53 protein-coding genes and 1 tRNA gene (1 of these 54 cut by a window edge) are annotated in these 56,137 nt (G+C 68.7%); 27 read left to right on the top strand and 27 right to left on the bottom strand.

What is annotated here, in order from left to right; all coding sequences use genetic code 11:
• The 5 genes from F8566_RS43645 to F8566_RS43625 all read left to right on the top strand — a co-directional run.
• A protein-coding gene (locus tag F8566_RS43645; protein WP_151569239.1) for a hypothetical protein crosses the window boundary here: on the top strand, positions 1-1,081 show its 3' portion. The gene continues 143 nt to the left of window position 1, outside the view; 1,081 of the gene's 1,224 nt are visible here — the last part of the coding sequence; the start codon falls outside the window, past its left edge; its stop codon occupies positions 1,079-1,081.
• Positions 1,082-1,222: 141 nt separating this feature from the next.
• Entirely contained in the window at positions 1,223-1,708 is a 486-nt protein-coding gene (locus F8566_RS43640) for a tRNA adenosine deaminase-associated protein (protein WP_151569237.1), read from the top strand.
• A gap of 92 nt (positions 1,709-1,800) precedes the next feature.
• Entirely contained in the window at positions 1,801-2,238 is a 438-nt protein-coding gene (locus F8566_RS43635; RefSeq protein ID WP_151569235.1) for a tRNA adenosine deaminase-associated protein, read from the top strand.
• A gap of 34 nt (positions 2,239-2,272) precedes the next feature.
• Positions 2,273-2,710 (top strand): tRNA adenosine(34) deaminase TadA, encoded by a 438-nt coding sequence (tadA, locus tag F8566_RS43630; RefSeq protein ID WP_151569412.1) that lies wholly within the window; start codon positions 2,273-2,275, stop codon positions 2,708-2,710.
• A gap of 10 nt (positions 2,711-2,720) precedes the next feature.
• A tRNA-Ser gene (locus F8566_RS43625) sits at positions 2,721-2,808 on the top strand.
• Between the two features lie 224 nt (positions 2,809-3,032).
• Here the strand turns inward: F8566_RS43625 and F8566_RS43620 are convergent.
• From F8566_RS43620 to F8566_RS43610, 3 genes are all read right to left on the bottom strand, one after another.
• Positions 3,033-3,584 carry a snapalysin family zinc-dependent metalloprotease gene (locus F8566_RS43620; RefSeq protein ID WP_151569233.1) on the bottom strand — a complete coding sequence of 184 codons (552 nt, stop codon included), beginning with the start codon at positions 3,582-3,584 and terminating at the stop codon, positions 3,033-3,035.
• Positions 3,585-3,742: 158 nt separating this feature from the next.
• The gene (locus F8566_RS43615; RefSeq protein ID WP_151569231.1) at positions 3,743-4,606 is read right to left on the bottom strand and encodes a DMT family transporter; all 864 of its coding nucleotides are present in this window, start codon (positions 4,604-4,606) and stop codon (positions 3,743-3,745) included.
• Positions 4,607-4,608: 2 nt separating this feature from the next.
• Positions 4,609-5,277, bottom strand: coding sequence for a B3/B4 domain-containing protein (locus tag F8566_RS43610; RefSeq protein WP_151569229.1), 669 nt, complete (start codon positions 5,275-5,277; stop codon positions 4,609-4,611).
• A gap of 108 nt (positions 5,278-5,385) precedes the next feature.
• Between F8566_RS43610 and F8566_RS43605 the strand changes: the two genes are divergently transcribed.
• Positions 5,386-5,949 (top strand): helix-turn-helix domain-containing protein, encoded by a 564-nt coding sequence (locus F8566_RS43605; protein ID WP_151569227.1) that lies wholly within the window; start codon positions 5,386-5,388, stop codon positions 5,947-5,949.
• A gap of 171 nt (positions 5,950-6,120) precedes the next feature.
• Positions 6,121-7,125, top strand: coding sequence for a beta propeller repeat protein (locus F8566_RS43600; protein WP_151569226.1), 1,005 nt, complete (start codon positions 6,121-6,123; stop codon positions 7,123-7,125).
• Between the two features lie 92 nt (positions 7,126-7,217).
• Here the strand turns inward: F8566_RS43600 and dnaN are convergent, their stop codons facing one another.
• The 4 genes from dnaN to F8566_RS43575 all read right to left on the bottom strand — a co-directional run bounded on the left by dnaN (position 7,218) and on the right by F8566_RS43575 (position 12,086).
• Positions 7,218-8,378, bottom strand: a complete 1,161-nt coding sequence (gene dnaN, locus F8566_RS43595; protein ID WP_225994063.1) for a DNA polymerase III subunit beta — start codon at positions 8,376-8,378, stop codon at positions 7,218-7,220.
• Between the two features lie 504 nt (positions 8,379-8,882).
• Positions 8,883-9,416: a methylated-DNA--[protein]-cysteine S-methyltransferase gene (locus F8566_RS43585; protein WP_151569225.1), complete on the bottom strand. Its 534-nt coding sequence runs from the start codon at positions 9,414-9,416 to the stop codon at positions 8,883-8,885.
• A 17-nt stretch (positions 9,417-9,433) separates the two neighbouring features.
• Complete coding sequence (locus F8566_RS43580; protein WP_151569224.1) at positions 9,434-10,927, bottom strand: DNA-3-methyladenine glycosylase 2 family protein; 1,494 nt, start codon at positions 10,925-10,927, stop codon at positions 9,434-9,436.
• Positions 10,928-11,027: 100 nt separating this feature from the next.
• Positions 11,028-12,086, bottom strand: a complete 1,059-nt coding sequence (locus tag F8566_RS43575) for a DMT family transporter (protein ID WP_225994062.1) — start codon at positions 12,084-12,086, stop codon at positions 11,028-11,030.
• A gap of 103 nt (positions 12,087-12,189) precedes the next feature.
• On the opposite strand from F8566_RS43575, the gene F8566_RS43570 reads away from it, so the two are divergent.
• Entirely contained in the window at positions 12,190-12,555 is a 366-nt protein-coding gene (locus F8566_RS43570) for a nuclear transport factor 2 family protein (RefSeq protein WP_151569223.1), read from the top strand.
• Positions 12,556-12,946: 391 nt separating this feature from the next.
• Here the strand turns inward: F8566_RS43570 and F8566_RS43565 are convergent, their stop codons facing one another.
• Positions 12,947-13,729: an SDR family NAD(P)-dependent oxidoreductase gene (locus tag F8566_RS43565; RefSeq protein ID WP_192810167.1), complete on the bottom strand. Its 783-nt coding sequence runs from the start codon at positions 13,727-13,729 to the stop codon at positions 12,947-12,949.
• Positions 13,730-13,731: 2 nt separating this feature from the next.
• The gene (locus tag F8566_RS43560) at positions 13,732-15,159 is read right to left on the bottom strand and encodes an MFS transporter (protein WP_151569220.1); all 1,428 of its coding nucleotides are present in this window, start codon (positions 15,157-15,159) and stop codon (positions 13,732-13,734) included.
• Between the two features lie 197 nt (positions 15,160-15,356).
• Between F8566_RS43560 and F8566_RS43555 the strand changes: the two genes are divergently transcribed.
• The 3 genes from F8566_RS43555 (at position 15,357) to F8566_RS43545 (ending at position 18,345) form a co-directional block, all read left to right on the top strand.
• Positions 15,357-16,223 carry a helix-turn-helix domain-containing protein gene (locus F8566_RS43555; protein ID WP_151569218.1) on the top strand — a complete coding sequence of 289 codons (867 nt, stop codon included), beginning with the start codon at positions 15,357-15,359 and terminating at the stop codon, positions 16,221-16,223.
• Complete coding sequence (locus F8566_RS43550; RefSeq protein ID WP_151569216.1) at positions 16,220-17,368, top strand: methyltransferase; 1,149 nt, start codon at positions 16,220-16,222, stop codon at positions 17,366-17,368. The genes F8566_RS43555 and F8566_RS43550 overlap by 4 nt, the downstream gene beginning before the upstream one ends.
• Positions 17,369-17,454: 86 nt before the next feature.
• The gene (locus tag F8566_RS43545; RefSeq protein ID WP_151569214.1) at positions 17,455-18,345 is read left to right on the top strand and encodes an SDR family oxidoreductase; all 891 of its coding nucleotides are present in this window, start codon (positions 17,455-17,457) and stop codon (positions 18,343-18,345) included.
• A gap of 233 nt (positions 18,346-18,578) precedes the next feature.
• Here F8566_RS43545 and F8566_RS51955 read toward each other — a convergent pair whose 3' ends face one another.
• Positions 18,579-22,187, bottom strand: coding sequence for a BTAD domain-containing putative transcriptional regulator (locus F8566_RS51955; RefSeq protein ID WP_225994061.1), 3,609 nt, complete (start codon positions 22,185-22,187; stop codon positions 18,579-18,581).
• 97 nt (positions 22,188-22,284) lie between these two features.
• Between F8566_RS51955 and F8566_RS43535 the strand changes: the two genes are divergently transcribed.
• Both F8566_RS43535 and F8566_RS43530 read left to right on the top strand, forming a co-directional pair.
• A complete protein-coding gene (locus F8566_RS43535) occupies positions 22,285-23,157 on the top strand; it encodes an NAD(P)-dependent oxidoreductase (RefSeq protein WP_225994060.1) in 873 nt (290 codons plus the stop codon).
• The gene (locus F8566_RS43530; protein ID WP_151569210.1) at positions 23,154-23,906 is read left to right on the top strand and encodes an SDR family oxidoreductase; all 753 of its coding nucleotides are present in this window, start codon (positions 23,154-23,156) and stop codon (positions 23,904-23,906) included. The genes F8566_RS43535 and F8566_RS43530 overlap by 4 nt, the downstream gene beginning before the upstream one ends.
• Before the next feature lie 203 nt (positions 23,907-24,109).
• Here the strand turns inward: F8566_RS43530 and F8566_RS43525 are convergent, their stop codons facing one another.
• Entirely contained in the window at positions 24,110-24,601 is a 492-nt protein-coding gene (locus F8566_RS43525; protein ID WP_151569208.1) for a winged helix-turn-helix transcriptional regulator, read from the bottom strand.
• Between the two features lie 171 nt (positions 24,602-24,772).
• Here F8566_RS43525 and F8566_RS43520 point away from each other — a divergent pair, with 171 nt between their 5' ends.
• The 4 genes from F8566_RS43520 (at position 24,773) to F8566_RS43505 (ending at position 29,387) form a co-directional block, all read left to right on the top strand.
• Positions 24,773-25,147: a YybH family protein gene (locus tag F8566_RS43520; RefSeq protein WP_225994059.1), complete on the top strand. Its 375-nt coding sequence runs from the start codon at positions 24,773-24,775 to the stop codon at positions 25,145-25,147.
• 150 nt (positions 25,148-25,297) lie between these two features.
• On the top strand, positions 25,298-25,891 hold the full coding sequence (locus tag F8566_RS43515) for an NADPH-dependent FMN reductase (protein ID WP_151569206.1): 594 nt from the start codon (positions 25,298-25,300) through the stop codon (positions 25,889-25,891).
• A gap of 631 nt (positions 25,892-26,522) precedes the next feature.
• Complete coding sequence (locus F8566_RS43510) at positions 26,523-28,061, top strand: DHA2 family efflux MFS transporter permease subunit (RefSeq protein WP_192810166.1); 1,539 nt, start codon at positions 26,523-26,525, stop codon at positions 28,059-28,061.
• A gap of 438 nt (positions 28,062-28,499) precedes the next feature.
• Entirely contained in the window at positions 28,500-29,387 is an 888-nt protein-coding gene (locus F8566_RS43505) for a hypothetical protein (protein ID WP_151569204.1), read from the top strand.
• Positions 29,388-29,390: 3 nt separating this feature from the next.
• On the opposite strand, the gene F8566_RS43500 is transcribed toward F8566_RS43505, so the two are convergent.
• Positions 29,391-29,684, bottom strand: a complete 294-nt coding sequence (locus F8566_RS43500; protein WP_151569202.1) for a putative quinol monooxygenase — start codon at positions 29,682-29,684, stop codon at positions 29,391-29,393.
• Between the two features lie 72 nt (positions 29,685-29,756).
• On the bottom strand, positions 29,757-30,026 hold the full coding sequence (locus F8566_RS50515) for a hypothetical protein (protein WP_192810185.1): 270 nt from the start codon (positions 30,024-30,026) through the stop codon (positions 29,757-29,759).
• Between F8566_RS50515 and F8566_RS50510 the strand changes: the two genes are divergently transcribed.
• Positions 29,931-30,266 carry a GNAT family N-acetyltransferase gene (locus tag F8566_RS50510; RefSeq protein WP_192810165.1) on the top strand — a complete coding sequence of 112 codons (336 nt, stop codon included), beginning with the start codon at positions 29,931-29,933 and terminating at the stop codon, positions 30,264-30,266. The genes F8566_RS50515 and F8566_RS50510 overlap by 96 nt on opposite strands.
• A 202-nt stretch (positions 30,267-30,468) precedes the next feature.
• Here F8566_RS50510 and F8566_RS43490 read toward each other — a convergent pair whose 3' ends face one another.
• Positions 30,469-30,960, bottom strand: coding sequence for a DUF2000 domain-containing protein (locus F8566_RS43490; protein WP_192810164.1), 492 nt, complete (start codon positions 30,958-30,960; stop codon positions 30,469-30,471).
• 89 nt (positions 30,961-31,049) lie between these two features.
• On the opposite strand from F8566_RS43490, the gene F8566_RS43485 reads away from it, so the two are divergent.
• Positions 31,050-31,526, top strand: a complete 477-nt coding sequence (locus F8566_RS43485; RefSeq protein ID WP_151569198.1) for an Lrp/AsnC family transcriptional regulator — start codon at positions 31,050-31,052, stop codon at positions 31,524-31,526.
• A gap of 199 nt (positions 31,527-31,725) precedes the next feature.
• Here F8566_RS43485 and F8566_RS43480 read toward each other — a convergent pair whose 3' ends face one another.
• The gene (locus F8566_RS43480; RefSeq protein ID WP_225994058.1) at positions 31,726-32,205 is read right to left on the bottom strand and encodes a MarR family winged helix-turn-helix transcriptional regulator; all 480 of its coding nucleotides are present in this window, start codon (positions 32,203-32,205) and stop codon (positions 31,726-31,728) included.
• 156 nt (positions 32,206-32,361) lie between these two features.
• Positions 32,362-36,267, bottom strand: a complete 3,906-nt coding sequence (locus F8566_RS43475) for a replicative DNA helicase (RefSeq protein WP_151569196.1) — start codon at positions 36,265-36,267, stop codon at positions 32,362-32,364.
• A 349-nt stretch (positions 36,268-36,616) separates the two neighbouring features.
• Between F8566_RS43475 and F8566_RS43470 the strand changes: the two genes are divergently transcribed.
• Together F8566_RS43470 and F8566_RS43465 are read left to right on the top strand one after the other, a co-directional pair.
• Complete coding sequence (locus F8566_RS43470) at positions 36,617-37,948, top strand: MATE family efflux transporter (protein ID WP_151569194.1); 1,332 nt, start codon at positions 36,617-36,619, stop codon at positions 37,946-37,948.
• A 70-nt stretch (positions 37,949-38,018) separates the two neighbouring features.
• The gene (locus F8566_RS43465; RefSeq protein WP_151569192.1) at positions 38,019-38,207 is read left to right on the top strand and encodes a hypothetical protein; all 189 of its coding nucleotides are present in this window, start codon (positions 38,019-38,021) and stop codon (positions 38,205-38,207) included.
• On the opposite strand, the gene F8566_RS43460 is transcribed toward F8566_RS43465, so the two are convergent.
• The 6 genes from F8566_RS43460 to F8566_RS50505 form a co-directional block, all read right to left on the bottom strand.
• Positions 38,204-39,112 carry a peptidoglycan recognition protein family protein gene (locus F8566_RS43460; protein ID WP_225994057.1) on the bottom strand — a complete coding sequence of 303 codons (909 nt, stop codon included), beginning with the start codon at positions 39,110-39,112 and terminating at the stop codon, positions 38,204-38,206. The two genes, F8566_RS43465 and F8566_RS43460, sit on opposite strands and share 4 nt — an antisense overlap.
• Positions 39,113-39,311: 199 nt before the next feature.
• Positions 39,312-39,758 (bottom strand): 50S ribosomal protein L9, encoded by a 447-nt coding sequence (rplI, locus tag F8566_RS43455; protein ID WP_151569190.1) that lies wholly within the window; start codon positions 39,756-39,758, stop codon positions 39,312-39,314.
• An 18-nt stretch (positions 39,759-39,776) separates the two neighbouring features.
• A complete protein-coding gene (rpsR, locus tag F8566_RS43450) occupies positions 39,777-40,013 on the bottom strand; it encodes a 30S ribosomal protein S18 (RefSeq protein ID WP_019631633.1) in 237 nt (78 codons plus the stop codon).
• A 66-nt stretch (positions 40,014-40,079) separates the two neighbouring features.
• On the bottom strand, positions 40,080-40,637 hold the full coding sequence (locus tag F8566_RS43445) for a single-stranded DNA-binding protein (protein ID WP_151569188.1): 558 nt from the start codon (positions 40,635-40,637) through the stop codon (positions 40,080-40,082).
• Between the two features lie 52 nt (positions 40,638-40,689).
• Positions 40,690-40,980 (bottom strand): 30S ribosomal protein S6, encoded by a 291-nt coding sequence (rpsF, locus tag F8566_RS43440; protein ID WP_151569186.1) that lies wholly within the window; start codon positions 40,978-40,980, stop codon positions 40,690-40,692.
• Positions 40,981-41,213: 233 nt separating this feature from the next.
• Entirely contained in the window at positions 41,214-41,381 is a 168-nt protein-coding gene (locus F8566_RS50505; RefSeq protein ID WP_192810163.1) for a hypothetical protein, read from the bottom strand.
• A gap of 240 nt (positions 41,382-41,621) precedes the next feature.
• On the opposite strand from F8566_RS50505, the gene F8566_RS43435 reads away from it, so the two are divergent.
• From F8566_RS43435 to F8566_RS43425, 3 genes are all read left to right on the top strand, one after another.
• Positions 41,622-41,927, top strand: a complete 306-nt coding sequence (locus tag F8566_RS43435; RefSeq protein ID WP_151569184.1) for a hypothetical protein — start codon at positions 41,622-41,624, stop codon at positions 41,925-41,927.
• A gap of 1,153 nt (positions 41,928-43,080) precedes the next feature.
• The gene (locus F8566_RS43430; RefSeq protein WP_151569182.1) at positions 43,081-43,851 is read left to right on the top strand and encodes a deoxyribonuclease IV; all 771 of its coding nucleotides are present in this window, start codon (positions 43,081-43,083) and stop codon (positions 43,849-43,851) included.
• 206 nt (positions 43,852-44,057) lie between these two features.
• Positions 44,058-44,444 (top strand): DUF4190 domain-containing protein, encoded by a 387-nt coding sequence (locus F8566_RS43425; protein WP_151569180.1) that lies wholly within the window; start codon positions 44,058-44,060, stop codon positions 44,442-44,444.
• 176 nt (positions 44,445-44,620) lie between these two features.
• On the opposite strand, the gene F8566_RS43420 is transcribed toward F8566_RS43425, so the two are convergent.
• A complete protein-coding gene (locus tag F8566_RS43420) occupies positions 44,621-45,073 on the bottom strand; it encodes a barstar family protein (protein WP_192810162.1) in 453 nt (150 codons plus the stop codon).
• 323 nt (positions 45,074-45,396) lie between these two features.
• Between F8566_RS43420 and F8566_RS43415 the strand changes: the two genes are divergently transcribed.
• The 3 genes from F8566_RS43415 to F8566_RS43405 all read left to right on the top strand — a co-directional run bounded on the left by F8566_RS43415 (position 45,397) and on the right by F8566_RS43405 (position 48,899).
• Complete coding sequence (locus F8566_RS43415; RefSeq protein WP_225994056.1) at positions 45,397-45,891, top strand: hypothetical protein; 495 nt, start codon at positions 45,397-45,399, stop codon at positions 45,889-45,891.
• A gap of 823 nt (positions 45,892-46,714) precedes the next feature.
• A complete protein-coding gene (locus tag F8566_RS43410; protein WP_151569176.1) occupies positions 46,715-47,647 on the top strand; it encodes a MerR family transcriptional regulator in 933 nt (310 codons plus the stop codon).
• Between the two features lie 76 nt (positions 47,648-47,723).
• The gene (locus tag F8566_RS43405) at positions 47,724-48,899 is read left to right on the top strand and encodes an epoxide hydrolase family protein (RefSeq protein WP_151569174.1); all 1,176 of its coding nucleotides are present in this window, start codon (positions 47,724-47,726) and stop codon (positions 48,897-48,899) included.
• A 57-nt stretch (positions 48,900-48,956) separates the two neighbouring features.
• On the opposite strand, the gene F8566_RS43400 is transcribed toward F8566_RS43405, so the two are convergent.
• From F8566_RS43400 to F8566_RS51950, 4 genes are all read right to left on the bottom strand, one after another.
• Positions 48,957-50,315, bottom strand: a complete 1,359-nt coding sequence (locus F8566_RS43400; protein ID WP_225994055.1) for a glycosyltransferase family 87 protein — start codon at positions 50,313-50,315, stop codon at positions 48,957-48,959.
• A gap of 181 nt (positions 50,316-50,496) precedes the next feature.
• Positions 50,497-52,752, bottom strand: coding sequence for a transglycosylase domain-containing protein (locus tag F8566_RS43395; RefSeq protein ID WP_151569170.1), 2,256 nt, complete (start codon positions 52,750-52,752; stop codon positions 50,497-50,499).
• A 790-nt stretch (positions 52,753-53,542) separates the two neighbouring features.
• A complete protein-coding gene (locus tag F8566_RS43390) occupies positions 53,543-55,858 on the bottom strand; it encodes a transglycosylase domain-containing protein (protein ID WP_151569168.1) in 2,316 nt (771 codons plus the stop codon).
• Between the two features lie 44 nt (positions 55,859-55,902).
• On the bottom strand, positions 55,903-56,137 hold a 235-nt coding region (locus F8566_RS51950; RefSeq protein WP_404800401.1), incomplete at its 5' end, for a hypothetical protein.

Raw genomic sequence — 56,137 nt, 5'->3', positions numbered from 1 at the left:
CATTCCGGTCGTGCTCGATCCGTTCGTCCTGACGCTGGTACCCACCGCCCGTGCAGTACGCACCGTCCGCCGCCTAGGTCACGACCCGGCAGCCAACCTGCAGCCACCCGCGGCCTCGCAGTCCACCGCGCCCGCTGAGACCGCAGAATCCCCCTCTGCCGCACAACCCGAGCCACCCGCAGAGGCGACTGCCACCGCGCAGCCCGGCAACCCCACGACACCCACGCCAGCCGTAGAGGCCACGTCCGCCGGGCAACATGCCAACGGCGCGGCATCCGCGTCCCCCCGTCAGGCACCCCCTGGACAGCCCGAGGCCACCGCACAGGCCGCAGACGCCGCAGAGGCCCCGGAAGCCGCAGAACCCGCGTCCGCCGAGCAGGTCGCCGACACCGCGCAGACCACCGACACCACAAACTCCGCCGCTCCCCGGCAGTCACCGCACGCTGAGCAGACCGCTGACTCCGCAAAGCCCGCGCCGACCGCAGAGCCCGCGAACGCCGCGCAGGCCACGAACGCCGCGCAGGCCACGGACGCTGGGCAGGCCGCTGACACCGCACAGACCATGGACAACGCGCAGTCCGCTTACTTTGAGGAGCCCACCCCGACCGCAAAGCCCACGGAGGCCGCGGAGGCCGCAGAGGCCGCGCGAACCACGGAGGCCTCGGAAGCTGCGCAGACCATGGGGGCCGCGCAGACCGCCAACGCCACGGAAGCCCCTGAAGGCGCCGAGTCGGCTTCTGCTCGGCAGTCGCGTTCTGGCACACAACCCGCTCCTGCGCCTGCCGCACCACCCCCCGCCGCCGCAGAGGCCGCATCATCAGCCGGGGAGTGCTCTGACACCGCGGGTGTCTCTGACAGTCGCCAAGCTGCTCGCGACAACCGCGACAACCACGACGAGCCAGGCGACGAGGACTCGGCGCCGATATCTCCCGAGCAGGTACGTGATCACCTGCGGCGACGCGCGATCTTCCTGCGCGAACTGGCCGAGGCACGTGAACTGCGGGAGCGAGTCACCCCGCACCGGGCGCGGCGAGCGCGGATCCATGCGGCGTTGCGGCGCCGTACGTTCCGTCTCCACTGATCCGGATCAAGTAGGTTCATACCGCAGCGCTGGAACCAGCGCTGTTCCTCACCACGCATGCGCCAGTTTGCGGGTGGGGTACGCGAGGGCGCGCTGCATCTGCGACCATGCCCTGGCAGGAACCGCGCCGGTGGGGTGGAAATGACGGATGTGGACGCGACGGACTTCGCCGTCGTGGTGTATCGGGAAGACGACCGCTGGGAGGCCGAGATCCTCCCGGTAGCGCTGACCGGGGACCTGACGGGACTGATCCACGCGCTGCGCCAGCAGCCCAGCCTCGGGGGCACGATCGGCCTCGTCTCGGTGGGCGATGACTTCTTCGTGGCGATCCGGCTGCTGGGCGACGAGGTGATGGTCTTCCTCTCCGATGTCACCGCGTCGGTGGACTGGCCGCTGGCCGGGCAGGTCCTGGACTACCTCGACATCCCGATCCCGGAGGACGAGGAGCTCGACCAGGTGCTGCCGGTCGGCGATATGTCGATCTTCGCCGACCTCGGGTTGGACGAGATGGAGCTGGGCGCGATCTCTGGCGACCTGGAGCTCTACCCGGACGAGATGTTGCTGAGCATCGCCGGACGCGTGGGCTTCGCACATCCGTTCGAACGAGCCCTGGACACACTCTCCTGACCCCGGTCCGGAATTGTCCAGACTTCGCCTGATCCGCGGAAGCAGGCGTCCAAGGGTGTGTTCGGCGCAACCCGGTGGGTCACAATAACCACGTGTCCTATTTCGCCGCCGTCTTCGCGCAGACGCCGCAGGGCTGGCTGGGGGCCGAGGCCATGCTCGCCGAGGCCGAGAGCGTCGACGACGTCGCCGACCTGATGCGCGAATGCGCCGTCGAGTCGTACGGCGACCCGGTGATCCTCTTGATCGAGGAGAACGACGACTGGTTCGCCGTCGTCCGGCTGGACGGCGAGGACGACCCGCGCGCCTTCGTGTCCGCCGTACGCGAGGACGGCCTGGGCGGGCTGTTCCACCAGCTCGTGGGCGAGGTGCCCGACGGCGACGCCGCAGGCGATCCCGGGCTGATGGAGGACCTCGGCGTGGACGGCAAGCGCCTCAGCGAGCTCGGTGAACGAGCGATGCCGGGTGACGCGCTGCTGACGGTCGCCGAGCTCGCGGGCTTCGGCGAGGAGTTCGACCGGCTCCGTGACTGACCTCGTCCCACCGGAGCAGGAGTACGCGCCGGCCATGCGCCGGGCGCTGGCCGAAGCACGGCTGGCGTACGAGGCGGACGAGGTCCCGGTCGGCGCCCTCGTTCTCGACCGCTCCGGCACGGTCATCGGCACCGGCCACAACGACCGCGAACGCACCGCAGATCCCACCGGCCACGCCGAGATCGTGGCGATGCGCCAAGCCGCCGCCGCACTCGGCACCTGGCGCCTCTCCGGCTGCACGCTGGTGGTCACTCTGGAGCCCTGCACGATGTGCGCCGGAGCCTCCGTACAGGCCCGTGTGGACCGCATCGTCTATGGCGCCATCGACCTCAAGGCGGGCGCCGTCGGCTCCCTCTGGGACGTCGTCCGCGACCGCCGTCTCAACCACCGCCCCGAGGTGTTCGCCGGAGTCCTGGCCGACGAGTGTGCCGCCCTCCTCACCGAGTTCTTCACGCACCGCAGAGTCGGGTAGGCTCTCCCGCGGTGGTGTCGCCTAGTGGACGAGGGCGCACGCCTCGAAAGCGTGTGAAGTGCAAGCTTCCGTGGGTTCGAATCCCACCACCACCGCCACCTCAAAGGGCTGTTGACCTGACGTTTCAAGGTCCACAGCCCTTTTGTTTTGGCGATCACCACGCCACCGTGATGGACGTCGGCGGACGGTCTGTTGAAGGGGCGCTCGCTCGACGGCGTTGAGGGGATCTGCGCGGTCGGCGTGTTGGGAGCCGGTCGAGATCACTACGTGGCGGGGGGCTCCGTGGGCGAGGGGCTGGCCTCGCCCACGGAGACTTGGAGGGTCAGGGGGCGTCGACCAGGACGCCTCCACTCGGGGCTGGGGCGCGGGTGCCGGCGTAGTTGCGGTTCACGGCGGCTCGTTCGGAGGCGTTCGGGAGGGCGTTGGTGCAGGAGACGCCGCCGGTGGAGCCCGACATCAGGGACGAGCAGGGGCCCGGCTTGCGGTCGGGGAGGCCGAGGCTGTGGCCCATCTCGTGCGAGGCGATGCGGGTGGTGTTGTAGCCCTGGGTGACGGCCTGGCGGCCGAACCAGATCGTGACGCGTCCACCGGAGCGGACCGGGCCGAGCTGGGCTCGCGGCCAGCCGTTGTCGGCGATGACCACGATCTCGGCGCGGCGTCCGGCCGGGGCCTTCAGGATGCGGACGTTGGTGACGGTGGAGTTCCACGCCTGGGCGCCGGCGGCGACGGCGCTCTTGAACTCCGCCGCCTGGGTGTCGTCGTAGTAGAGGGTCGTGGCCAGCAACGTGGCGGAGTCGGCCGCCGGGGCGATGGACAGGGTGAGGGTGACGGCGGCGGTGCCGATCAGGGCTCGCGCGCCTTGGCGTCGCAGCATGCGGGGGGCCTCCTCTGGGCCGTAAGGAGCTGCACTGCGGTGACCCGGGTCAAGGTTGGCCTGAGCGTATTTGTGACGATTTGGCCCAACAAGTGGTGTGATGTGTCACAAAAGACGCGGGTTCTCTGTCAGGTTCCCCAGTCAGGCGTGGTCAGAGATCAGCCGACCGTGACGAGGGCCACGCCTGCCGCGGCCATGGCGAGACCGATCTGCTGTACGGCGCGAAGACGCTCGCTGTAGGCGATCCTCGCCATCAGCACCGTGACCGCCGGGTAGAGCGAGGTGAGGACGGCGGCGAGGCTGAGCATCCCATCCTGGACCGCGAGGAAGTAGAGCGCGTTGGCCCCGGCGTCGAGGGCGCCCGAGAGCAGGGCCAGTCCGATCAGAAGACGGCCCGAGACCTTGGGGCCCGTGTCGGGGCGCAGCCGGGCGAGGAGCAGGAACGCCACGAGGATGACGACGAGGTTGCCTGTTCTGGCGGCGACGAGCGGCCAGAGGCCCGAGCCGTCGCCCGCCTCTTTGAGGAGGATGAAGAAGACGCCGAAGCAGGCTCCGGACAGCCCGGCCATGACGGGACCGTTGTCCAGCCAGCTGGTGGCTGCTTGGCGCTCTTCGCCGTTCTCCTCCATGCTCACCATGCCGATCGCGACCAGGCAGAGAAGCACGCCGAGGAGGACGGTGGTGTCGAGCCGTTCGCCGCGGAGCAGGCCGACGCCGACCGGCAGGAGGGACGCGGTCAGCGCGGAGACCGGGGCGACGACGCTCATCGGGCCCTGCGCCAGCGCGCGGTAGAACGTGATCAGGCCCGTGCCGCCGGCCACTCCCGCTCCGAACCCCCACGCCATCGAGGAAACGGACGGCGTGCCTCCGGTCAGCAGGGTCGCGATCATGACGAACACCAGCCCGGTCGGGACGCACCAGAGCAGCGCCTTGAGCGCGGTCGAGCGCCGGGCGACGGCGCCGCCGAGGAAGTCGGCCACGCCGTACGAAAGGGCAGCGCCCAGGGCAAGAACGGTCACCATCGCTAGGCGCCGATCAGCCGGCTCTGGATCCGGACGTCCGGGGAGATCACGCGCAGCCGGGCCGCCAGGTCGTCGCCCGCTTCGTGGAGCCGGTCAAGCGGGTACGGTTCGAGGCGCTCCAGGAGGAAGAGGACGTTCTTGGTGTCCTCGGTGACGCGCGTACGGATGCACTGCCGCCAGTTCCACCGCCTGCAGGTGACGCCTTCGTCGTCCCGCCAGACCACCTCGCCCGGCGCGGGATGCTCCACGGCCGGCTCGCCGTTGGCGATGACGTCGAACGACTCGTCGCCGGCCGCCCGGACCAGGCGGGCCGCCCCGTGGTAGCCGTCGAGGTCCTCGCCGCCGATCGGCAGGACGTACTCGACGCTGACCGCGTTGTAGGCGTCGACGACCTTGTTGATCGCGGGCAGGGAGTCGGCGCGGCGGATCAGGGCGTCGACCGATGGCCTGGTCCGCTTCGGCTTGGCACCGAAGGCCTGGTAGGCCTCACGCCAGGCGAGCACGTGGGGGTGCTCCTGGGCGTCGCCGGACCGTTCGCCGGCGACGGCCAGCCAGTCGAACGCGGTGTCGTCGCTCGGCCCGTTCACCAGTCCCTCAGCCGTGATGGCGAGCACCGCGAAGTCCGGGCGCAGATCCCGTACGGCCTGGTCAACGATGATCTGATCCAGCACTTGCATCCCTCCATCGATCGGCAATGCGGTCATTTTAGTGCACTGCCGAGGGCACTATAACGACCCATACGTCCACTGCCTCTAATCTGGGCCCGGACAGGAGGCAGCGTGAGCGAGCAGGAACTGATCGGCGGGGCCGTGGCCAGGACCGTGCGGACCCTGCGTGGCCGCCACGGCTGGAGCCTCGACGAACTCGCCGCACGCGCCGGGGTGAGCAAGGGTGTGCTGGTCGGCTTGGAACAGGGCCGCGGCAACCCCAATCTCAGCACGCTGATCCGCGTCTCGGACGCGCTCGGGGTCTCCCTGACACAGCTCGTCCAAGTGCGGGACGAACCACTCGTCCGGCTGTTCCCCCCGGACCGGCACGTGGTGCTCTGGCGCGGCCCGGACGGCGGCACCGGAACTCTCCTTGCGGGCAGCGATCCACGCCCATCCCTGGAACTATGGGACTGGCTGCTCAGGCCAGGCGAGCTCAGGGAAAGCGAGGCCCATATCCCTGGCACCAAGGAACTCATCCACGTTCAGGAGGGAATACTCACTCTGAACGTAGACGGTCACGCGGACACGCTGGCCGCTGGGACGGCCGCCGTGTTCGTCGGTGACAGACCGCATGCGTACGGCAACGAGACGGCCGCTGACGTGCGCTTCACACTCGCCGTACTGGACCCGTGACCTGAAGTGCCGGTGACGATGGAACGCACCATCCCCATCCGATCGTTGCGGAATTGTGCGGACGCTTGTCAACAACCCCTTCGACGGTCGATGATCCCGCTCGAAAGGTGTCGTCTCACCCCAAAGGGGCTATGAACGGTGAACCGACCAGAGACCCATGACCGCGCCAGGGTGAAAAGCGCGGTAATGGTCCTCCCCGGTGGGACCACCTGGCAGCCGATCGACCCGGCCGTCGCCGACGCGCCGCATCTCCTGTCCGCGGTGGCCGCCGCGTCGCCGACCGATATCTGGGTCGCCGGCCACGCCGACCAGCAGCCGCTGCTCGCCCGCTGGGACGGATCTTCATGGGTCGTGCCGCCCGGCCCCGAGCCGGAGGCGGCGCTCGTCGGCGCGGGCATCCAGGGCATCGCGCTGACCTCCGGCCCCGTACGGGCCATCGCGGTGGGCGGCGGCTACGACCGGCTGGGCGGCACCGAGGTCCCGCTGATCCGGCATTGGAACGGTTCGTCCTGGTCTGCATCTGCCGCTCCCGAGCCGGCCAGCGACTATGTGCTCACGGACGTGACGGCAGCGGGGGTCGGGGCCTGGGCGGTCGGTCACGGCTTCCCCTGGGGCGCGGCGGGGCCGGTCGCCCTGCACTGGTCCGGCACGGACTGGCAGGCCGTGCCGATGCCGCAGATCCCGAAGGGCAAGCTGCTCGCGGTGTCCGCCAGCGGCCCCGACGACGTCTGGGCGGTCGGTGCCGACGACCGGGCCGGGCTGATCATGCACTACGACGGACGAGCCTGGGCCCGCGTGCCCTGCCCGTCGACCCGCTTCCCGCTCACCGACGTGATCGCGATCGCGCCGGACGAGGCGTGGGCGGTCGGTCGTGATCGCGTACTGCAGTGGAACGGCCGGAAGTGGAAGCGCGTCAAGGCTCCGATCACCGCCGCCAACACGATCACGGCGACCGCCCCCGACGACGTCTGGGTCGCGGGCGGCCACGGCGAACTCGCCCACTACGACGGCCACCGCTGGACCGTGGCCACCTCGCCGCAGCCCATGGGCGACAGCACGGTCTGGCTGGCCTCCGCGTCGGTGCCGGACGGCGTCTGCATGGTCGGCTCCCACCAGGTGGTACGTGCCACCGCCATGGACACCGACTCCACGATCAGCGCCCAATCCAGCGACTGACCCAGGCCACAGAAATCCGGACTCGCGGCCCGCAGGACCTCCGGCACGCCGGCACATGACATGACGCTGGCGGCGCGACCAGTGGTCGGTGGTCAGCTGGTGAGGCGGACGGGCATGACCAGGTAGCGGAAGCCTGTGTCTTCGTCGGTGTCCACGGGGGCGGTGGCGGCCTCATCGCCTTCGCGGTCCGGGATGGCGCTGAGGAGCGCGGCCTTGGTGGGGCCCGTGCACTGGAGGCGCGCGAACTCGGTGTGGACGCCGGCGAGGCCGTCGAGCAGGTAGTGAGGGCTGAAGGCGATGTCGATCTCATCGCCGATCAGGCTGCCCGGCAGGGACTCGTTGGCGCGGGCGGCGTCGCCGGAGGCAGCGCGGATCTGCACCTCGTCCGCGGAGAAGGCGAGGCGGACCGGGGTGTTGCGCTCGGTGACCAGCGCCACCCGCTTGAGGGCCTCGGCGAACGGCGCCGTGCGCACCCGGGCCTCAGTGGTCCATTCCCCCGTGAGCCGGCTGCGGTAGTTGATGTACTGCTCGTCCAGCAGCCGCGTGGTCATGCTCCGGCCGCCGCTCTCGACACCGATCAGGGTGTCGCCGCTGCCCGAGAGGCCGATCATGACCTCGTCTCCCGCCCGGATGGACTTGGCCGTGTCGGCGAGGGTACGGGCGGGGACGACGATCCCGGCGGTGAAATCGGGGCTCGACGGCGACCAGGTCAGCTCGCGGGCGGCGATCCTGTAGCGGTCGGTGCAGGCGAGCCACATCGTGTCGCCTTCGAAATCGATGCGTACGCCGGTCAGCATGGGGAGCGTGTCGTCCCGGCCGGCGGCGGGCGTGACCTGCGTGACCGCCTCGGCGAACAGGTCACCCCGCAAGGTGCCCGCCTGGTCGGGGGCGGTCGGCAGCGTCGGGTAGTCCTCGACCGGCATCATCTGCAGCCCGAACTCGACGCTGCCGCAGCGGACCACGACCTCCGTGCCCTTGGTCGAGAAATCCACAGGCTGTGGAGGAAGGTTCCGGACGATCTCGGCGAGCAACCTGCCCGGCACGAGAACGCGACCCGGCTCGGCGACGTTCGCCTCCACCTCAGCACGGGCCGAGACCTCGTAATCGAATCCCGCCAGGATGAGACCGCCACCGGCCGTGGCCTCGACGAGCATCCCGGCCAGGACGGGCAGCGCTGGCCGGGCGGGCAACGTGCGCGCCGCCCAGGACACCGCCTCGGCGAGCGTCTGTCGTTCGACCCGGAACTCCACCATGTCGCGTCCCCTCAACTCACGCCTGAACTCGAACGCTAGTCTCACCCACAGACAAAACGACCCTTCCCCAGAATCCGCCTCAGAACAGCGGCAGAGGCGAGAGCAGCTCAGCCGGGGAGCACGACCACGCGACGACCCCGGCCACCGCGAGCGCGACCGAAGGCCTGACGACGGAACGAGCCAAAGGCGAAGCTCCGGCGAAAGCTCGCGAGCGATGCAGCGCCACAAGTCCGACTAGGCCGAGCCGCCAGCCGAGCCGCCAGGCAGCAGGCCGCAGGCCGGGCCGCCAGCCGAACCGCAGGCCGGGCCGCCAGGCCGGGCCGCCAGGCGGAGCGCAAGCCGGGCCGCCAGCCGGGCCGCAAGGCGGGCCATAGGCCAGGCCGCAAGGCGGGCCGCAAGCCGAGCCGCAAGCCGAGCCGTAGGCCAGCCCACCGAGCCGTAGGCCAGGCCGCAAGGCGGGCCGCAGGCCGGGCCGCCAGCCGAGCCGCAGGCCGGGGAATGCGGTTAAAACAGGGTCGCTGTGGGGTCTTCGGCGGTGCGGACGCCGTGTTCGAAGTCGAGCAGGCGGCGTTTGCGCTCCAGACCGCCGCCGTAACCGGTGAGGCTGCCGCTGGAGCCCACCACGCGATGGCACGGGACGATGATGCTGATCGGGTTCTTGCCGTTCGCCAGGCCGACGGCGCGTGAGGCGGACGGCTTGCCGATCTGCTGGGCCAGCTGCCCGTACGAGATCGTCTCGCCGTACGGGATCTCTTGCAGCGCCTCCCAGACCGTGCGCTGGAACGGCGTGCCATGGAGAGCCAGCGGCAGATCGAAGTCCGTGAGTTCGCCCGCGAAGTACGCCTCCAACTGCTCGACGACTTGGCCGAACGGAGGGGTCCGGCCATCAGGCTCCCGTTCGCCGAACAGCTCCTCGGCGGGACGGTGCCGCTGGAGGTTCATGTAGAGCCCGGAGAGCACACCGTCGGTGGCCACCATGGTCAGCGGGCCGTACGGGCTCTCCAGCACCGCGTGCGTACGGTGCCCCGAAATCATCATCTTGGTCCTCTCGTCGGTCAGGCGGCGGGCAACCGGTTGATGGCGTGATCGCCGGTCGCCCACAGGTACTGCACCGCGTACGCCCGCCAGGGGCGCCAGGACGCGGAACGTTTGGTGAGCGCCGCCGGTGTGGCGGGAAGCCCGAGTTCGCGGGCCGCCAGACGGACGCCGAGATCGCCGGGGATGAAGGCGTCGGGGTCGCCGAGCGCGCGCATGGCGATCGTCTCGACGGTCCAGGGACCAACCCCGGGCAGCGCGGCGAGCCGGCTCCGGGCCTCGGTCCAGTCGCTGCCGACGCCCAGATCGATCTCACCCGCCGCCAGCGCCCCCACCAGCGTGGTGAGCGTCGTACGGCGCGTCTGTGGGAAGGCCAGCTGGGCCGGGTCGAGCTCCGCCAAGGCAGTGGAGTCGGGGAACACATGGGTGAGGCCGCCATCCGGATCGACGACCGGCTGGCCATGGGCGGTCACCAGCCGTGCGGCATGCGTACGCGCGGCCGCCGTCGAGACTTGCTGCCCGAGGACCGCCCGTACGGCGAATTCCTCCGCGTCGACCGTACGCGGCACCCGCCGCCCTGGAGCCTTGTCGACGAGCGGCGCGAGCACCGGATCCGTCCGCAGCAGGTCGTCGACCGCGACGGGGTCGGCGTCCAGGTCGAGCATGCGCCGGCACCGGCTGATCGCGATCGTCAGGTCGCGTACGTCGGTCAGCGACAACGTGCAGGTCACGTGCTCCGGCTGGGGCCGCAGTGTGACGATGCCATGGCCGTTCGGCAACCGGAGCGTGCGGCGGTACGCGCCGTCCCGCCACTCCTCCACGCCCGGAACACCGGTCGCCGCGAGGTGGCCGAACAGATTGTCCGGACACAACGGAGCCCGGAACGGAAGCCGGAGCGACAGGGTCGCCACCGACTCCCCCGCCCCCGCAGCCATGACAGCCGGATGGCCTCGGGCCACGCGGTCGCGGAGCTGGGTCGGGGTGAGCGCGAAGACCTCGCGGACGGTGTCGTTGAACGCACGGATGCTGGCGAATCCCGCAGCGAACGCGACATCCCCCATCGGCAGGGAGCTCGTCTCGATGAGGAGCCGGGCGGTCTGGGCGCGCTGGGCCCGGGCCAGGGCCAGCGGACCGGCGCCCAGTTCGGCCTGGAGCTGCCGTTCGATCTGGCGGGTGCTGTAACCAAGGTGAGAGGCCAGGCCGGGCACGCCCTCCCGGTCCACCACGCCGTCAGCGATCAGCCGCATCGCGCGAGCCACGACGTCGGCACGCTCGTTCCACTGTGGCGAGCCGGGGCTGGCGTCGGGCCGGCACCGCTTGCAGGCCCGGAATCCGGCCTGCTGAGCGGCCGCCGCGCTCGGGTAGAAGCGCATGTTCTCGGGCTTCGGCGGGACGACCGGGCAACTCGGCCGGCAGTAGATCCCCGCGGTCACGACCCCGGTGAAGAACCACCCGTCGAAGCGTGCGTCCTTGGACTGGACCGCCCGTACGCACCGCTCAACATCCTCATGCATGGGTCCAGCATTACCGAGGCCAACCCGACTCACTAGCGAAAATCCGACATCATCCTCCAGGCCCCGAAGGCCGGACCGCGTGCCGGGTGCGGCCTTTCGGCTAAGGCTGTGCGTTTGTGGAGGGAGGCTTCGGGGTCGGGCGGCTTGCGGCTGGGCGGCCTGCGAAGGCGTAGAGGGCCACGCCTACGGTGATCGCCAGGATGCCGGCCCAGGCGGCCGGGCCGGGAGGCTCGGCGGAGAGGATCACTGGCTCCAGGAGCGCCACGAAGACCACTTCGGCGGCCTGGGTGGCCTCCACTGCCGCCAGGCGCAGGGGGTTGTCGCGCACCCGCTGGGTCGCGGCGAAGAACAGAGAGGTCGCGATCACTCCGGAGCAGATCGCGACCACGGTCGTGCCGGTGAGCTGGCTGGATGATGGCAGGCCTGCGCGCAGGCCGCCTGCCAGTCCGATCGCGAGCCAGAACGGCAGGCTCGCGATCGACATCGCCAGCAGCCGCTGGAACGTGTCGAGGCTGTCACCGGCGAGCTCCATCGTTCTGCGGTTGCCCACCGGGTAGGCGACCGCGGCGATCAGCACCGCGAGGACGCCACCGGCGACAGCCCACGACAGCCGCCCTTCGCCTCCCAGCTGGGTGAGGAAGACGCCGCCCAGGATGAGCCCGGAGAGCGCGACCCCTGTGGCCGGGATCCGGCGCCGATGATCGCCCCGTGTGTAGAGGAACGGCGCCAGGAACATCCCGCAGATGATCGTCACCTGCCAGGTCGCCGCGACCATCCAGCCCGGAGCCGTCGTCGCGGCCATGCACAGCGGCGCGTAGAACAGCCCGAAGCCCACCGTGCTCCACAGCGCCCACCGGCCCGGCTGCGCGCGCAGGGCCCGCAGGACCGGCGAAAGCCCGCCAGTGCGGGGCCGGGCCACCACGATGACGAAGAACACCGGCAGGGACAGCAGGAAGCGCAGCGACGCGCTCCACTCCCATGCGCCGCCGTCCACGGCCATGAGCCGGTTGGCAATGAACGAGGACGAGAAGAACAGCGCGCCCACAAGCCCGATGCCGACGGCGGCCGGGGCCGCTCCTCCTGGAGCACGCCGCCGTACCGCCGCGTGCCTGCCCGACCGGACCCACGAACCCGCGCTCACCATCGCCACGTTCGCCACTGCCCGCCCCCGTCCCGCTCGATCTCGGCAGAGACTACTGGGGCAAACCCCATGACCTGGCAGGTAATCGCCTTTATCCTCCGCACTCGGCACCGTGGAGGCCATGAACTACGACGCGCAGAAGCAAGCCCAGCGTTACATCGACATCTGGAACGAGAAGGACGCCGCCGCCCGCCGAGCCGCCATCGACGAGCTGTGCACCGAGAACGCCGCGTACACCGACCCGCTCGTGGTGGCTGAGGGGCGCGACGCCCTCGACGCGACCATCGCCGCCGTGCAGCAGCAGTTCCCGGACTTCGTCTTCCGGCTGGCCGGGAACGTCGACGCCCATCACGATCTTGCCCGCTTCACCTGGGAACTCGGCCCGGCGGATGCGGAAGCCGTGGTGATCGGCTTCGACGTGGCGGTCTTCGCCGAGGACGGCCGCATCGAGACGGTGCACGGCTTCCTCGACAAGATTCCCTCCTGACCACCCGCACGTGACGGCGGGACGATCCGTCAGTCCCGCTGGAACACGAGTAGTCCTGCTGGAACACGACATTGTGCAGGTCGGCGGCCGCGATGCCACGGAGAGTCCGGCAACGCGGCCGCGATGCCACGGAGGTTGGCAATGCGGTCACGACCTGTTCGGCGGTGAAGACGTCGGGCGGCCAGCCACCCGATCGTCGAGCCGCACAGATGCGGGTGGTGGAAACCGGCACCATAGGACGCTCGAAGGATGATCGGCTCGACGCCGGTGGCCCGCTGGTCCAGCCAGCCCAGTATCCACAGGCTGTGGATAACACCCGTTCATCTCCATCCACCCCCATCCACCTCCGTCTGCCGGACGCCGTCGTTCTGGCCATGCTGGACATGACGATTCAGATCTGGCGCAGGGCGCCGCCGTCGACCGCCCATTCGGCGCCGGTCACCTGGGCGGCGAGCGGCGACAGCAGGTAGGCGATGACGCGCGCCACGTCCTCCGGCATCCCGAGCCGTCCGGTGGGCAGCCTCCGCTCGTCCCGGACGAAGCGTTCGATGGCCTGCTCGACAGGCAGGTCGTACTGCCCGGCGAGTTGCTCGGCGAAGCCGCCCGGCGCGTCCCACAGCCGCGTACGGGTCGGGCCCGGTGAGACGACGTTGGAACGGATGCCGCAGCGGCCGAACTCCCCCGCCAGCGTCTTGGACACCGACAGCAACGCCGTCTTGGTCGCCGCGTAGTCGACCAGCGGCGTGTCAGGAAAGCGACCGGCCTCGCTCGACAGGTGAACGAGGCTCCCGGCGCCCTGGTCGATGAGGGCGGGGAGCGCGGCCCGCGCCATCCGTACGGCGGCGTGGAAGTTCAGCTCGAACGTGGCGTGCCACTGCTCGTCGGTCACATCGAGGAAGCCGATGCGCGAGTTCAGGGCGCCCGCGTTGTTGACGAGCCCGTCGAGGCGTCCGTGCCGGTCGAGCGCCGCGTCGATGATCCGCTGGGCCGCCGCCGGGTCGGTCAGATCGGCGGCGACGCCTGTCACGCGTTCGCCCAGGTCATGGCCGGTGACGTCACGGGCGACGCCGACGACGTGCGCGCCCTCGTCCGCCAGCAGCCGGGCGGTGGCCTCGCCGATGCCCGCCGAGGTGCCGGTGACGACGTAGACCTTGCCGGTGAGTTCGAGGTCCATGATCAGTCCTCCGTGTTCGCGCGGCGGCGAAGGAAGGCCACCATCAGCGCGGCGCCCGCGAGGGTGACGGCGGCGTTGACGACTGTCGCGGTGTGGATGCCGCCGAGGACCGAGCCGCCGCCCGCGGTGGCGATGGCGCTCATCACCGGGATGCCGAGGGTGATGGCGACCTGCTGGGTGAGGGTCGCGAGTCCGGTGGCGAGTCCCTGTTCCTCGTCCGGCAGGCCGGAGGTGGCGGTGCCCATGAAGGCCACGATGGCGACGAGGTTGCCGAAGCCGCCGATCGCCGTGGCGACCAGGATCAGCGGCAGCCCACTACGGGTCTCGCCCAGGCCGAGGAGCGCCGCCGTCGCCGCCGCCTGGAGGACCAGCCCGGCGGCGAGGGCCCACCGGCCGCCCAGCCGGGCCATGATCCGGGGAGCGGCGACGCCGCCCGCGAACGTGCCCGCGCCGAGGACGCCGAGTGCGAGACCGGTGGCCATCGCCGAGTAGCCCAGCACCTGCTGCAGGTAGAGCGTCATCAGGAAGACCAGCGAGGTCTCGGTGGCGAACGCGATGAAGCCACCGATGTTGCCCCAGGTCACCGTGCGCTTGGCGAGGACGTGCAGGGGCACCAGCGGAGCCGGTGCGCGCCGTTCGGTCATCCAGAAGGCCACCAGCAGTACTGCCGCGAGCACGAGCGCCCCCAGTGCGAACGGGTCGGACCACCCCTGCGAACCGGCGGCCGTGATGCCGTACACGAGGGCCAGCAGCCCGCCCGTGACGGTGATCGCACCTGGTACGTCCAGCCGCACGCCCCGCGCGACACGTCTCGCCCTGACCCCATGGCCGCCCTCAGTGATCACGAGTGGCGCCACCGCCAGCACGAACACGGCGATCGGCACGTTGACCAGGAACGCCCAGCGCCAGCTCAGCAGGTCGGTGAGCACGCCGCCCAGCACCGCGCCCGCCGTGAACCCGGCCGACATCAGCGCCCCGCTGAGCCCGAGCGCCCGGTTGCGCAGCGGCCCCTCCGGAAAGGACGTGGTGATCAACGACAGGGCCGCCGGGGTCGCGATGGCCGTCGCGAGCCCCTGCAGCACCCGCCCGGTCAGCAACAGCGCCGGGGAGGTCGCCAGCCCGCCGATGAGCGAGCCGATCGCCAGCAGGCCCATTCCGGTGAGCAACATGCGCCGCCGCCCGAACAGGTCCGCCACGCGGCCGAAGAGAAGCGTGAACCCGGCGGCGGGCAGCGCGAACGCAGTCGCGATCCACTGCAGCGAGCCGAGCCCGAAGCCCAGCCCCTCGCCGACGACCGGCAACGCCACGTTCAGGATCGAGAAGTCGATGGCGAGCATGAACTGCACGCCGAGCAGCAAGATCAGGATCAGCCTGTGCCGCGAGGTCATCCGCGTGGCAGCGGGAGCCGCGACGCCGGTCAGAGTAGCCATGGAGCGCCTCTTCCAAGGGGATCGTCTTGATCGGTCGCGTCCACGATCCGCCGCCACGCCAAGCCCACCCAGCCCCCGCCCATTCGTACGCCCGCCGTACCTACCACCGCCAGTAGCACCCTCGGCGGCCCATGCCCAAGCAGCGGTGGCGCCCTCGGCGGGCCGGGGCGGCTCGGGGCCGGATACGCTCGGCTGTCATGGCGCAGGGGAACGAACTGGGGGAATTCCTCAAGTCCCGGCGGGCTCGGCTGCAGCCCGACGAGGTGGGATTGCGCTCGTACGGCGGTCGCCGGCGGGTCCCCGGGCTGCGCCGTGAGGAGCTGGCGCAGCTCGCCGGGGTGAGCGTCGCCTACTACGTCCGGCTGGAGCAGGGGAACGCCGACAACGTCTCCACCGAGATCCTCGACGCGATCTCCCGGGCGCTGCGGCTCAACGGCGACGAGCACGCCCACCTGCACCGCCTCGCCCACCCGCCGCGCACCGGCCACCGGGAGGACCCGCCGCGGCTGCGGGCGCCGCTCCAGCATCTCCTCGACTCGATCACGCACGCCCCGGCGTACGTCGTCGGGCATTACACCAACGTGGTCGCCTGGAACCGCCTCACCGCAGAGATCTTCGTCGACCTGGCCGAGGTGCCACCGGACGAGCGCACCTGGACGCATCAGATCCATCTGAACGGCGACTACCGGAGCCGGCTGGGCGACAACTGGCTGCCGGTGGCGTGCCGGAACGTGGCGCACCTCCGGCTTCGGGCCGGACAGCATCCGGACGACGCGCGCCTGCGCACCCTGATCGACGACCTGCTCGCGAGCGGCGACGACTTCCGGCGGCTGTGGGAGGAGCACCGCGTCATCGAACTGACCCACGGTGAGGCACGGATCGTCCATCCCGAGGTCGGGCTGCTCGTCCTGCCGTTCGAGACCTTGCATCTGCCCGGCGATCCGGATCTGAGCCGCCTGATGATGTACGCGGCGGAGCCCGGCTCGGAGTACGTGGACAAGCTCAACCGGCTCGCGAAGACCTCGACGCGGCGTTCGAGCTCGGATCTGGCGAGGTCGGCATGAACGAACCGCAGCTCATCGAGTGGGACGAGGACGGGACGGCCCGTTCGGCATACTGGCGTTCGGAGAGCGGGGCGGCACCGCCGCGGCGCGTGATGATCGCCGACGACACGACCAAGGCCGACGACGCGTACCGCTTGGCCTGCGAAGGCACCGCACTGCTGTGGCGTGGCGACTTCCAGAACGCGCGGCAGCTCCTCCAAGCCATGACCCGCCGCGCCGACCGTACGCCTCGTCGAGCGGACCGCCGCAAGCGCAAGGGCGAGGCGCCTTCGCAGGTCCAGGCGTTCCACTTGCATCGCCAGGCGCAGGCGCAGCGAGCCCGGACACTGGGCATGGTGCTGATCCCGGTCGAGGCCGGACACAAGATCTCGTTGCGCCGCGCGCCCGATGTCGAGCAGGCCTGCCTGGAGGCCTACGGGGAGGCGAACGAGCCGTACGTGACGTCGCTGCGCGAGCTGCAAGGGCTCATCGGCGCGCACGAGTGGCGGAAGAAGGGCGTGCCGATCCCGGCGCTCGGCGGCGATCGGATCCACCCGCACTATGGCGTGTTCTCGCCGGTCAGAGGCGAGTACGTGGATCTGGTCGCGGCGGCGCCGCTCCCGCCGGGCTCCCTCGCGTTCGACATCGGCACGGGCACCGGCGTGCTTGCGGCGGTGCTGGCGCGTCGCGGTGCCGGACGGGTCGTGGCCACCGACCAGGACCAGCGCGCTCTGGCCTGCGCGCGCGAGAACATCGCACGGCTCGGCCTGGCGGACCGGGTCGAGGTGATCGAGGCCGACCTCTTCCCACCCGGACGTGCGCCGCTGGTGGTGTGCAACCCGCCCTGGCTGCCCGGACGCCCGAGCTCCCCGCTGGAGTACGCGGTGTACGACCCGGGCAGCCAGATGTTGCGAGGCTTCCTGAACGGCCTGGCCAGCCACCTCGAACCGGGCGGCGAGGGCTGGTTGATCCTCTCCGACCTGGCCGAACACCTCGGGCTGCGCACGCAGGCCGAACTGCTCGACGCGTTCGAGACGGCCGGCCTGCGCGTGCTCGACCGGATGGACATCAAGCCGCGGCACCCGCGCGCCGAGGACTCCGGTGACCCGCTGTACGAGGCCCGCGCCGCCGAGGTGACCTCCCTCTGGCGCCTCGCGTCCCGCTGATCCATCGAAACTCCTGATTGCCCATGCCCTCGCATGCGGGCTATAGTAAATGAACAGTCATTTATTAATCCGAGAGAGGACGGATCATGCACCTCAAAGGCAAGATCGTCCTGGTCGCCGGCGGCACGCGGGGAGCCGGCCGGGCCATCGCCGTCGAACTCGGCGCGGCGGGCGCCACGGTGTACGTCACCGGCCGCAGCACCCGTGCGGGCCGTTCCGACCTCGACCGCCCCGAGACGATCGAGGACACCGCGGACCTCGTCACGGCGCGCGGCGGCACCGGCATCGCGATCCGCGTCGACCACTCCGAACCCGAGCAGGTACGGGCCCTCATCGAACGCATCCGGGCCGACCACGACCGCCTGGACGTGCTCGTCAACGACGTGTGGGGCGGCGAGGCCCTCACCGAGTGGGACAAGAAGCTGTGGGAGCACGACCTCGGCAAGGGACTCGCGCTCCTCCATCGCGCCGTCGACACGCACATCATCACCAGCCACTTCGCGTTGCCGCTGATGGTCGGCCAGAAGAGCGGCCTGGTCGTCGAGATCACCGACGGCACGGAGCGGTTCGTCGACGACCTGCTCGGGGGCTATCGCGGGACGTTCTTCTACGACCTGGCCAAGCAGACCGTCATCCGGCTCGCCAAGAACCAGGCCGCCGAGCTCAAGCCGTACAACGTCGCGGCGCTCTCGCTCACGCCGGGCTTCCTGCGATCGGAGGCCATGCTCGAGATCTTCGGCGTCGCCGAGGAGAACTGGCGGGACGGCATCGCCAAGGATCCGCACTTCGCCGCCTCGGAGACGCCGGCTTACGTGGCACGCGCGGTCGTTGCCCTGGCCTCCGACCCCGACATCATGGCCAAGACCGGCGGCTCGTACAGCAGCGGAGAGCTCGCCAAGGAGTACGGGTTCACCGACGTCGACGGTTCGCAGCCCGACTTCGCCTCGTACTACCGCAGCGTCCTCGCCAAGGCCTAGGGTGCGCCTCAAGCTCCCCGACTACGCGACGCCCAGGCACAAACCCTCGTCGGAGTCGTCGTCAGTCGGCGGCCACGCCCGTGCCGACGCCCTCCTCCGCCGTGGTTGCGGCAGGCTACGGCCGTCCGCAGGTCAGCGACGGTGAACGACGTCGTCCAGCGCAGCCGACGTCACCTCGCACCAGTCCTGGTGACAGATCCACGCTTGGCGAGAGTCAGCGACTGACGGCCTCTTCACGCGGTGACGTCTGAGGGCTCGGCTTTCGTGAACGCGGCGGTGAAGGCGGCGTCGCCGAGCACGTCGCGTACGGCGGCCGTGATGCGCTCAACGTCACCTCGTTCAGCCGGAGGAAGCGGGGTGCCGACGGACTCGCGGAGTGCGTGGGCGGCACCGAGCAGCCCCGCCGCCCGGAGATGATCGCCAGAGAGGGCATGGGCACCCGCCAGGCCCTCGAGGGCGAGCGCGACCGCCCTGGGATCGCCGGTCGTACGAGCGGTCTCATGCCCCTCGACCTGCAGTGACATCGCGGCTTTGGCGTCACCGCGCTGTTCGGCGATGAAGCCGAGCTCGGCGAGGATCAACGCCACGCCGTGGTCGCCGCCCCGCTCCCGGCACCAGTCGAGCCATCGCCGCAGGTGGGCCTCGGCAGCGTCGAGCCTGCCCTGGCGCCTCGCCAGGAGCGCCAGGCCGATCTCCGCGTGTTCCTCGGCTGCCTCGTCGGCATGGTCGGCCGCCAGCCGCCGACCGCGTTCGAGCAACTCTCCGGCAAGCGCATGGTCGCCGCTGAGCAGCGCGATGCGGCCGAGCCCGGAGAGCCTGCGCGACACGTCCGGCCACAGCTTGAGCTCCTCGGCCGTGCGCAGTCCCTCGCGATGCAGGCGGGCGGCACGTTCATAGTCTCCCGTGACCTCCGCCACCGCGCCCAGCACGTCCGTGGTCGCAAGCAGGCCCCACCGGTCGCCGAGCTCGTTGAAGAGCGCCGCGCTCTCCGCTCCGCAGCGTTCAGCCGCCGGGAAGTCGCCGCGCAACACAGCCTGGTTGGCCTGCGTGCTCAGCGCGGCGGCGGTGCCCCAACGGTCGCCCGCGGCGCGGAAACCCGTCAGCGCGCGGCTCACCAGGTCTTCGCTGATCGAAATGTCTCCGTAGCCGAAGAGGGCGAAGCCGAGCAGCCATTCCGCGTGCGCCCGCGCTCCCGCCGGATCGTCGTGCTGCTCGTACAGGCCGAGCACGGCGTCCGCCCGGTCCATCGGGCGTGGGACATTGCCCGCGCGGATGGCCAGGACGATCTGCCAGATCATCGCCTGCGCCCGTACGGAACACGGCACCTCGTCACCCTCGACCGCCAAGGCGAGGCCGAGCGAACGACTGGCCTCGCTGAGCCTGCCCCGCAGGAACCAGTACCAGGCGAGGGAATTGACCAACCGCAGCGCAAGGTGGGCGTCCTCACGCCGGGCCGCGCCTTCGAGTGCGGAACGGAGATTGGCGGCTTCGGTGTCGAGGTGCTCCAGCCACTGCCGCTGCTGGTGTCCCCGGATGTGGCGTGCCGCTCGTTCGGCGAACGCGGCGTAATAGGCACCGTGGCGCTCCCGTACGGCAGTCGCCTCGCCAGCGTCCTCAAGTTTCTCGTGGCAGTAGGCCGCGACCGACTCCAGCAGCCGGTAACGCGGCCCGTCCGCCCGCTCCGTCACGTTCACGAGCGAACGGTCCACCAACCGGGCCAGGAGATCGAGAACATCGACAGGGTCAACGCCGCCCCCGGAACAGACCTCTTCCGCGGCTTCCAACGTGCAGCCGTCCGCGTGGACCGCCAGGCGGCGCAAAACGGTGCGTTCGGCGCCGGTCAGCAGCTCCCAGCTCCAGTCGATCACCGCCCGGAGCGTCTGCTGGCGGGCCGGGGCACCGCGATGGCCAGTGGCGAGCACCCGGAACCGGTCGTTCAACCTGTCGCGGAGTGCGCGCACACCGAGGACGCGCAGGCGCGTGGCCGCAAGCTCCAACGCGAGCGGAATCCCGTCCAGCCGCCGGCAGATCTCCACCACGGCGGCAGCGTTCTCCGTCGTGAGCTCAAAGCCGGGCGAGGCGGCGCTCGCGCGGGTCACAAACAACCGCACGGCACTCGACTCCCGCAGCACCCCGAGGTCACGATGAGCAGCATCCCCGGCGGAGCCCCTGCCGACAGCGGAAGCCAAGCCGATAACCGCAGGCAAGCCGATCGCCCCAGCCCCATCGGTCGCCGCAAGCCGATCGGTCGCCGCAAGCGGACCGGTCGCCGCAAGCGGACCGGTCGCCGCAAGCGGACCGGTCGCCGCAGATGGATCGGTCGCCGCAAGCCGATCGGTCGCCGCAGATGGATCGGCTGCCGCAGGCGGATCGGTCGCCGCAGATGGATCGGTCGCCGCGGGCCGGTCGCTGGCCGCAAGCCGATCAGTCGCCGCGGGGGGATCAATCGCCGCGGGGGGATCGGTCGCGGCGGGCAGGCCGGTGATCGCAACCCGATCAAGTGCCGCAGGCAGATCGGTCGCTGCTGGCAGGCCTTCTGCCGCGGGCCGATCGGTGACCGCAGGCAGATCGGGCGTGGGGGGAAGGTCGAGCGGTGGGACGGGCCAGATGGTCTCGCCCGAGAGGCCGAGGGGCTCTTGGCCGGTCGCGAGGATGTGCAGGTCGGGAGCGGATTTCAGGAGGTGCTGGGCGAGCGCGGCGGCCTGTTCTACGACGTGCTCGCAGTTGTCCAGGATCAGCAGTGTCCGCCGGGGCCGCAGTGACGTCACGATCAGATCGAGGGGGTCCCCCTCCGGCGTGGTGTCGTCGCGGAGTCCCAGGGTGGTGGTCACGAGGTCTGCCAGGCGGTCGAGTCCGGCGGTGCGATCGAGGGTGGCGAGCTCGACCAGCCAGATGCCGTCCGGGAAGTCCGACTGGGCGGCTGTCTCGATCGCGAGACGGGTCTTCCCGACGCCGCCCGGTCCGGTGAGGGTGACGAGCCTGCCCGACTTCAGAAGGTCGCGTACGGCGGCGATCGCGGTCGTACGGCCGATCAGCTCGGTGACCGAGGCGGGCAGGTTCGTACGCGGGCGTTCGGTGGCCGGACGTTTCGGCTCCAGGGCCGGGTCCTGGGTGAGGATCGCCCGTTGGAGCTCAGCGAGCTCCGGGCCGGGATCGAGACCGAGCTCCTCCCGAAGGCGAGCGCGGAGATCGTTGTAGGCGGCGAGGGCCTCGCTCTGCCGCCCGGTTCGGTAGAGAGCCCGCAGTTGTACGGCTCGCAGCCGTTCCCTGAGCGGGTGCTGCTCGACCAGGTCCGCGAGCTCGCCGACCAGCAGTCCGTGCTCGCCCAGTTCGAGGCGCGCGGCGGCGCGTTCCTCCAGCGCTACCAGGCGCTGCTCCTCCAGGCGCGTGATCGCGGGTCGGGCGAACTCCTCGTCGGCGAAGTCGGCGTACGCCGGGCCGCGCCAGAGCGCGAGCGCGTCGGTCAGCAGCGCGGCACGTTCTCGCGGATCGTGGGCCGCGGTGGCCCGCGCGAGCAGCGCACGGAAGCGACCCGCGTCGATCGCGTCGGCGTCCGCCAGCAGCTGATAGCCGGGAGCGCGGGAGACCACGAGCTTGCGTGCGCCCGGCTCGGCCTCCTCCAGGGCTCGGCGGAGGTGCCACACCTTCGTCTGCAGCGCACCGGAAGGGTTGCCGGGCAGCTCTCCATCCCAGAGGTCGTCGGCGAGGCGGTCCGCCGACACGACGCGTCCCTCGTTCACCAGAAGGTCGGCAAGGAGCGCCCGGACCTTCGCCTCGGGAACGCGCACGGGGCTGCCGTCCGCCGCCCACACCTCAAGCGGACCCAGCACCCCGAAACGCATGCGTTCACGTTACCCAGAGGCCTCCGTGAGCGGACCGAGAGGTGATCGAGAGAGGCCTCTCGCAGAGTGGAGCCATCCACCTTGAACTGGAGAAATCATGACCGACAAGCCATCCGTGACGATCATCGGCCTGGGCTCCATGGGCCAGGCCCTGGCGAACGCCTATCTGGAGGCCGGCCACCCGACGACCGTCTGGAACCGTACCGCCGCCAAGGCCGACGCCCTGGTCGCGCGCGGCGCCACCCGCGCGGCCACGGTCAGCGACGCGCTCTGGGCGTCCGACCTGGTGGTCCTGTGCGTGCTGGACTACGCCGCCGTGGACGGGCTCCTCGCGCCCAACGCCGACATGCTGAGGGGCCGCGTCCTGGTGAACCTCACCAACGGGCAGCCCGAACAGGCGCGCCGTACGGGCGAATGGGCGACCGCCCAGGGCGCCGAATACCTGGACGGCGGCATCATGGCCATCCCGTCAATGATCGGGACGCCCGAGGCGTTCATCCTCTACAGCGGTTCGCAGACGGCGTTCGACCGTTATCAGGCAGCTCTGGAGGTCCTTGCCGTGCCCAACTTCGTGGGCACGGACGCCGGGCTCGCGGCACTGAACGATCTGGCTCTGCTCTCCGGGATGTACGGGACCATCGCGGGCGCCCGCCACGCCACCGCGCTGATCGGCCCGGAGCGGGCCGCGGAGTTCACCACGTCCCTGCTGATCCCGTGGCTGCAGGCGATGGCGAACGTCCTGGCCCCGTCGTCGACGGAACGCGAAGCAGGAGACATCCCCTCCGAGGAGTCGCCGCTCGACATGCAGGCGATCGCGCTCGCGAACATCGTGGAAGCCAGCCGTTCAGAGGGTGTCGGCGAGGACCTCCTCGCCCACCTGCTCACCCCCATGCGCGACATCATCGCCGCCGGCGAGGGGGACGTGCTCACCGACCTGGTCGACGCCATCGGCAAGGAGATCCGTTCATGAAGTACGCAGGGAAGAAGGCCGTGGTCACCGGCGGCACGCACGGCATCGGCCTGGCCGTCGTCCGCGCACTGCTCGACGGCGGCGCCGAGGTGCTTCTCACAGGGCGCAACGAGACGAACATCGAGGCCGCACGCACCGAACTCGCCGGTCTCCCAGCGCACGTGGTGCGTTCGGACGCCGCCAGCATGGCCGACATCGACGCCCTCGGCGCCATCACCGAAGAGAAGCTCGGCCGGGTCGACCTGGTCTTCGTGAACGTGGGCTACGCGGAGTTCGTCCCGATCGAGAACGTCACCGAGGAGAGCTTCGACCGGACCTTCGACATCAAGGTCAAGGGCGGCTTCTTCACGACCCAGCGCCTCCTGCCACTGGTGAACGAGGGCGGCTCGTTCGTCTTCACCACCGCCGTCCTCGACGGGCTGGGCTACCCGCAGACGAGCGTCGCCACCGGCTCGGTGACTGCCGTACGAGGGATGGCCAAGGCGTTCGCCGCCGAGTTCCTGCCGCGCGGGATCCGGGTGAACGTGGTCAGCCCGGGCTTCACCCAGACCCCGACCATGGGCATCGCCGGACTGACCGACGAGGAGAAGGAGGCCAACCAGAAGGCGGGCGAGGACCTGACCCCGATGTCCCGGCACGGCGACCCCGAAGAGATCGCCGCCGCCGTCCTCTACCTGGCCTTCGACGCCACGTTCAGCACCGGAATCGTCCTGGAAGCCGATGGCGGCCTGGGCCACATCGCTGCCTGACCCCAGAAATGTGAAGGGCCCTCGTTCGAACGTGAGTTGCGAACGAGGGCCTCGGCCGCACAGCGCCGACCAACAAGTCGATCAGTGTCGGCAGCCGAGTCACTCGGCGAGTCGTTCCGCGTCAGCTGGCGTATCGGTCAGCTTCGGTCAGTCAGTCGATCGGCATCGCTAGGCGAGTCGATCAGCGTCGCCCGGCGAGTCGATCAGCGTCGGCCGGCGAGGACCTCGCGGGCCAGTGCGTCTCGTTCGGCTGCCTCCTGGTCGGCGGTTTCCTTCTCGGCCTCGACACGGGTGTCGTAGGCGGCGCGGGCCGCGGCGATCTCGTTCTGGTGCCGCTCGGTCCAGGTGACTAGTGAGCGGATGGTGTCGTGCAGGGTCGCGCCCAGCGGGGTGAGCTCGTAGTCCACGCGGGGAGGGACCACCGGATGCACGGTGCGGCGGACGATGCCGTCCCGCTCCAGCTGCCGCAGGGTCACGGTGAGCATGCGCTGGCTGATCCCGTCGATCTTGCGGCGCAGCTCGGTGAAGCGGAGGCTGCGACGGTCGAGCAGGGCGATGACCAGGAGCGACCACTTGTCCGCCACCCGGTCGAGGATCTGCCGGACCTCACAGTCCTCGCGCGTGTCCCACTGGAGGACGTCGTAGTCCCCATCTGAATCCGTGCAAAGAGGGGCGTGCTGAGTTCCGTCGTCCATATGACCAGATAGTGCCTGTTAGTGCCCTCGGTTACAAGAGGGAACCGATCACATCAAGGATCGGCCCCTCATAAGTGCTGGTTCTGGAAGCAAGACGATCTATTTCTTGGACTTCTGAACAGAGTGAACGGAGAGTGGTGTTTAACGGATAGTGGAAAGGGTTTGATCGTTATGGCCACGAACGGGGCGAACGGAATGTGGGAGAAGGCCGCTCGGCCTGAGGACCTCGCGCGGCTGTTCGTCGAGCGTGTGAACGACGGGGACGTCGAGGGCCTCGTCGAGCTCTACGAGGACGACGCGGTGCTCGCCTTCCCGCCGGGGAACGAGACGGTCGGCCGTGCGGCGATCCGGGCCGTCTTCGAGAAGATGCTGGCGGCCAAGCCGCAGTTCGCGGCCGAGAAGCCGCTGCCGACGATCTTCCATGGCGACCTCGCGTTGACCTCGACCCGTCCAGCCGACGGTACGGGTGGACGGGTACAGGTCGCCCGGCGGCAGCCCGACGGGTCCTGGCTACGGATCATCGACCGGCCCGAGCTGCCACGCTGAACGGCTACCTGCGCGGCTCTGGCCGGGCCAGGTAGGTCTTCAGTCATCGATGCCAGTCACGTGACAGATTCCTGGGCCCGGCCGGATCCGTAGCGTCTCCTTCATCAACGAAAACGCGGCGTGAGCTGCGAACGGATGAAGGAGAGAACGATGAGCCAGACCCCCCTGAAGCTCGCGATCATCGTCGGGAGCATCCGGGAAGGCCGGTTCGGCCCGACTGTGGCGAAGTGGTTCACCGGCCAGGCGGCACAGCGCGAGGACCTCACCGTCGATGTCGTCGACCTCGCGGAGACCCCGCTGCCGACCGTGTTCCCGGCGTTCGGGCAGCCGCCCGGCGAAGAGGTCGAGCGCCAACTCGCGGCCGTGTCGCCGCGGCTGGCGGCCGCCGACGCGTTCGTGATCGTCACTCCGGAGTACAACCACAGCTTCCCGGCGTCGCTGAAGAACGCGATCGACTGGCACAACAAGGAGTGGCACGCCAAGCCCGTGGGGTTCGTCTCGTACGGCGGCGTCTCCGGCGGCCTGCGCGCGGTCGAACAGCTGCGGGTCGTCCTGGCCGAGCTGCACGCGGTCACCATCCGCGACACCGTCAGCTTCCACAACTCCTGGGGTGACTTCGGGGTGGACGGGACGCATCGCGACGGTGAGGGCTGCGAAGCCGCCGCGAAGACGATGCTCGATCAGCTGACCTGGTGGGCCCATGCGCTTCGTGACGCGAAGGCCGCCCGCCCGTACGCCGCCTGACCCTTCCCCCGCCGTCGTCGCGACGGTTGCGCGAGTGACGCCGCCGCGCTTGCCCTCGGGACGAGGCGCGCACACTGTGCACGCCCCAGGAAGAGCAGCGCCCGGTGTGCTCGCCCTCACGACAAGGCGCCCGCCCCGTGCACGCCCCCAGGACGAGCCTCGCGCACCGCGCACGCCCCCCGGACCAGGCGCGCGCTCCCGTGCACGCCCCAGGACGAGCCGCGCCCGTGTGCTCGCCCTCGGGACGAGAGGCGCATCGTGCACGCCCCAGGACGAGCCGAGCCCCCGTGCACGCCTCCGGGACGAGAGGCGCGCCCCGTGCACGCCCCCGGACCAGGCGCGCGCTCGCGTCCACGCCCCAGGACGAGCCTCGCCCGTGTGCTCGCCCTCACGACGAGGCGCGCGCTCCCCTGCACGCCCCCAGGACGAATCGGGCCTCCCGTGCACGCCCCCAGGACGATCCGCGCCTCCGTGCTCGCCCCGGCACGAGACGCGCCCCATGCACGCCCCCGGGACGATCCGCGCCTCGCCCCCGGGACGAGACGCGCGCCCCGCGCTCGCCCCCGGACGAGGCGCCCGCTCCCGTGCTCACCCTCAGGACAATCTGCGCGCTCCACTTAAGGACCTTGAAATGACGACCATCGCTTCCGGCTCCCACCGTCCTTCGGACACCGAGCCACCCGGCGCAGACACAGGCCTCGTCCCCGTACCCGCGCCGCGCACCACCGCGATCGTGCTGATCCTGGTGCTCGGTGCGATCATGACCACGTTCGACATGACCGTGGTGAACGTGGCGATCAGCCGGCTGTCGCAGGACTTCGGCGCCCCGCTCGCCACCGTCCAATGGGTGGCCAGCGGCTACTCGCTCGCCCTCGGCGCGATGATCCCCGTCACTGCATGGGCGACCGGCAGATTCGGCGCGACACGGCTCTACCTGACGGCGATCGGGCTCTTCACGGCCGGATCGGTGCTCGCCGGCGCGGCCTGGAACATCGAGTCGCTGATCGTGTTCCGCGTGCTGCAAGGTCTGGGCGGCGGCATGATCATGCCGGTCGGGATGACCATCCTGCTGCGGGCCGCCGCACCCGACCGGCTGGGCCGGATGATGAGCACGCTGGGCCTCGCCGTCCTCGTCGGGCCGTTGACAGGACCGGTGGTGGGCGGCTGGCTGGTCGACGAGGTCTCCTGGCGCTGGATGTTCTTCATCAACCTGCCGATCGGGGCCATGGTGATCCTCCTGGCCGCACGGCTGTTCCCCCGCGACACCCCGCAGGCCCGCCGCCCGCTCGACGTTCCCGGCCTGCTGATGCTGTCACCGGGCCTGGCCGCCTTGATCTACGGCGTGACGACGGGCGGCGAACGCCATGACTTCGGCTCCGCCGGGGTCATCGTCCCCATCGTGGTGGGCAGCCTTATGATCGCCGGCTTCGTGGCCCGCGCCATGACCACCCGGAACCCGCTGATCGACCTGGCGCTCTTCCGCAACCGCTCGTTCGCATCGGCCACGGGCACGCTGGTGTTGTTCGCCGCGGGTTACTTCGGCTCGATGATCCTCCTGCCGCTCTACTACCAGGTCGTACGCGGCGAATCCGCGACCATGGCGGGCCTGCTGGGTATCACCGGAGCCCTCGCCTCCGGAACCGCGATGCAGATCGGCGGCAGGCTGGTCGACAAGTTCGCGCCCGGGAAGATCGTGCTGACCGGCATCACGCTCGCCGCCGCCGGGTTCGCCCTCTTCACCGGCGCGCTCGCCGCCGACACCCCGTACTGGGTGCTCATGGTCGCGCTGGCGGTGATCGGCGCCGGTGGCGGAACGACGATGATGCCGACGATGACCGCGGCCACCCGCGGGCTGTCCCACGACGAGGCACCCGCCGCCAGCACCACGGTCAACCTCATCAACACCATGTCGGCCGCCGTCGGCACCGCCGTGGTCTCGGTCCTTCTGACGAACGCGATGGCCGAACGCGTCTCCGGCCCCGCCGCCCCGGCCGGTGACCTCGGCACGCCCATCTCCGCCGAGACCCGTGCATCGGTGGCTCCTGCTCTGGCGGACGCGTTCCAATACACCTACGGCTGGGCGCTCGCCCTGATCGTCCTGTCCCTGATCCCGGCCCTCTTCCTGCCCCGTCACCGTCCCGCCGAGCAGGCCAACGACCCCGCCGGCTGAAGGCCCCGAGGCGAAGCCCCGGAGGCCCCACCTCCGGGGCTCTGCCGCTGGGCGGCGGGCCACCAGCTGCGCAGGTTCTGCCGCCCCGTGCCGGTCGCCCGGGATGGGAGCGGCGTGCTGTATGCGTCCCGGCGAAGACTCCCGGCGCGTTCGGCCGTATCGCGACGAGTGCACATGGTGTTCGTCCGGCCGGCGGCCTCCAGCTGACATCCGCCGACTCCAGACGCCATCCGCCCTCGCGAGGTGCGGCCAGGTGACGACGCGCTCCTAGTTGCCCAGGGCCGGGAGACCCCGGTCCAGCGCTCCGCCGCGGGGGCCGCCTGCACGCGATCTCCTCGGGTGTTTCACGTCAAACACGAGTGAGATGATCAGGTAAATCTCCGGGGCGAGGTCCGAAACCTACAAGACCGCCGCTCCGTCGAGGAACACGATGGGGACATGACCATCAACATCTCCGCGGCCACCGACTTCATGGCAGGCCACTCCCGCATCCTGGACCGGCGGCGCTTCCAACTGCTGCTGGGTGAGACCGACACCGCCGGCGTGCTCGCCGCCGTGGACGGCTACCGAAACCCTGATGGCGGCTATGGCTGGGGGCTCGAACCCGACCTTCGTTCACCCGAGAGCCAGCCCGGCGCCGCGCTGCACGCCTTCGAGGTGTTCCAAGAGATCGCACCGGCCACCGCGCCGCAGGCCGTGGCCCTGTGCGACTGGCTGCAGTCCATTACGCTGCCCGACGGCGGCGTGCCGTTCGCACTGCCGCTCACCACCCCCGCCGCGACCGCGCCCTGGTGGCAGGGCGCCGACCGTACGGTGTCGTCCTTGCAGATCACCAGCGTGAGCGCGGCGGCCGCACATCGCGTCGCAGCCCACGACCCGGCCGTCGCCGCCCATCCGTGGCTCGCCCGCGCGACCCGCTATTGCCTCGACCAGATCGCGGCCCTCGACAAGGCGCCGCACGCGTACATCCTCTCGTTCTCGATCCTGCTCCTCGACGCGGTGTACGACACCTACCCCGAGGCGGCCGAGCTTCTGACGCGCCTCGGCGAGTACATCCCCGCCGACGGCAAGCTCTACGTCGAAGGAGGAACCGAGGACGAGTACCTGCATCCGCTGGACTTCTCGCCGTACCCCGACAGCGCCTCGCGCGCACTCTTCACCCCCGAACAGATCTCCGCCGATCTGGACCGCCTGGCGGCGCTCCAGCAGGACGACGGCGGCTGGACCGTCGAATACGCCAAGATCTCTCCCGCCGGCTCCCTGGAATGGCGCGGTGCCATCACCGTCAGCGCCGTCGGCATCCTCCAGCGCAACGGCAGGATCTGACCGTCAGTCGAACGGCGGCCTGGTGTTGGCGATCTCGTGCTTGAGCACCTGGACCTCCGACATCGCGATGGAGACCGACGGCCGCGGCGCGACCGCACGCCACCGTTCCAGCACGTCCTCCGACTCCCAGTGCTCGAAGACGTTGACCCTCCCGGGCTCAAGAGGATCACCCGTGATCGCCAGATCAAGGCACCCGGCCTGCTTGCGCGACTGCTCCACGATGTCGCGGTGCCCCTCAACGAACCGGTCCCGCTCGGCCGGATCCACCAAGACCTTGCCCGCAATGATGATCTCCACAGTGACTCCTCTCGTCTCTGCCCAGCCGACGAACGGCAGATCCCCAGACGGACACGACTACCCGAAGGAAGCTCACTGGCCTGGAGCGATGACGGGCGTCATCATCCGGCGTGGAACGTCAGCCGACGTGGTCGCTGTCTCCGAGTCGTCTTCCTCGCCGACGCCGACCGGGTCGCTGTTTCGCCGCCGGTCGAGGAGCACGCCCGCACCCCCCACCGCCTCGGCGACCCGCGCACGTTCTTCTTCGTGGCGGAACGCCAAGGGGTCATCATCGGCTCGGCCGCCGGCATGAGCGGGCGCCGCGACGGAGGTCTCGGCGAAGCCATCCCAGGCCTCTGTCACGTCAGCATGGTCGCCATACTGCCCGAAATCTGGGGCCAAGGCATCGGCAGGCAGCTCCTCACCGCCTTGGTCGACGAAGCCCGCAACCGCGGCTACGAGCGCATCCAACTCTTCACCCAAGCCGACAACGCGCGAGGCCATGCGCTCTATGAACGACTCGGCTTCTCCCGCACCGGCCAAGTCGCCGTGTCCAGTGCCAACGAACCGATCGTCCACTACCTCCGCCCCCTCCACCCATAACCCCGCCGCTCCACCCGCGAGAAGCACTCACTACACCCGTACGAGGTGCCCTACCTGAGCAAGGCGCCCTACCCGGACAATGCGTTCCGGCGAGCGACGCTCCCCACCTGCGTGACGGCATCGTCGGCGTGCATGGCGGGCAGATCGGGAGCGTGCGTCTGGCAGCGGCAGTTGAGGTTCACGGCGGGGGGTGCGATCTGGGTCATCGGAGTAGGGGGAAGCGGCCGGTCAGGCGGTCGACGCGGGGACGGGGGCCCGCGATGCTCACCGCGTAGTAGGTGAGGTCATCGTCCTGAAGGCGGGCCAGGCCGGCGAGGTAGTCGTCGTATACGCGGCTGCGCTGGGCCACCGACGCCATGTCGGCGACCAGCAGGTCAGGTTCGGTGAGGGCGGTCGCACGAACGGTCTTGACAATGGCGGCGGTGGCCGCGAGAACGGTGCAGCCCGTCCAGGGGAGTCCCGCGTGGGGGCTGCCGGAGGCGTCGATGCCGCCGGTGCCGACCATGGCCGGTGCGGCCTTGCCCACGGCCGCGGACAAGCAGGCCACCGCGTTCAATTGCAGGCCGGCGGGCAGTTCGCGATCGAGCATGATGACCCACTTGATGACCTGCTCCTTGGTGGGCTTGTGGGACTCGTGAACGAGGGTGTCGATCCAGGTGGGGGCGAGCATCGTCGAGGACTGTTCCGAAGTCATGACAGAAGAATCACCGGTCTGCCGACCGATCCTCAATCCAGAGAGGTAGATTCCGAAGATAGTTCGGCAATGGGGCGTGGGGAGGCGCGATGGACGAACTTGATGCGGCCCTCGTCGAGGAGTTGCAGCGCGACGGACGGCAGACCAACCGGGAGCTCGCCGAACGACTCGGCATCGCTCCCTCGACCTGTCTGGAGCGGGTTCGGGCGTTGCGCAAGCGCGGCGTGATCACCGGGTTCCATGCCGAGGTGGACATGGCCCAGCTGGGCCGCCCCTTGCAGGCCCTTATCAGCGTGCGGTTGCACCCCAAGATCCGGGAGGCGGTCGAGGGCTTTCGCGAGTACGTCACCGAGCTTCCGGAGACGCTCGCGGTCTTCGTGGTGTCGGGCGGTGACGACTTCATCATCCAGGTGGCCGTACGCGACGCGGGGCATCTGCGCGACTTCGTGCTCGACCACGTCGCACGGCATCGCAACATCGCGGACGTGCGAACGTCCCTGGTCTATGACCACATCCGCAAGCCGACGTCCGGCACCGCTCCCACACGGTCCTCACGGCGCGGCTGAGTCACCGCCCCCGCACGCTCTTGGCGGCGCGGCTGAGTCACCGCCCCCGCGCGGTCTTCACGGCACGGCTGAGTCACAGCCTGATTGACGTGATGACGATGGAGGCGATCCTTAAGGCGCCAGCAGTGCTCGACGCGCTGAACCTCGGCAACGGGCAGAGCCTGCTGTCGCGTGGACAAGCACAGAAAGAGGCCCGCGACTATCCCTGAGTTGCGGGTGCTCGTTCGTCCAATTCCATGAAGACAGCCGGCACCTCGTTGTCGATCACCAATCGGCCGAGCAGCTCGGCGAGCTTGCCGCAGTCGGCATCGCTGAGCCCGGACGGAAGCAGCTCGATCCGTCGGCACGTCTCGGCGTAGAACTCCTCGGCGACCTTGCCGCCCTCTTCGGTCAGCGCCACCCGGGCCGCACGCCCGTCGCGCGGGTCAGGCTCGCGGCGTACGAGGCCGGTACGAGCCGTCCGGTCGACCAGGCCAGTGAGGCTCGACTTGGCCAGGCCCAGGATCCCGCCGAGCTCGCTCATGCCGTACGGCTGCGACATCAGCACGCACAGCAGCTGTCCCTGCTGCGGGGTCAGCCCGTACTCCCGGGCCGACTCGGTGTACACGGCATTTACCAGGAATGAGGAACGTACCAGTGCGGTGACGACGCTCATCGGCTCACCCGTGGCTTTACCCATTCACCCAGAATACGCCAGCCGACGGGGTAGTCCGCCCACCCAATCACCCCACACGCCATTAGCATCTAATTCGCAAGGAAAACTAATCGCCACTCGAAGTTCACTTCGGAGGCTCTGACGAAGATGCCGAAAAGCCCAGGCATGAGCCGCGGGCGGCTATTGAGCCATGTCGACGAAGCGGCTGTAGTGGCCCTGGAACGCCACGGTCACGGTCGCAGTCGGCCCATTCCGGTGCTTGGCCACGATGAGGTCCGCCTCACCAGCCCGAGGTGACTCCTTCTCGTACGCATCCTCCCGATGCAACAAGATCACCATGTCCGCATCCTGCTCGATTGAATTGTGGATGGATATCCCATTTGCTACGAAATTATGCAGGCCCATGACCGTGGCGTCGTAGACCTCTTGGTGGCCCAAACTCTCAATCGCAACGACCTCGTCCCAGAAGACGTCGTTGGTGGCCAGGAGTTCGAGCTCGGCGCTGTCCAGCACGCCGGCGATCCGCCCCAGACGCGCTCGGCTAGGCGCACGCTTCCCTAGTGCGCTGCCATAGAACTTGGTGCCCATCGCAGCGGAGAACTCGCGATGCGTTATCCCTCGCTCAGTGAGGATCTCCCGCACATCGCCCCACACCTCGCGTGGAACGGTGTCGACGTTGGTATTCGAGCGTACGTCGCGCAGCCTCTCCGCGGCCGCGGCAGCGATCACACCACGGGCGCCATGCACCCTTACGGCCTCGAAGAATGCCAGTTGATTTTCGGCGCCGTGGAGATGGAGCTGGTAGCCAGGCCGGTGGTCACCCTTGGTCACCGTCTTGATGCGTGACTGGATCCCGAATCGCAGCAATAGGCATGCTACGTCCTCCACGAGCCTGCGGCTGGTAGACGCGTAATAGACCCGGCACTGCCCGTTCTTCGTATCCCAATGGACGCATCCATCAGTCGCCCACAGGTGCCTCAGGAACAGCGCTACCTGCTCCTTCGGCAGCTGAAACACCGGAGCGGGGATAAACTTCTCATGAGAACGCAGGCCGAAGAGACCCAACTCGTCCAGCCATTCGGCTATCGGATTGCCACGCCCGTGCGTCAATCGGTTCGGGGCCGGCAAACGCAAAGTCGTGACGCGAGCGGCTTCATAGTCGTCGCGCACGGCAGTGACGCCAAAGTGCATGGCGGCATCGCTCACTGCAGAGAGACACGCCTCGTCCTTGCTGGCGTAACGGATCGGCTGCCGCTCGACGAACGAGCCGTCCCCGATCAGGTGAGCCAGCAAGATCACCCTGTCGGCCGGCCACTGGTTGATCGTCAGAGGTGGTGGAACGTGCCGTACCGCAGCGATCCGCGCCCCAGGATTGAGCTCGGCGAGCGGGGTCCAGCCCGTGTAGGTCAGAAACGGATGATTGGCCGTGGCCTCGATTTCCTTGCCGGACGCCAGCCGGAGCCGAAAAACCTCCTTGCGTCCCGTGGAGAAAACATGGGTCAAGGTTCTCGGCACGTACTTAAGTCGATCGTCGAGGGCCCATACCGGAACATCGCGAGCCCCGCTTTCGAGAAGCTCGCCGACCGAGACCTGCTCATTGGTATCCGCCCGCATGACCCTGGTCGCGGCCGTCACGCATCCCGATTCACGAAGGTCGGAGACCATGGGCTTCTTGTCTGTTCTCTGCTCCGGACCTCGGTTGAGCTGGGAGAGCGCGATGACGGGGACCTGCAACTCCTTGGCGAGGAGCTTCAGCGAACGGGAGAACTCCGAGACCTCGACCTGGCGGCTCTCGACCCGTTTGCCGGAGGTCATCAGCTGCAGGTAGTCGATGACGACCAGGCGCAGGTCATGCTGCTGTTTGAGGCGCCGGCACTTGGCGCGGATCTCCATCATCGACATGTTGGGAGAGTCGTCGATGAACAGCGGCGCCTCGGCGACCTCGCTCATGCGGCGTGCCAGCCGCGTCCAGTCCTCGTCCTGCATCGTGCCCGAACGCATGGCATGCAGCGCGACGCGGGCCTCGGCGGAGAGCAGGCGCATCGTGATCTCGTTGCGCCCCATCTCCAGGCTGAAGAACGCCGAGGTCAAACCGTGCTTGATCGAGGCCGCCCGGGCGAAGTCGAGCGCGAGCGTCGAGTTGTGGGTGGGGATGCACGAGCGGCCCGCGAGATACATGTGGTCGGCGTTGTCCACCTGAACGCAACGTACGGGCACGCTGGGCACAGGCCGCACGTCCACGATGTAGCGGACCTTGGCCTTGGGATGAACGGTCTTACGCTGCCGCGCCGCCTTGCGCGGCAGCCTGAAGACCGTTTCGGTCGGTGTGAAGTTGATCCGGTAAAACGTGGACGGCTTGGAAGACTGGAAACTGACCTGCTTGGTCGTCATCGTGGCTCTATAGCCAAGGCTCAGGATCAGTTCGTGAGCCCCTTCGGCCAGCCGCTTATTGACGAAGCCGAGCTGCACCTGCCCGATCTCCGAGACATACCCGTCCGTGTCGAGCATCCCTGCCAGCAGAGCACGGCGCTGCTCTTCGGACGCACGCAGGTAGACCGCTGGGATGTGCTTGTTATTCCACAACCCCAATGACTTGATCTTGGAGGTGAATTGCAGCAATCCAAAACTTCCCGCCTTGGAACGCCGCGTCACCTCCTGGCCGGCAGCCCGAATCTCATCCAAGATCTCTTCATCGAAGCAGGTGATATGGCCCCATGCGCTGGTTCCATCACCGAGCCAGGCACCCAGGACGTAGGGATCGATCGGCAGATCGGCTTCGGGAAGCTGGAATGGTGCGGCAACCTCAACGGCGTGGTTGGGGCGGTTGTCGCCATCGCAGCGAAGAGTTCTGTAGATCTCTTCGGTGGTCTTGATAGGGCTGTGCTGCGCGGTGGTCGCGGCGTTCTTCGGGCGGACGGCGCGACGGAGCAGGCCTCGATAGAGGCTCGTGCTCGCGTAACGCACCTGGCGCTTGGAGATGCTGGTGTCGGCCTCGCCGCGGTGCCCCAATTCTCGGGTGACGGCGTAGAGCGCGCACTTGAACTCTGCACCAACAGCCGCGACCGCCTCGGCATGTGAGATGAGCCGAACGGGCTCTTCATTGGCGTCCGCGGTCGCCCAGCGAGCTCTGTTGATCATCTCATCGGGCCAGTAGTAGGTCCGCTTGTTCTCGGTCTGCTGGCGTCGGCTGGCTCGAGTTGTGGTCCGCCACTGGTGCTCGGCGTCGGCGACGATGACTTCGCCGTCCGAGAACTCGACCTCGTAGCAGGGACGGTCGTACATAACTTCGGTGGCGGCAACGATTCGCGTGGGCTTGCCATCGGCTCCAAGCAGGTAGTCGCCGACCTGTACTTCACCCATCGTTGTCCAACCCGTAGGAGTTGGGAGGGGTGTGCCCAATTGGACCGCTTTGCCCATCGCAGGCCTCGCGGCGACCACTACCATCTGACCTGCGTGAAGGCCGTTGGTGAGGGCGTCCAGATCGCTGAAGCCGGTGGGGACGCCGGTCATCTGGCCGCCGCGGCTGCCGATGGCCTCGATCTCGTCGAGGGCGCCGGGCATGATCTCGCTGAGAGGGACGTAGTCCTCGCCGGCGCGCTTTTCGGCGATGGCGAAGACCTCGGCCTGGGCGCGGTCGAGGACGTCGTCGGCATCGGCCCCGTCGGCGGCGTAGCCCATCTGGACGATGCGGGTGCCGGTCTCGACGAGCTTGCGGAGCACGGAGCGTTCGTGAACGATCTTGGCGTAGTAGCCGGCGTTGGCGGCGGTGGGGACCGAGGAGATCAGCGTGTGCAGGTAGGGGGCTCCACCGACCCGGCCGATCTCGCCGCGCTTGGTGAGCTCGCCGACGATCGTGACGGCGTCGGCGGGGTCGCCGCGGCCATAGAGATCGAGGATGGCGTCGTAGATGATCTGGTGGGCCGGCCGGTAGAAGTCCTGGGTGCGGAGCACCTCGACGACCTCGGCGATGGCGTCCGGGGAGAGCAGCATGCCGCCGAGCACGCCCTGTTCGGCGTTGATGTCGTGCGGGGGCGTGCGTTCGAACCCGGGGGTGGGCTCCGAGCCGCCTATCTCGGCCACGCTCACATTGGACCCCCTTGCTTCCCAGGTCTCAGCTGCCCCGCCAGCTCCGCTGCCGACCCTGCATCACACATCTATCGTCTGCGTCCGACATTCTCCTGAGTGACGCTCCGCGAGGGCAAAGTGATCTGTGGACGGGGTTGTGGAGTCGCTGTGCAGATGTGCCGGGTTCGTTGTGCACGACCTGGGGACAACTCTGGGGATTCTCTGGGGCGGCGTCTGGTACGCCCTAGGTGACCTGCTAAAACGTCGTCCACCGGGTGTGTGGGAAAGAAAGTCGCCGATATGGCGGCCTCAGATGCCGATGTAATAGACATATTTCCTATAAGCCTTACGTCTTGCTACCGTGGAGGCCATGGTCGGCTCACCCCCACGTCCACGCAAGAACGCACACGACCGCGAGATCCTGCGGTTGGCGGTGCCGGCGTTCGGCGCGCTCGTGGCCGAGCCGCTCTTCCTGCTGTCCGACACCGCGATCGTCGGTCATCTGGGGACGGCGCAGCTCGGTGGGCTCGGCGTGGCCGGTCAGGCGCTCAGCACACTGGTCTACCTGTGCGTCTTCCTCGCGTACGGCACCACCGCCGGGGTGGCCCGCCAGGTGGGAGCGGGCGATCTGCGCGCCGCCGTCCGGCAGGGCATCGACGGCATGTGGCTCGCGCTCGCCATCGGCGCCGTGCTCGTCGTGGCCGGGTGGCCGCTCGCCCCCTGGCTCGTCGACATGTTCGGCGCCTCACCCTCGGTGACCCCATACGCCGAGACCTATCTGAAGGTCAGCCTCCTCGGCATCCCGGGCATGCTCGTCGTGCTGGCCGGCACCGGTGTGCTGCGGGGCCTGCAGGACACCCGTACGCCGCTCGTCGTGTCGATCGGCGGCTTCGCGCTCAACCTGGTCCTGAACGTGATCTTCGTGCTGGGCTTCGGGTGGGGCATCGCCGGCTCAGCCTGGGGCACGGTGATCGCGCAGACCGGGAGTGCCGCCGTGTACGTGGCAGTGGTCCTGCGTGCGGCCCGGGAGCATGGCGCGCCCGTGCGGCCCGATGCGGCCGGACTGTGGACCTCCGCCACGGCGGGCCTCGGCCTGGTGGTGCGCACGGCCGCGCTCCGGCTCGTTCTCATCGTCGGAACGTCGATCGCAGCGCGGATGGGCGACCCCGAGATCGCCGCGTACCAGGTGGGGTTCCAGGTCTGGACGTTGCTCGCGTTCGCCTTGGACGCCATCGCGATCGCCGGCCAGGCGATCACCGGTCGGCATCTGGGCGCGGGCGACACGGCCGGGACGCGAGCCTCCACCCGGCGCATGATCCAGTGGGGTGTGGTGTGCGGGGTCGTGTTCGGGTTGGCGATCATGGCGGTCCGGCCGTGGCTGCCGGCGCTCTTCACCTCGGACGAGCACGTACGGGACCTGATCTTCACGTCCTTGCTGATCGTCGCGCTGTTGCAGCCGATCGCGGGGGTGGTCTTCGTCCTGGACGGCATTCTGATCGGCGCCGGCGACGGGCGCTACCTGGCGGGCACCACACTGATCGCGACGGTGGTCTTCCTCCCCGCGGCCTGGCTGGCGTACGGGGCGGACGCCGGGCTCATGGGACTCTGGCTGGCGATCGGCGTGTGGATGCTCACCCGCTTCGTGACGCTGAGCCTGCGCGCGCGTGGGGACGCCTGGATGGTCACCGGTGCCACACGGTGACGATGTGATTCGTGTGACGGAATCAGCGGAGTCCGCCCCTGGCTCTACCCGTCCTCGCTAGTATTCGAACATGTGTTCCACACACGGAGAGCGGATGGCGCGGCTGACGCAGGCCATCGATGACCTGGCGGCAGAGGGGCTGGCCGGGCTGCCGCCCGAAACACTCGTGGAACGGGTCGCCGGCATCTGGTCGCTGGTCGAGGGCATCGATCCCGAGATCGCGCGACGCCGCACGCGCTACACGACCCCCGAGGGTTAGCCGCCGGATTCGCCGGGCGAAGGCAGGGCGCCCAGGATCTCCGGAGATGGAACGACACTCGAAGGCACGTGCGTCGGCGTGTCCGCGACTTCGGGGTTCAGGGACGTGCTCATCCGCTCGAGATTGGACTCGGATGCTCCATCCGGTCGAGGCAGCCGCGCCGAGACGGACTTCCGCAACTCCGGAAGCCGGGAGTACAGCGCATCGCCCGGACACTCGGTGTCGCCGAGGTCGCGGTGGCCGACGATGGCGCGGTCGGGGTCGAGCTGGTATTCGGCGCAGAGCCATGTGCAGACCGTGACCAGCGAAGACCACAGCAATTCCGGAACGGGGGCTTTCTTGTAGTTGCCCTCGTTCTCGATTCCGATGGTGTGATCGTTGTGGCGGCGGGCCTGCGCCCCGATCGCATGCCTTCCCGCGAGGATCGCCGAGAGACTGCTGTCCCGGCCCTCCATCACATGCCCGCCGCGGCTGATCGTGAGGTGCTGGCCCGTGTCGTTCCAGCCTCGGTGTCTCATGTGGAAGCGCTGGATGTCGCGCGACAGGCGGTAGGCGTGCTCCAGCGAGTAGTTGGTCGTGTTCGGAGTCGCGGTGTGGTGAACGACGATGCGATCCGGCATGCGCTCCACGATCTTCGTGGGCTTCCGGGCCCTCCTGGCGCCCCACTCCTCACGCGTGTACACCCGTGGCCGCGTCGGTACGGGACGTTCCGCGGCGCCGGCCGGGATGATCTCCGCCATGGCCATATTCTCGGCCAAGCCCGCCGCCATGACGAAGCCCCCGGCCACCGCACCGAGGATCGTGCGTCGCGTCATGAACGGGTCGCCGCTCGCCCCCGGCACCTGGTCGTCCGAACATCCCCCCGAACACCCGAACACGCGACCCCCCAGCTCGTCATGATCCATTAACGGAACGTAGTCGCGGCCCGAGGGATCACCAAGGAATCGGCGGTTCAAGGCGTTTCACAAGAAACGCCACAAGCGCTGGTAAGCCGTCGTGGGGAACGTGGGGAAACCGCAGAAAGCACAAAGCCGCCGGGCAGGAGGGTTACCCACTCCTGCCCGGCGGCTTGGTGATCGATCTGTGCTCGGCGCGAGGCCGAGATCAGGCCTCGACGACGTTGACGTCGATCGTCGCGTTGACGTCCGGGTGCAGGCGGACGCTGGCCCGGTGCGAGCCGACGGTCTTGATCGGGTTGCCGATCTCGATCCGGCGCTTGTCCAGGTCCGGGCCGCCGGCGTTCTTGACGGCGTCGGCGATGTCGGACGCGGTGACCGCGCCGAACAGGCGGCCGTTGCTGCCCGTACGGGTGCGCAGCGTCACCTTGAGCGCCTGCAGCTGACCGGCGACCTCCTTGGCGTGCTCGACGGTCGCGATCTCGCGGGCCGAACGCGCCTTCTTGATCGACTCGATCTGCTTCTCGGCACCCCGGGTCCACTTGATCGCGAACCCGCGCGGGACGAGGTAGTTACGGCCGTAGCCGTCCTTGACCTCGACCACGTCACCGGGCTCACCGATGCCGGAGACCTGCTGAGTCAGGATGAGCTTCATGGTTCAGATCCTCCTGACTCAGCGAGCGGTGCTGGTGTACGGCAGCAGCGCCATCTCGCGGGCATTCTTGATCGCCGTCGCGACGTCGCGCTGGTGCTGGGTGCAGTTGCCGGTCACGCGACGGGCCCGGATCTTGCCGCGGTCGGAGATGAACTTCCGCAGCAGGCCGGTGTCCTTGTAGTCGACGTAGGAGATCTTCTCCTGGCAGAACACGCAAACCTTCTTCTTCGGCTTGCGAGGAGGTGGCTTCGCCATCGTGGTGCTCCTTATGTAGAGCCCCGCTCACGCGGGAATGGACGTTGTCGGATTGCTTGGTCTTGCTTAGAACGGCGGGTCGTCGGAGAAGCCGCCGCCCCCGCCGGAGCCGCCGCCGGTGGCCCAGGGGTCGTCGGCCGGGGCACCGCCCTGACCACTCTGCCCGCCCTGGCCGCCTTGGCCGCCGCCGAAGCCGCCGCCCGCAGCGGCACCGCCGCCGTAGCCGCCGCCCCCGCCGCCGAAGCCGCCGCCGCCCTGCCGCTGGGTCTTGTTGACCTTGGCGGTGGCATTGCGCAGCGAGGGGCCGACCTCGTCGACCTCGACCTCGAAGACGGTGCGCTTCTCGCCCTCACGGGTCTCGTACGACCGCTGCTTGAGGCGCCCCTGCACGATCACCCGCATGCCGCGCTGCAGGCTCTCGGCGCAGTTCTCCGCCGCCTGCCGCCAGACGTTGCAGGTCAGGAAGAGGGCCTCGCCGTCCTTCCACTCGTTCGCCTGGCGGTCGAAGAACCGCGGGGTCGACGCGATGCGGAACGACGCGACCGCCTGGCCGCTGGGGGTGAAGCGCAGGTTCGGGTCCTCCACGAGGTTCCCGACGATCGTGATTACGGTGTCGCCTGCCATTGGGCTCGCTCCGGCGGATATGAGGGCCTGGGCCTGACGCGGGGCGCCTGGCTCAGTGGACCTCGGGGCGGATGACCTTCGTACGCAGGATCGTCTCGCTCAGGTTCAGCTGCCGGTCGAGCTCCTTGACCGTGGCAGGCTCGGCCGTGAGGTCGACCACCGCGTAGATGCCTTCGGACTTCTTCTGGATGTCGTACGCGAGGCGGCGCCGGCCCCAGATGTCGACCTTCTCGACGCTCCCGCCGCCGTCCTTGACGACCTTCAGGAACGGGTCGAGCGACGTGGTGACGGTGCGCTCGTCGATGGCCGGGTCGAGGATGGCCATGAGTTCGTAACGACGCATGATGTGTCCCTACCTCCTCTGGACTGGTGCGGTCACGGTCTCTCCGTGACAGGAGGGCTGTTGCGTCTCCCGCGGAGCGGTGCCGGCCTTCGTGACCGGGGCGCCTACCGCGAGACCGATACAGGCTACCAAGAGTTTGCAGCGTGTCAGGCTATGTGCGCAGCAACACGCGATCCCCGTCGCCGCAACCCTTTGGCCCGGGCCACGGCCGGGCACAGCCGGTGAACCCCGCGTCAGCGCCTGGCAGAGCGCGTGGCGGGGGGCCGCGCGCAGCGCCGGCGTTCCAACTCGGCCATGATGTCGGCCATCCGGGCCCGCATCCTGGCTGTCTGGGTCGTCAGCACCGACAGTTCCTCGACAAGCTCGGCGTCGCCGATGACCGTGAAATCACTCGCCTTCACCGTGCACCTCCTCGCGTTCCCTGCTTCCCCTCAGGGCGGACGGCCCGCCCAGCCGGCGGGCCGTCCTCGAATTCATGTTCGACCGTACCGGGTCCGGCGGACATTTTCCGCTCCCGCCCGCCGGTTGATCCTCAGTGCTCCCGGGAATCCCTTTACGGACGCGATACGTCCGTCCCGCCCGGGACGGAACGCCCCACAAGCAACGATGAGGACACTCACACCTGGAGGGGGTGTGGCCCCATGCCACAGGAGGCAGCCGGTCAGAAGCGTTCGGTGATCAGCCTCAACACCGACGGAGAACGGCACCCGATGGAGAACTCCCTCGCGGTCGCCGCCATCGTCATCGGACTGCTCGCGCTCGTCCTGGGATTCATCCCGGAGACGCATTTCTTCGGCGCCATCGCCGGCGTGATCGGGCTTCCGCTCGCTCTCTACTCCCAGATGGTCTCGGCCACCACCGGCGAACGCTGGCTGAACGTGGTCGGGATGGTCGCCTCATTCGTCGGCACGGCCTTCGCCCTACGCCACGGCGGCTTCACTCCATAGCGCGTCCTGCGCCGACCGCTCTCCGGCCAGGATTCGGTCCTGAGCCTTGTTAGTTGAGCAGTACGCGGCGCGGCGTCGGCACTCCGCGCAGGGTCTCGTCCCAGTGGGCGGACCCCGCTAGGACTTCGCCATGCCAAGTTGCAGGCCCGCGATACCAAGTCGGCAGCATCCGCCCGCGCCAAGCTGACAGCACCGCATGCCCAGCCGCAGCGCCCACCACGCAAGCAGGTCACGTCCCTGCGGCGCCTGCCACGCCACGTCGCAGCATCCGCCACGCAGGCAGGTAACGCCCGCACGCCAAGTCACGGCGCCCGCCACGCCACGTCGCAGCATCCGCCTGCGCCAAGTTGACGGCATCCACACGCCAAGCTGCAGCGCCCGCCACGCCAGGTCACAACATCCGCTACGCAAGTAGGTAACGCCCCCAGTCACGGCACCCGCCACGCCAGGTCAGCATCCGCCCGCGCCAGGTCGCAGCGCCTGCCCGCGCCAAGCTGACAGCACCCGCACGCCCATGCAGCGTCCGCCACGCAAGCAGGTAAGGTCCCCACGCCAAATCGCGGCGCCCGCCACGCCAGGCCGCAGCACCCGCACGCGCCAGGTCGTAGCATCCGCTTGCGCCAAGTTGACGGCACCCGCACGCCCACGCTGCAGGATCCGCTACGCAAGCAGGTAAGGTCCCCACGCCAAATCGCGGCGCTCGCCACGCCAAGCTGCAGCGTCCGCCACGCAAGCAGGTCACGCCCGCACCCCAATCGCGGCGCGTGCCACGCCAGGTCGCAGCATCCGCCCGCGCCAGGCTGACAGCACCCGCACACCAAGCTGCAGCGTCCGCCACGCAAGCAGGTCACGTCCCCACGCCAAATCGCGGCGCTCGCCACGCCAAGTCGCAGCACCCGCCTGCGCCACGTTGGCAGCATCCGCTCGCCAACCTGCAGGATCCGCCACGCGAGTAGGTAACGTCCGCACGCCAGGTTGCAATGTCTGCCGTGCCGAGGCGCGGTGTTCGCCGTAGCAAGTCGCGGCGGCTGCTCCTGTTCGTCTGAACGCGTCTGCACAAGCAGGGTTGGCCTCGGCTGGTTCGAGGACGTGAGGCGGTTCTCCTTGGCCGGGCGCGCCCGAACTGTCCGAGGGCGCGGCTAGGCTCGGGTGCATGCGCATCGGAGCCCACGTCGACCAGACCAACCCGCTCGACAACGCTCGCGCCATCGAGGCCGAGGTCGTGCAGTTCTTCCTCGGTGACCCGCAGGGCTGGAAGAAGCCCGTCCTGCCCGAGGGCGTCGAGGCCGTCAAGGACTCCGATGTCGACGTCTACGTGCACGCCCCGTACACGATCAACGTGGCGACCTCCAACAACCGGATCCGCATTCCCAGCCGGAAGAACCTCACCCAGCAGCTGGAGGCGGCCGCCTCGATCGGCGCCAAGGCCCTGATCGTCCACGGCGGGCATGTGCTGAAGGACGACGATCCCGAGACCGGCTTCGAAAACTGGCGCAAGGTCTTCGAACGCATTGAGTGCCCCATCCCCGTCTACATCGAGAACACGGCCGGCGGCGGCAACGCCATGGCGCGCAAGTTCGAGCGCATCGCACGGCTGTGGGAGGTGCTGTCCGGGGTTCCCGGGCTCGACGACAAGATCGGCTTCTGCCTCGACACGTGTCACGCGCACGCGGCCGGCGAGGAGCTCATCGACGCGGTCGACCGGATCAAGGCCATCACCGGGCGGATCGACCTGGTCCACTGCAATGACAGCCGCGACGCGTTCGACTCCGGGGCCGACCGTCACGCCAATCTCGGCACGGGCACCATCGACCCGGAGTTGATCCTGAGCGTCGTACGGGCCGCGGGTGCGCCGGTCGTGGTGGAGACCCCCGCCGAGGGTCAGGCCGACGACATCGCCTGGCTCCGTTCCAACCTGGCCTGAACCGGCCTTCCCCTTCATCCCGCCAACGGCCCAAAGGGTGCCTTCCAGCGGGAACTTCTGCGCCATGGGGTGCATCTAACTCCGCGAAGTCCCCCGAATCCCCCCACGCATCCCACGGCATCACACTGGCATAATCCGCACAGTCCACACCCCAGCGCACGCGCGCGACATTTGCGGCGGCGGGCGCGCGAACGATCGGGAAGTCGATGTCCCAGCCCCCTTACGACCCGTACGGCTACGGATCGCAGGACCCTTACGCACAGCAGCAGTACCCGCCGGCCCAGGTCCAGCATCACTACTACGGCGGCGCCCCCGTGGCCGTCCGCACCAACGGCATGGCGACCGCCTCGATGATCCTGGGCATCGTCGGCATCTTCACCTGCGGCTTCGGCTCGATCCTCGCGGTCATCTTCGGACATGTCGCGCAGGGCCAGATCCGACGTACGGGCGAGGGCGGCAGCGGCATGGCCGCCGCGGGCCTGATCATGGGTTACATCATGCTCGCGCTCGGCCTGCTCTACTGGATCGTCGTGGTCGGCATCTACGGCGCGGCGCTGTGGAGCATCAACGAGTCCAACTCAGGCACCTACTAAGCCCGGATCACCTGGCCGAGTCGCGTGGCCGAGTGCATGGCCAAGCCGGTCCCCTGAGCCGGTCCCTCCGCCGACGCCCGCCGCGCGCCTCTGAGCCGGGTACAGCCAAGAGACACTCGTCCGATGCACAGCCTGGCGGCTCGACCTTTGAGGCCGGAGATCATACGTCTCCGGCCTCATTCCATCTCGGGCACCCCGGACAGCTCGGTCCCGCCCTCACCGAGGAGGAGGACGGTCATCGGGGTGTCGCTGTCCCGCCACGACTCCACGGCTTCGGCGAACACGTCGACGGCCGTGCGGAACGAGCCATGGTCGGCCTCGGCCAGTTCCAACCACGCCTCGTACCCGATCAGGTAACCCTTCCGGCTGGGCGCCCATGACAAGTCGGTCAGGCAGTCCTCAAGCGCGTCCCAGTTGTCGCCGAACCAGTCGGGGAACTCGAAGACCTCAGAGCACATCCGCAGGAACGATTCCTTGCCCCGGACGGCATGACCGTCCAGCCGGAAGACTCGCGTACCGGCCTGCTCGGCCCGTTCGACCCAGTTGAACTCGGCGGGCGGGCGCCACTGGAAGACGCCAGGCTCCAGCCGCCCCGCGAGCAAGTCGTCCAAAGCCTTCTTCGCGTCCACGTCATCTCCCGGCGGTGTCCCTCCGGCCGCAAGCCGGATCTCGGTCTGCCACCTGCACGAAACCGCGGTAGTGGTCGGCGGTGTAGTCGGGATGAGCGTCCGCCATCGCGGCACCCGTTCTCGTGATGGTTCCACAGCCCGACATGGGGCGGCCCCGCCGACGCGCTGAGCTGGCCTGACCGTTCCGTGGTGCTCCACTGGGGCCATTTCTACGTCCGTGCTTGACAGGGGCCGGCCCGCTTCCTAATATCTCTCATATCGAGAGACACTTATTTAGAGCTACTCGATATGAGAGTCGGTACCCGCCCGGGAGGAGACCCACCATGACCAGCACCAAGACCCCCGACACCACCGCGCCCGAGGCCGTGCCCCCCGCCTCCGTCGAACGCGTCCAGGCGGACTACCGCACCGTGAAGCGCCTCGGCCACTGGACGACCGCACGGCACATCGAGGTGCGTGCCCACCGCGGCGGCGTCGTACTGGACCTGCGTTCGCCACGGATCGCCGTAGGCGACATCGAGGTCCGCCTCGACCTCGACCACGCATGGGTGAAGTTGCTCGTCGACGACGACACCGACATCGACAGCTGGGACCTGCGTTTTATCCGGCGCGGCCGCGTCAAGGACTGGACCGGTGAGAACGGATCCGGCCGGCGCGTGCAGCTCGTCGGCGAGATCCGCAGTGCGGAGGTCCGGGTGCACCGCGGCGGAGTCGCGACCCTGTCGGCGCTGTTCTCCCGCGACTTCGTCGAGGAGGCGCGCAAGGCCCGCAAGGAAGGGGGCACGCCTTCCATCCCCGACCCCGGCTACAAGGGCTGAGGCCCGCCACCCGCTCTACACCGCGACGCAGAGATCGCACACGACCTCAGGCCGTGCGCGATCTTTGCGCTTTCCCTGGCTGGCTTCCCCATGGTCATCCGTGCGTTCAGCCCAGACGGTAGATCGTGGCGTCGCAGTCGTCCGGTGCCTGGACATGGCCTGCTGCGTCGATCTAAATCGTGCTCATGGGGCATAGCGGGGCCGCCGCTCATCCACCCTCGCCGCACTGAGGCGCTCATGCGCTCTGCGCTGAGCGCCAGTGCTGAGGCGCCCATATGTCCATGTGCTGGGCGCTCAAGCGCTGAGGCGGCTCATGCGCCGGGCGCTCATGCGCTCTGCGCCGGGCCGCTCTGCGCTCTGCGCCCGGCCGCTCTGCGCTCTGCGCCCGGCCGCTCTGCGCTCTGCGCCCGGCCGCTCTGCGCTCATGCGCTCACGTGCTGGGCTCCCATGCTGAGGCGCCATGTGCCCATGTGCTGGACCCTCATGCACTCTGCGCTCATGCGCTCTGCGCCCATGCGCTCATGCGTTGTGCGCTCACGTGCTGGGCGCCGGTTGCTGAGGCGCCCATGTGCCCATGTGCTGGGCGCTCTGCGCCCATGCGCCCATGCGCCCTGCACCCATACGCCCCGGCACCCATACGCCCCCGCACCCATACGCCCCCGCACCCATACGCCCTGCACTCATACGCTCCGCGCTCATGCGCTCTGTGCTGAGGCGGTTCAGGCGCTGAGGCGCTTTGTGACGATTACGTAAGGGCGTGGGATGGTCGACTTTCGATGGGCGGCTTGAGTCTCCAGTGGCTGGAGACCCCAAGGTGGGGGACATGGACGGCGACACTCTCTACACGATCGGGGAACTGGCGCGGCGGACCGGTCTGCCGGTCAAGACGATCCGGTTCTACTCCGACAGCGGAGTGGTGCCGCCGACCGATCGCACCCATGCCGGCTATCGGCTGTACGACCTGGACGCGCTGGCCCGTCTGGATCTCGTGCGGACGCTGCGCGAACTCGGGATCGATCTTGCGACCGTCCAGCGGGTGCTGGACCGCGAGGTCACCGTCGCCGAGGTCGCCGCCGCGCACGCCGAGGCCCTGGACGCCCAGATCGGCACGCTGCGGCTGCGCCGCGCGGTGCTGCGGGCGGTGGCAAAGCGCGGATCCGGTCCGGAGGAGATGGAACTCATGCACAAGCTCGCCAAGCTCTCCGACGAGGAGCGGCGGCGGATCATCAACGACTTCATCGACGAGACCTTCGGCGGCCTCGACGCCAATCCCGAGTTCGTGGCCATGCTGCGGTCGGCCATGCCGGAGCTGCCGGATGATCCCGAGCCGGAACAGGTGGACGCCTGGGTGGAGCTCGCCGAGCTCGTCCAGGAGCCCGACTTCCGGGCGCGGGTCCGGCGCATGGCCGAGTTCCAGGCGTCGGAGCGCGACACCGGCTTCCAGGACGGCCTTCACCACGACCTCACACAGATCGTGATCGCGAAGGTCGAGCAAGCGAGGGCGGCGGGCGTCTCCCCTGAATCCGCCGAGGCCACGCCGTTCGTCGACGAACTCGTCGCCGCTTATGCGCAGGCGACCGGGCGTTCCGACGATGCGGACTTCCGGCGCAAGCTGCTCAACCGTCTCGAAGTCGGGAACGATCCGGCGGCCGAGCGTTACTGGCAGCTGCTCGCGACGATCAATGGCTGGCCGGCCCCGCCGGCCCTGACCCCGGTCTTCGAGTGGTTCATCGCCGCGCTGGGCGCTCGCGAATAGTGGAATAGATGATTCCGTTCTGCTACTATGGGAACAGAACGATCCGTTCAACATAGTGGCTTGAGAGGGGAACTCCATGACCGGCTCCACCGAGATCCGTCCCTTCCGCATCGACGTCCCGCAGGCCGACATCGACGACCTGCGCGAGCGCCTGGCCTGGACTCGGTGGGGCACGCCCGTCGCGGGCGGCGGCTGGGAGCGTGGCGTGCCGACGGACTACCTGCGTGAGCTGGCCGAGTACTGGCGGACGTCGTACGACTGGCGCGGGCACGAGGCCGCTCTCAACAAGTATCCGCAGTTCATCACGAGGATCGATGGAGTCGATGTGCACTTCCTGCACGTACGCTCCCCCGAGCCGAACGCGTTGCCGCTCCTACTCGCGCACGGCTGGCCCGGTTCTGTGGTCGAGTTCCTGGACGTGATCGGCCCGCTGACCGACCCCCGCTCGCACGGAGGTGACCCCGGCGACGCGTTCCATCTGGTCATCCCGTCGATGCCGGGCTTCGGCTTCTCCGGGCCGGTCAAGGAGACCGGCTGGAACATCGGCCGGGTCGCGCAGGCCTACAAGGAGCTGATGAGCCGGCTCGGGTACGAGAAGTACGGCACGCAGGGCGGAGACATGGGCGCGTTCGTCGCCCCGGCGCTGGGCAAGGCCGCCACCGAGAACGTCGTCGGCGTGCACGTGAACGCCGCGACCTACGGATTCATCCCTTACGGCGACGTCTCCGAAGAGGAGCTCGCGACGTTCAGCGAGGTCGAGAAGGAGCGCATGGCGCGCCTCAAGACGTGGAAGGACGACGGCAGCGCGTACTTTCAGGTCCACGCCACCCGACCGCAGACCCTTGCGCACGGCCTCACCGACTCTCCCGTCGGGCAGCTCGCCTGGATCGTGGAGAAGTTCAAGGAGTGGACGTTCCCGACCGAGGCCCTGCCCGAGGAGGCCCTGGACCGCGACCGCATGCTCACGAACGTGATGTTCTACTGGCTCACCGACACGTTCGGCTCGGCCGCGAACCTCTACTACGAGAACATGCACTCGGGTGGCGACTGGAGCCAGGAGCGCCCCACCACTCCGGTCGGCGTCGCGGTCTTCGCCGAGGACATCGCCATCCGGCGGTACGCCGAGTACGGGAACAACGTCGTGCACTGGTCGGACTTCGAGCGCGGCGGCCACTTCGCGGCGATGGAAGTGCCCGACCTCTTCACCGAAGACGTGCGCGCCTTCTTCCGCAAGGTCCGTTCTGGGTCCTGACGAGGAGTCTCCGCAGGCCGCCCGGGTAGCGCTGCTGCCGGGCGGCCTTGCCGCTTCCTATGCGGTGGCCGTGGCGGCTCGGCGGGCACGCAGGGTACGGAGGCTGATGACATCGGCGGCGCCGTCGAGCACACCTCCCGCCGGGTCGTCCACACCGTCCTCTCGTACGGCATCACCCGAAGGACGCAGGATGTCGCGCACGACCAGCAGCGCCAGAAACAGCACAGTCAGGAACCTGGCGAAGAGCGCGACGTAGTAGGTGCCGTCATCGATTCCACCTGGTGGGACGTCGAAGTGCAGCAGCGACGAGAGGGTGGTCGACAGGTCGGATCCAGGCCGGCGGTTGGACACGGCCAGCAGGTACCACCAGATGCCGAAGAAGTAGATGACCTCGCCCACCTGCCAGACGATGAACGCGGGCAGGCGCGGCCGGGCCAGGACGACCAGTGGCAGCAGCCAGAGCACGTACTGCGGCGACCACACCTTGTTGGGCAGCATGAACGCCACCAAGACCAGGAACATCAACTGTGGGAGCCGCGGCCGGGTCGGTGCCGTGAAGGCGAGGACCGCGATTCCGGCGGCAAGGACGAGGAAGATGCCAGTGCCGAAGAAGTTGAGGTCGTCGGTGTTGTTGGCCGCCGGTACACCGTGGTCACGGAGATAGAAGAAGATCGAGCCCCAGTCGATGCCACGGCTTCGGCTGAAGCTGTAGAACTCCAGCCAGCCCTCCCACGCGAACACCATCACAGGCAGGTTGACGACGAGCCATCCGACCGCGGCCCCCGCCACCATGCGGCCCATTGCCCGCCACTGCCCAGCGCGAACGCAGAGGAGGACGAGCGGTCCGAGGAAGAGCAGCGGATAGAACTTCGCTGCGATCGCCAGGCCGAGCAGGAGCCCTGCCAGCAGCGGCCTTTTGGACGCCCATGCGGCAAGCGCCAGCGCCGACAACCCCACCGCAAGCAGATCCCAGTTGATGTACGCGGTGAGCAGCAGCGCGGGTGAGCACGCCACCATCAGGCCGACCCTCAGTGTCTTGCGTCCGGCAACATAGGCCGTGGCGAGAACGGTGACGATGGCCAGCAACGCCAGGAGCAGCACGGTCACGTTGTAGAACGCCATGCCCCGCGTCTCGACGCCGAACGGCCGTACAAGCATGGCGACCAACTGCATGAAGAAACCGCTCAGCGCCGGATACTCGACGTATGTGATGTCGTCGCCGGCGAACGAATCGAAGTAGGGCACCTTGCCGTCGTTCAACCCGCGTACGTAATAGAGCGGGTAGATGTCGGTGTAGCACCCGCGCGTCGTCGTCTTGACGAAGTCGAAGCCCGCCGTGGCGCAGGGTTGTTTCTGTAGCCAGCCCAACACACACACCAGCGCGGTGACTCCGGTCAGCACCGGCAAGAGGCGCATCAAACGCCCGTGACCGCCTGACTGGTCGTCAAGGGCAGATGCGGCGGGGGTAGACGACGACATGGACGAACCCTATTGCCCTTGGCTGAAACACATCGACCACCCTGCTTCAGGTCACGGACCCCAGCCGCCCACAGCGGCCCGGCCGTTCACACGGCCCGGCCGCTGCCAGGCTCAGCCCTCACGGACCCCAGCCGCTCCGCTCGCTCTGCCTCTGAGGTTGGTTCGAACGCTGCTGATCCGGGTTCTGGCACTGCGGGTTGTCCGGACGCCGCTCGCACCACCACGACGGCGGCGGGGTGGACGGCGGGACGTCCGGGTTGCAGCCCAACGGCATGCCCCACTGGTCACACGGCTGCCCACCGGAGTCGGGTGGGGGCGTCGGCGTGCTCGGACCGGGCGTCGGCGTATCCAAAGGACACGGCTCCACGCCCGGCGGGAGCGGGGTACCGGGCACAGCCGGCTGGCACGAGGGGTTCGTGGAAGGCGTCGGCGACGGGGCCGGCGGCGGCGTGTCCCAGACCTTCGGCGTGCTGTCGCTGTACGTCGGCGGATCGAAGGACTCCGGCTGCATGTTCTCGCCGGCGATCACCTTCTCCATGAAGTTCTTCCAGATCTGCGCCGGGATGGTGCCACCGTAGATGCTGTTGCCCTGGAAGCCGGGGATGCCGGAGATCGGCTTGACCTTCTCGTTGTACATCGTCACGGCCGTCGACAGCTGCGGCACGTACCCGACGAACCAGGCCGCCGCGTTCTTCTCCGTCGTACCGGTCTTGCCCGCGACCTCACGGCCGTCGCTCAGCCGCGCCCTGGTCGCGGTGCCGCTCTGGACGACCGACTTCATCGCGAACGTCGCCTGCGCAGCCTGGTCCTTGGTCAGGACCCGTTCCTTCTCCTCGTCCCATGGCAACGGGATCTTGCGCATCTTGCCGTCCTCCGTCTTGATCTCGACCTTGGTGACCAGGTGCGGGGTGACGGGACGGCCTCCGTTGGCGAACGCGGCGTAGCCGGACGCCTGGTAGACGGCAGGGATGTTGGAGATGCCCAGGGACAGACCACCCTGGTTCTGATGTTGGGCCAGGTACTTCTTCGGGACGCCCAGCTCCGTCGCGGTCTCGACCACGTCGTCGAGACCGAGCTTCAGGCCGAGCTTGACGTAGGCGGTGTTGACCGACTTCTCAGTGGCCTTGACGAGGTTGATGACGCCCATCGGCGGGTCGCCCTCATCGTTGTTGACCTTGTAGCAGTCGGTGCCGACCGGCATGTTGTTGCCCGCGCCGTCGAAGCACTGCGGCGACTTGCCCATGATGGTCGACTTGATGCTCTGGCCCTTCTTGAGGGCGGTGGCGAGCACGTACGGCTTGAACGAGGACCCCACCTGGGCACCCGGCGTGAAGACCGTGTCGACCTGGCTGCGTTCGGGGTTACCGCCGTAGAACGCCTTGATCTCCCCGTTCTCCGGATCGACCGCGATCAGCCCGGCGCCGATCCGCTTCGGCCACCGGGCGACGCCGGCCTCCACCATGGCGTCCTTGGCGTACTCCATCCACTTGGGATCGAGGCTGGTCGTGACGCGCAGGCCGGCGTTCTCTCTGTCCCGCGGCAGACCCTTGATCTGGTTGAGCTCGTCCATGACCCGCTCCCTGATGAAGCCGGTCTGGCTGGTCTCCTTGGCGTCACTCCACTTGTACGTCGTCCTCGGGAACTGCATGCTTTGCCGCTCTGCCTGGCTCAGACTGCCCATCTTGACCATGCCGTCGAGGACGTAGTTCCAGCGGAAACGCAATGCCCGGTTGGCCTCGTCGTTGCCCCGGGTCTTGAAGTAGCTCGGCTGCTGGATCATCGCGGCGAGCATCGCGCCCTGCGCGACGTTCAGCTTGCTCACGTCCTGGCGGAAGTAGGCCCGTGACGCCGCCTGGATCCCGTTCGCCTCACGGCCGAAGTAGACCGTGTTCAGGTACATCTCGAGGATCTTGTCGTGTGTGAGCGTGTTGCCCACCTTCATGGAGATGAAGATCTCCTTGAACTTCCGGCTCATGGTGCGGTCCTGGCTGAGCCCCTTGTAGTAGTTCCGGGCCAGCTGCTGAGTGATCGTTGAACCACCCTGGGTGTCGCCGCCGGTGGCGGTCTTGAAGACCGCGCGGGCGAGTCCCTTGGGCGAGACACCCCGCTCGTTGTAGAAGTTACGGTCCTCCGCGGCCAGCACGGCCTGCTGGACGTGCTTGGGCACCCTGCTCAGCGGAACGGACTCGCGAGTGGCCCCCAGCCGCACGATCGGCGTCTTCCCGTCCTGATAGAGGATCGCCGAGCCCTGGTCGGTGACGCCGTCCTGCGGCTCGTCCGGCATCGGCGTGATCGCGTAGCCGGCTCCGACGAGGGTGACGGCGGCGAGGAACATCAGGGCCGTCACACCGGAGACGACCTTCCATGACGGCACGTACCGCCTCCAACCTTCCCGGCGAGGCCCCTTGGTCCGCCGCCGACCCCCACCCCGCGGCCCGCCGGGGCCATCTGGCCCCCATGGACCGCCCGGGCCACCGGAACCGCCAGACCCGCCGGGACCGCCGCGGCCACCCGGACCGCCAGGCCCATTGGGACCGCCAGGACTCCCGGGGCCGCCGCGGCCGCCAGGGCCGCTCGGACGTCCAGAGCCGCGAGGACCACCGGCCCCAGCCGGAACGCCTGACCTGGCCGCGACGCGAGGTATTTCGCGGCGTCCAGGGGCGCCTCCGGAACGGTCTCCACCGAGCCGACCGGATCCCCCTACAGCCGACGGTCTGGGGGACCCGCCGGGCGTCGGCGAGCCGGTGGGAATGCCACCCGGTGCCCTGCCTGGCGTGCCGGCCCCTCCGGGGCGGTATGAACCCTTCCTGCCCGGGTTCTCTCCGTTTTCCGGTCCGTACGGGCTTGGGTAACTCACACGCTTCCTCGTTCGACTGGGGTACGGCTCTGCGTCGTCCGAGACTACTGCTCACGTCGGTAGCGGTGTGACCGCCGTGCTCGGCCGGCCCGGTGAAGGGCCACTTGAGCAGGCAAAATGCCCGCCTTGTCCTGTCATCTACCCCTCGGAGCGAGCGCACCCCGCTCCTCGGGCGGTCCTCACCCTCCGGTACGCAAGCCACGCCATATCGGGTTCATCCACACAAAAAGGAGCGTGGCGGGCCTCCGCAATGGAGACCCGCCACGCTCACGTCCCAACCGTCAACCGCCATCAACAGCGGCCGGCGTCACTCCTCTGATCGGTAGGTCGAAGGCAGGAAGAAAGCCGGCTGCGTTTGCTGCTGGTTCGGGAACGGCGGAGTCTCGCCGTTGCCAGGACGCCCGCCGTCGTCGCCCTTGCGACAGGTCGGGTACTGCTGCGCCTGGTCCGGGTGCGCCCTGCACCACCAATCGGGCGGGGGCTGGAACGGCGGCTTGTTCGGGTCACAGTTGCCATCCGGCACAGGCGACTGGCACGGCGGCTTGTTTCCGGGGTCGCCCGGTTCGGGCTCGTTATCGCCCTTGCACCGCGGGTGGTTCTCGAGGCCCGGAAGCTTGCACCACCCGGGCTTGCCCTCGTCCTCGTCCTTTTCCTTCTTCTTCGGCGGCTGGGCGTACTTGTAGACGGTGCCGTCCATCGACGCCTGCGGGAACGTCTCCGCAGTCATGCCCTCGGTCGCCCCTGCCATGAAGGAGCGCCAGATCTTCGCCGGGATGGTGCCACCCTGCACCTCGCCGACGCCAGGAAGGATGAGGGACTTCTTCCGCTTCAACTTCTTGTCGTAGTTGTCGTTGAACAACGTGACGGCAGTGGAGAGCTGGGGGACGTAGCCGACGAACCAGGTGGCCACGTTGTTGTCGGTCGTTCCGGTCTTGCCGGCCGCCTCACGTCCGTCGGGCAGCTGCGCCGCGGTCGCGGTACCGGCCGTGACGACCTTCCGCATGGCATAGGTCGCCTTCGCCGCGACGCTCTCATCGAAGACCCGGTGCTTCTCCCAATTGAGCTTTCTTTCCTTGTAGGTGACCTTGCCCTTGCCGTTCTGGTCGCTCTTGCTCTTGTCGGGCTCCAGCACCTTTTCGATCACGCGCGGCTGGTAGTAGGTGCCGCCGTTGGCGAATGCGGCGTAGCCCGCTGCCTGCTCAACCGGGCGAATGTCGTTCGCACCGAGGAACATGCCGGCGCCGCCCTTGTGCGGGTTCAGCAGCGTGCTCGCGATGCCGGCGTCAGTTGCCGTCTTGAAGACGTCCTGGGAGCCGACCTTGAAGCCGAGCTGGACGTAGGCGGTGTTGTTGGACCACTGCGTCGCCTCGATCAGGTTCATGGCGGGCTTGGCATGACCGGTCCGGAACTTCACACCGCCCGGAGTGATGTTGCCCTGCGTGTCGATGGGCACCATCGACCGGCCGTCGACCAGGCTCTGGAGGCTGTAGCCCTTCTTGAGGGCGGCGGCGAGAACGTACGGCTTCATCGCCGAACCAGCCTGTGCGGACCCCAGCCAGACGTTGTCGAACGACTGGCTCAGGTAGTCAGGCCCGCCGTAGAAGGCCCGTACCTTTCCGGTCTTTGACTCAACCGAGATCAGACCGACCCGGATCTTCTTCTTAGCCAGCTTTTTCGGGTTCACCTGAGGGACGGTCTTCTCCGCCGCGTTCTTGGCTTCCACCATCATCTTCGGGTCGAAGGTGGTGGTGACGCGGAGGCCCTCGGTGGTCAGTTTCTGGCTGGTGATGCCCTGGCGCTCCAGCTCCAACTTGGCGCGCATGAGCATGTAGCCCTTCTGCCCGCCGAAGGTGTTACCGGACGAGCCCGCGCTGTAGAAGTACGGCAGCTTCGCCTTATAGGAGGTCGCCTGCGCGGTGTCCATCTTGCCCATGGTCACCAGGCCGTTGAGCGTGTAGTCGTACCGCTCCTTGATCCAGTTCTTGTTCTTCTGCTCGGACGGATCCCGGTTGGGGTTCTGGATGAGCCCTCCGAGGAAGGCGGCCTGGTCAGGCTTGAGCTTCCACACGTCCGTATGGAAGTACTCGCGGGAGGCGGCCTGGATCCCGTAGGTATCGCGACCGAAGTAGATGGTGTTCAGGTAGAGCCTGAGAATTTCGTCCTTGGAGTGCTTGTCCTCGAGCTTCATCGAGATGAAGAGCTCTTTGAACTTCCGGCTCATCGTGCGATTGTTGACGTCGGAGTAGTAGTTCTTGGCCAGCTGCTGGGTGATGGTCGAGCCACCACCCTTGCCGCCCGTCAGGTTGACCCACACCGCGCGCCCGGTGCCCTTGATGGAGATGCCGCCCTTGTCGCTGCGGAAGCTCCGGTTCTCGGCCGCGAGGACGGCGTTCTGGACGAAGTCGGGCACCTTGCCGGTCGTGGGCTTCTCGCCCTGAGCACCCAACTGGACACTCTGCCGCTTCTTGCCGATCCGGCCGAGTTCCTTCCCATTGGCGTAGTAGAAGATCGAAGCCTGGTCCTCGACACCCTGGACGGTGGGTTCAGCGGGAGTCGGAGTCTTGGCGTAGGCGACCGCGACCAGCGTGCAGACGGCGGCGAAGCCGAGGAGCATGACGCCCATGACCGGTCGCCAAGGAGGCAGGTAACGACGCCAGCCTTTGCGCTTCAGCCCAGGGCCGAGCAGGATGCGCTTCCAGCCGGTCCGCCCGACGGGGTCGTTCGGACCACCAGGGCCGCCGGGACCGCCTGGACCGCCGGGCCCACGGCCACCGGGGCCGCCAGGGCCGCGCCCGGGCCCTCGGCCGTTGGGGCCGGGACCGCCGGGGCCGCGACCGTTGGGCGCGCCGCCCAGCCTGCCGGGGCCTCCGGTGCGGGGAGCACCAGGACGCGGCGGGGCCTC

Source organism: Actinomadura rudentiformis, from assembly GCF_008923185.1.
Taxonomy (GTDB): Bacteria; Actinomycetota; Actinomycetes; order Streptosporangiales; family Streptosporangiaceae; genus Spirillospora; species Spirillospora rudentiformis.
Note: the sequence above shows the minus strand (reverse complement) of the source record. Positions and strands in the feature narration are given on the sequence as shown.

What these genes read in the sequence shown, in the direction of transcription:
- F8566_RS43640 (WP_151569237.1), top strand. Translation starts at nt 1,223, where the DNA reads ATGACGGATGTGGACGCGACGGACTTCGCCGTCGTGGTGTATCGGGAA.
- tadA (WP_151569412.1), top strand. Translation starts at nt 2,273, where the DNA reads ATGCGCCGGGCGCTGGCCGAAGCACGGCTGGCGTACGAGGCGGACGAG.
- F8566_RS43620 (WP_151569233.1), bottom strand. Translation starts at nt 3,584, where the DNA reads ATGCTGCGACGCCAAGGCGCGCGAGCCCTGATCGGCACCGCCGCCGTC.
- F8566_RS43615 (WP_151569231.1), bottom strand. Translation starts at nt 4,606, where the DNA reads ATGGTGACCGTTCTTGCCCTGGGCGCTGCCCTTTCGTACGGCGTGGCC.
- dnaN (WP_225994063.1), bottom strand. Translation starts at nt 8,378, where the DNA reads ATGGTGGAGTTCCGGGTCGAACGACAGACGCTCGCCGAGGCGGTGTCC.
- F8566_RS43585 (WP_151569225.1), bottom strand. Translation starts at nt 9,416, where the DNA reads ATGATGATTTCGGGGCACCGTACGCACGCGGTGCTGGAGAGCCCGTAC.
- F8566_RS43580 (WP_151569224.1), bottom strand. Translation starts at nt 10,927, where the DNA reads ATGCATGAGGATGTTGAGCGGTGCGTACGGGCGGTCCAGTCCAAGGAC.
- F8566_RS43570 (WP_151569223.1), top strand. Translation starts at nt 12,190, where the DNA reads ATGAACTACGACGCGCAGAAGCAAGCCCAGCGTTACATCGACATCTGG.
- F8566_RS43565 (WP_192810167.1), bottom strand. Translation starts at nt 13,729, where the DNA reads ATGGACCTCGAACTCACCGGCAAGGTCTACGTCGTCACCGGCACCTCG.
- F8566_RS43560 (WP_151569220.1), bottom strand. Translation starts at nt 15,159, where the DNA reads ATGGCTACTCTGACCGGCGTCGCGGCTCCCGCTGCCACGCGGATGACC.
- F8566_RS43555 (WP_151569218.1), top strand. Translation starts at nt 15,357, where the DNA reads ATGGCGCAGGGGAACGAACTGGGGGAATTCCTCAAGTCCCGGCGGGCT.
- F8566_RS43550 (WP_151569216.1), top strand. Translation starts at nt 16,220, where the DNA reads ATGAACGAACCGCAGCTCATCGAGTGGGACGAGGACGGGACGGCCCGT.
- F8566_RS43545 (WP_151569214.1), top strand. Translation starts at nt 17,455, where the DNA reads ATGCACCTCAAAGGCAAGATCGTCCTGGTCGCCGGCGGCACGCGGGGA.
- F8566_RS51955 (WP_225994061.1), bottom strand. Translation starts at nt 22,187, where the DNA reads ATGCGTTTCGGGGTGCTGGGTCCGCTTGAGGTGTGGGCGGCGGACGGC.
- F8566_RS43535 (WP_225994060.1), top strand. Translation starts at nt 22,285, where the DNA reads ATGACCGACAAGCCATCCGTGACGATCATCGGCCTGGGCTCCATGGGC.
- F8566_RS43530 (WP_151569210.1), top strand. Translation starts at nt 23,154, where the DNA reads ATGAAGTACGCAGGGAAGAAGGCCGTGGTCACCGGCGGCACGCACGGC.
- F8566_RS43525 (WP_151569208.1), bottom strand. Translation starts at nt 24,601, where the DNA reads ATGGACGACGGAACTCAGCACGCCCCTCTTTGCACGGATTCAGATGGG.
- F8566_RS43520 (WP_225994059.1), top strand. Translation starts at nt 24,773, where the DNA reads ATGGCCACGAACGGGGCGAACGGAATGTGGGAGAAGGCCGCTCGGCCT.
- F8566_RS43515 (WP_151569206.1), top strand. Translation starts at nt 25,298, where the DNA reads ATGAGCCAGACCCCCCTGAAGCTCGCGATCATCGTCGGGAGCATCCGG.
- F8566_RS43510 (WP_192810166.1), top strand. Translation starts at nt 26,523, where the DNA reads ATGACGACCATCGCTTCCGGCTCCCACCGTCCTTCGGACACCGAGCCA.
- F8566_RS43505 (WP_151569204.1), top strand. Translation starts at nt 28,500, where the DNA reads ATGACCATCAACATCTCCGCGGCCACCGACTTCATGGCAGGCCACTCC.
- F8566_RS43490 (WP_192810164.1), bottom strand. Translation starts at nt 30,960, where the DNA reads ATGACTTCGGAACAGTCCTCGACGATGCTCGCCCCCACCTGGATCGAC.
- F8566_RS43485 (WP_151569198.1), top strand. Translation starts at nt 31,050, where the DNA reads ATGGACGAACTTGATGCGGCCCTCGTCGAGGAGTTGCAGCGCGACGGA.
- F8566_RS43480 (WP_225994058.1), bottom strand. Translation starts at nt 32,205, where the DNA reads ATGGGTAAAGCCACGGGTGAGCCGATGAGCGTCGTCACCGCACTGGTA.
- F8566_RS43470 (WP_151569194.1), top strand. Translation starts at nt 36,617, where the DNA reads ATGGTCGGCTCACCCCCACGTCCACGCAAGAACGCACACGACCGCGAG.
- F8566_RS43465 (WP_151569192.1), top strand. Translation starts at nt 38,019, where the DNA reads ATGTGTTCCACACACGGAGAGCGGATGGCGCGGCTGACGCAGGCCATC.
- F8566_RS43460 (WP_225994057.1), bottom strand. Translation starts at nt 39,112, where the DNA reads ATGGATCATGACGAGCTGGGGGGTCGCGTGTTCGGGTGTTCGGGGGGA.
- rplI (WP_151569190.1), bottom strand. Translation starts at nt 39,758, where the DNA reads ATGAAGCTCATCCTGACTCAGCAGGTCTCCGGCATCGGTGAGCCCGGT.
- rpsR (WP_019631633.1), bottom strand. Translation starts at nt 40,013, where the DNA reads ATGGCGAAGCCACCTCCTCGCAAGCCGAAGAAGAAGGTTTGCGTGTTC.
- F8566_RS43445 (WP_151569188.1), bottom strand. Translation starts at nt 40,637, where the DNA reads ATGGCAGGCGACACCGTAATCACGATCGTCGGGAACCTCGTGGAGGAC.
- rpsF (WP_151569186.1), bottom strand. Translation starts at nt 40,980, where the DNA reads ATGCGTCGTTACGAACTCATGGCCATCCTCGACCCGGCCATCGACGAG.
- F8566_RS43435 (WP_151569184.1), top strand. Translation starts at nt 41,622, where the DNA reads ATGCCACAGGAGGCAGCCGGTCAGAAGCGTTCGGTGATCAGCCTCAAC.
- F8566_RS43430 (WP_151569182.1), top strand. Translation starts at nt 43,081, where the DNA reads ATGCGCATCGGAGCCCACGTCGACCAGACCAACCCGCTCGACAACGCT.
- F8566_RS43425 (WP_151569180.1), top strand. Translation starts at nt 44,058, where the DNA reads ATGTCCCAGCCCCCTTACGACCCGTACGGCTACGGATCGCAGGACCCT.
- F8566_RS43415 (WP_225994056.1), top strand. Translation starts at nt 45,397, where the DNA reads ATGACCAGCACCAAGACCCCCGACACCACCGCGCCCGAGGCCGTGCCC.
- F8566_RS43410 (WP_151569176.1), top strand. Translation starts at nt 46,715, where the DNA reads ATGGACGGCGACACTCTCTACACGATCGGGGAACTGGCGCGGCGGACC.
- F8566_RS43405 (WP_151569174.1), top strand. Translation starts at nt 47,724, where the DNA reads ATGACCGGCTCCACCGAGATCCGTCCCTTCCGCATCGACGTCCCGCAG.
- F8566_RS43400 (WP_225994055.1), bottom strand. Translation starts at nt 50,315, where the DNA reads ATGCGCCTCTTGCCGGTGCTGACCGGAGTCACCGCGCTGGTGTGTGTG.
- F8566_RS43390 (WP_151569168.1), bottom strand. Translation starts at nt 55,858, where the DNA reads ATGGGCGTCATGCTCCTCGGCTTCGCCGCCGTCTGCACGCTGGTCGCG.